This is a genomic window from Streptomyces sp. NBC_00690, assembly GCF_036226685.1.
Classification (GTDB): Bacteria; Actinomycetota; Actinomycetes; order Streptomycetales; family Streptomycetaceae; genus Streptomyces.
In genome coordinates this window covers 3,682,700-3,738,816 of sequence record NZ_CP109009.1, presented here as the reverse complement: position 1 = coordinate 3,738,816, position 56,117 = coordinate 3,682,700, and the positions used below count along the sequence as shown (strand labels likewise).

Sequence of the window (56,117 nt, the reverse complement as noted above, 5' to 3'; positions counted from 1 at the left end):
CAGGAGTACGACGAGAAGCTTGAGCCCGACACCAAGAAGTTCCTGAAGTCGTACGCGGACGGTGTGAACGCCTACCTCCAGGGCAAGGGCGGCAAGGACCTCTCCTTCGAGTACGCGGCGCTGGCCTTCACCAACGACTACAAGCCGGAACCGTGGACCCCGGTGGACTCGGTGGCCTGGCTCAAGGCGATGGCCTGGGACCTGCGCGGCAACATGCAGGAGGAGATCGACCGTTCGCTGCTGACCAGTCGGCTCGACGAGAAGCAGATCAAGGACCTCTATCCGCCGTATCGCGTCGAGAACAAGCCGATCATGGAGAACGGCGCCGTCGATCCCGCCACGAAGAAGTTCGACCCGGAGGCGGAGCCGAGGGGCGACATTCGGGAAGACGAGAACGGCAACAGCACCGACGGCACCGACGGCACTGGTGGCGATGTCGACAACGGCGCACAGTCCGAGGATTCGGGCGACAGCAGCACCGAGGGCACACTCGGCCATGACGCCGGAGGCACCCCGGCCGAAGGCACCGACGGCGCGCCCGCGGATGCCACGGACGCGACCGAGGGACTGAACTCCCAACTCGCCGCCGTCTCCGAATCCCTCGACAGCATCCCCGCCCTGCTCGGTCCCAACGGCAACGGGCTCGGTTCCAACTCGTGGGTCGTCTCGGGCAAGTACACGACGACGAACAAGCCCCTGCTGGCCAACGACCCGCACCTGGCGCCCCAGCTGCCCTCGCTCTGGTACCAGATGGGTCTGCACTGCCGGAAGGTCTCCGACGCCTGCACCTTCCAGACAGCGGGCTACACGTTCTCCGGGATGCCCGGGGTGGTCATCGGCCACAACCAGGACATCGCCTGGGGCTTCACCAATCTCGGCGCCGACGTCACCGACCTCTATCTGGAGAAGTTGAGCGGCAACTCCTACCAGGTGGGCGACGAGCAGAAGGAACTGATCACCCGCAAGGAAGTGATCAAGGTGGCCGGCGGTGAGAGCAAGACGATCACGGTGCGCCAGACCGGTCACGGTCCGCTGATCTCGGACCGCAGCAGCGAGTTGGAGAAGGTCGGCCAGAAGGCGCCGGTCCCCGACGATGTCCCCGCCCCCGACCGCGCGACCGGCTACGGCATAGCGCTGCGCTGGACGGCGCTGGACGCAGGCAAGTCGATGGACGCGGTGTTCGACCTCAACCGGGCGAAGGACTTCAAGACGTTCCGCGCCGCGGCCAAGGACTTCGAAGTGCCATCGCAGAACCTCATCTACGCCGATGCCGACGGCAAGATCGGCTACCAGGCCCCCGGCAAGATCCCGGTACGCAAGAAGGGCGACGGTTCCGTCCCGGCCCTCGGCTGGGACCCGGACTACGACTGGGAGCGGGACCCCGTCCCCTTCGACGAGATGCCGTACGAGGAAGACCCCGAGCGCGGCTACATCGTCACCGCCAACCAGGCCGTCATTGACCCCGAGAAGTACCAGCACCTGCTGACCAAGGACTACGGGTACGGTGCGCGCAGCCAGCGGATCAACAACCTGATCGAGTCGAAGATCAAAGACGGCGGCAAGATCTCCACCGAAGACATGCGCACCATGCAGATGGACAACACCAGTGAGATCGCGAAGATCCTCACCCACTATCTGCTGAAGATCGATATCTCGGATCCGTATGTCCGCGAGGCACAGAAGCTGCTGGAGACCTGGGACTACAGCCAGGAGCCGGACTCGGCCGCCGCCGCGTACTTCAATGCGGTCTGGCGCCATATCCTCAAGCTCGCTTTCGGCAACAAGCTCCCCAAGGAGATGCGGGTCGAGGGCGACTGTCTGAGCGTCCGCCCGGCGGACAGCACGGCACCCCTGGATGAGCTGGAGCGGGTCATCGAGTGCGGTCAGCGCGATGCGGACTCGGCCCAGCCGGACGGCGGTGACCGTTGGTTCGAGGTGGTGCGCAAGATCGTGAAGGATGAGAAGAACAGCTGGTGGCGCTCGCCCGCGAGCCGCAACGACAAGGCGACGGACACCCGGGACGAGCTGTTCGCCCGGGCCATGGAAGACGCCCGTTGGGAGCTCACGGCGGAGCTGGGCAAGGACATCTCCAGCTGGAGCTGGGGCCGACTGCACCAGTTGACGCTGAAGAACCAGACGCTCGGCACCGATGGCCCCGGCTTCCTCCAGTACCTCCTGAACCGCGGTCCGTGGAACCTCGGTGGCGGTGAGGCGACGGTCAACGCCACCGGCTGGAACGCCGCCGCGGGCTACGAGGTCGTCTGGGTGCCGTCGATGCGGATGGTCGTGAACGTCGGCGACTGGGACAAGTCCCGCTGGATCAACCTCTCCGGTGCCTCCGGGCACGCCTACAGCGCCCACTACACCGATCAGACGGACAAGTGGGCCAATGGCGAACTGCTCGACTGGTCCTTCAGCCCGAAGGCGGTGGAGACCAACACGGTCGACACCCTCACCCTCACTCCGAAGGCCGGTCCCTGACGGTCGTGGCGAAGCGTCGCACCCCGTTCGGTGTGACGGCGGCGTCCACGGGGTGGTCGTGCGGTTCCACGGGAACCTGCTCGACCACCTCGTGCGTGTAGAGCAGCACCACCAGTGCGGGCCACACGTCCGCCGCCGCAAGTCGGGCCAGTACCCGGTCGTAGGAGCCGCCGCCGCGGCCCAGTCGCATTCCGCGAGCGTCCACGGCCAACCCGGGAAGGAGCACGGCATCCGCCTCCACCACGGCATCCGTGCCGAGTCCCGGTCCGGTGGGCTCCAACAGCCCGCGTCCGGCGGACACCAGCAGGTCGGGGCCCTGGTACTCGCCCCAGTCGAGGTCGTTGTCGGCCAGCAGCACCGGCAGCAGGACCCGTACCCCCCGCTCCCGCAGCGCGTCGAGCAGTGCCCGGGTGCCGGGCTCGCGCCCAATCGAGACGTACGCGGCGACCGTGGCCGCCCCGGTCAGCTCGGGCAGCCGCAGTGCCTGCTCCGCGAGGAGTTGCGCCGCCGCCCGCGACTGGTCGGGGGAGAGGGAGGCGCGGGCGGCGAGGAGCTCGCGCCGCAGGGCCTTCTTCGCCGCCGACAGCTCCCCATCATCTTCCGGCATATGACTTCCTGTCAGATTCACGTAAATCTCTCGTATGTCCCTTTATCGTAAGGAAGTTAACCGAAGGCTTATCTTCTACCCATACTCACCGGATGGTGTGCCGAAAATGAATCAGTCGAAGCCCAGGATCAGCAAGGCGGTCATCCCTGCCGCCGGTCTCGGAACGCGTTTCCTCCCCGCGACCAAGGCCACTCCCAAGGAGATGCTGCCTGTCGTCGACAAGCCCGCGATCCAGTACGTCGTCGAAGAAGCGGTGGCCGCGGGCCTCTCCGACGTACTGATGATCACCGGCCGGAACAAGCGCCCCCTGGAGGACCACTTCGACCGCAACTACGAACTCGAAGAGGCGCTCAGCCGCAAGGGCGACGAGAACCGACTGAAGAAGGTCCAGGAGTCCAGCGACCTGGCCACCATGCACTATGTGCGCCAGGGCAACCCGCGCGGTCTCGGCCATGCCGTCCTGTGCGCCGCCCCGCACGTCGGGGACCAGCCGTTCGCCGTCCTCCTCGGTGACGACCTGATCGACCCCCGCGACCCCCTGCTCTCCCGGATGGTCGAGGTCCAGGAACGGATGGGCGGCAGTGTGATCGCCCTCATGGAGGTCGAGCCGGAACAGATCCACCTCTACGGCTGCGCCGGTGTCGAGGCCACCGCCGAGGAAGACGTCGTCAGGGTGACCGAACTGGTCGAGAAGCCCGACCCTGCCGACGCTCCCAGCAACCTCGCGATCATCGGCCGCTATGTGCTCGACCCCGCGATCTTCGCCATACTGCGCGAGACCAGACCCGGCCGGGGCAACGAGATCCAGCTGACCGACGCCATCGAGAAGCTGGCCGAGGACGAGACGGTGGGCGGCCCGGTGCACGGAGTCGTCTTCAAGGGTCGGCGGTACGACACCGGAGACCGCGGTGACTATCTGCGGGCCATTGTCAGACTCGCATGCGAACGTGAAGACCTGGGACCCGAGTTCCGAAGCTGGTTGCGCAGCTATGTGACCGAGGAGATGTAACGACGGTGAGCAGCACGATCTGGTCGGTGGACGACCACCTGGAGGACATCCTCGGGGCGATCCGCCCGCTCGAACCGATCGAGCTGCACCTGCTGGAGGCGCAGGGCTGCGTCCTCGTCGAGGACATCACGGTTCCCGTGGCCCTGCCGCCCTTCGACAACAGCTCGATGGACGGGTACGCGGTGCGTACGGCGGATGTCGAGCAGGCCACCGAGGAGTTTCCCGCCGTCCTCACCGTCATCGGCGATGTGGCGGCGGGCGGTGGGACGCCGCCCGAGGTGGGACCAGGCCAAGCGGCCCGCATCATGACCGGCGCACCCCTGCCGCCGGGCGCCGAAGCAGTGATTCCGGTCGAGTGGACCGACGGTGGCGCCGGTGGGGGCGCCGTCACGACGATGCTGCCGGCCGACACCGCACCCGAGGGAGCGGGCGGGGAGGTCCGCATCCACCGGCCGGTCACCGCGGGAGCCCATATCCGCACCCGCGGCAGCGATGTGCGCGCCGGCGATCTGGCGCTCGCCCGGGGCACGGTCCTCGGGCCGCCGCAGATCGGCCTGCTCGCCGCGATCGGCCGCGGCACCGTGCGGGTGCGGCCCCGGCCGCGCGTCGTGGTGCTGTCCACCGGGAGCGAGTTGGTCCAACCCGGTGAGACGCTCGGCGAAGGCCAGATCTACGACTCCAACAGCTTCTCCCTGGCCGCAGCCGCCCGAGACGCCGGCGCCCTCTCGTACCGCGTCGGGGCCGTCACCGACGACGCCGACGAACTGCGCTCCACCATCGAGGACCAACTGATCCGCGCCGACCTCCTGGTCACCACGGGCGGGGTGAGCGTCGGCGCCTACGACGTGGTCAAGGAAGCCCTCGCCTCCGTGGGGGATGCGGAAGAGCCCGGCAGCGGCATCGACTTCCGTACGCTCGCCATGCAGCCCGGCAAGCCCCAGGGCTTCGGCACGATCGGACCCGAGCACACCCCGCTGCTGGCGCTGCCAGGCAACCCCGTCTCGTCCTACGTCAGCTTCGAACTGTTCGTGCGTCCGGCGATCCGGGCCCTGATGGGTCTGGAAGACCTCCATCGGCCCCGGGTGCACGCCACCCTTCACACCGACAGGACGCTGAGCTCACCGGCCGACCGCCGCCAGTTCCTCCGCGGCACCTACGACCCGGTCAAGGGGGTCGTCACCCCTGTGGGCGGTTCCGGGTCCCATCTGGTCGCAGCGCTCGCCCACGCCGACTGCCTGATCGTGCTGGCGGAGACGGTGACGACGGTCGCGTCCGGTGCACAGGTGGAGGTGGTCCTCCTCGGCTGATGTCCGGCCGGGGGGAGTAGCGTGTCTGCGCACATGGGCCCCTGCGGCCCCACTCGCCCGAAGACCCCCGACCGGGAACGGCACCAGCATGAGTAGCCAAGCCAGGCTCACACACATCGACGAGGCGGGTGCGGCCCGTATGGTCGACGTCTCCGAGAAGGAGATCACCGCCCGCACCGCACGCGCCAGCGGCCGGGTGCGGGTGTCGTCCCGCGTGGTGGAACTGTTGCGCGGCGAGGGCGTCCCCAAGGGGGATGCACTGGCCACCGCCCGTATCGCCGGGATCATGGGGGCCAAGCGGACTCCCGAACTGATTCCGCTCTGCCATCCCCTCGCGGTCTCCGGTGTCACCCTCGACCTCTCCGTCGCCGACGACGCAGTGGAGATCACGGCCACCGTGAAGACCACCGACCGGACCGGCGTCGAGATGGAAGCACTGACCGCCGTGTCCGTGGCCGCCCTCACCATCGTGGACATGGTGAAGGCCGTCGACAAGTCGGCTGTGATCACCGATGTGCGCGTGGAGGAGAAGACGGGCGGCAAGTCAGGTACCTGGAGCCGGTCGTGAGCCGGGTACCGCGCGCCGGCGAGGTGCACAGCCACAGCCATGGGCCGGCAGCCGAAGTCCCCGTCCAGCCGCCCCCCGCCCGTCGAGCGCTGGTGATCACCGCCTCCAACCGGGCCGCCCGCGGTGTGTACGACGACACCACCGGGCCCCTGCTGGTCGAGGGCCTCGCGGGGCTCGGCTTCAGCGTCGACGGACCTCGGGTGGTGCCCGACGGCGACCCCGTCCAGGAGGCCCTGCGCTCCGCGGTCGCCGAGCGGTACGACGTCGTCCTCACCACGGGCGGCACCGGAATCTCACCCACCGACCGCACCCCTGAGGCGACCCGGTCCGTACTCGACTTTGAGATCCCTGGCATCCCCGAGGCCATCCGGGCACACGGCCTGGCCAAGACGCCGACCGCGGCGCTCTCCCGGGGACTCGCCGGTGTGGCGGAACGAACCCTGATCGTCAATCTGCCCGGCTCGACCGGCGGAGTGCGTGACGGCCTCACTGTCCTGGAACGACTCCTGTCGCACGCGGTGGACCAACTCCACGGCGGCGACCACCCCAGACCTGCCGGGAGCCCGAGCTGAACACGTCCTGGCCGGTGGTGCTGGCGGACGGCGATGTGGTCCTCCGCCCGATAAAGCTGCGCGACCAGCGTGCCTGGCGCGAGGTCAACCGGCGCAACCGCGACTGGCTGCGCCCTTGGGAGGCGACCATCCCACCGCCCGTTCCGGGTGCCCCGCTCGCCCAGCGCCCGACCTACCGCCAAATGGTCCGCCATCTGCGCGCCGAGGCGAACTCGGGCCGGATGCTGCCCTTCGTCATCGAGTACCGGGGCCGCCTGGTAGGACAATTGACCGTTGCGGGGATCACCTGGGGCTCCATGTGTTCAGGCCATGTGGGCTACTGGGTGGACCAGGAGGTCGCGGGCCGGGGGGTGATGCCGACGGCCGTCGCCCTCGCCGTCGACCACTGCTTCCTCTCGATCGGTCTGCACCGGATGGAGGTCTGCATCCGTCCTGAGAACAACCCGAGCCGTCGAGTCGTGGAGAAACTCGGATTCCGCGAAGAGGGTTTGCGCCCCCGCTATCTCCATATCGACGGTGGGTGGCGGGACCATCTGGTCTTCGCGTTGACGTCCGAGGAGGTTCCCGATGGGCTGCTGCACCGCTGGCACCGGGCCCGACCGGGCACACCGCGCTAAATAAAATAAATGTTCGAATACACGCGAGGGTGACCATCTTGTGATCTGAACATTCGCAAAAAAGTCCGTGATATCAGCGGGATCGGGCGACACACCGGGCCAATTGGCGGATGCCCTTGCAAGAATCCCTCTACGGTGTGACCGTGAGCAGCAGCGGCCTCATCTATGCAGTCATCGTCGGGGCCTGGGCCGCCTATCTGGTGCCGATGTGGCTCCGCAGGCAGGACGAGTTGAACGAAGCTCGTCCGACGGAACGCTTCTCCACCGCCATCCGGCTGCTGTCCGGACGGGGTGCGATGGAGCGCCGGTACGCCAAGGAGCTACGGGAGCGCACGGAGACGCAGCCCCCTTCCGACGTCGACCCGGATGCCGTCACGGATCGATTGAGTTCCGTAGACGTCCGGGCCTTCGCCGCGCCCCGCACGGAGGTGAGGGTGCCGGCCCCGGCCGTCGCCGAGCCGCCCGCACCGGCTCGGCAGCGCCCGCGCCCCAGCCGGGCCGCGACCGAGCGTGCGCGACGCAGCAAGGTCCTCGCCCGCCGCCGTCGCACCACCGTGCTGCTCTTCCTGGCCTTCACCTTCGGAGCCATCGCCGCCGCGGTCGGTGGTCTCGGCCTGCTCTGGGTGCCGGCCGTCCCGGCGGTTCTGCTGAGCGTGTACATCATGTATCTGCGCGCCCAGGAGCGTCGGCGGTTCGTGGTCGTGATGGACCGCCGTCAAGCCGAAGCCGCCGCGGCCCGGCTGCGCGACAATCGCCCCCGTCGCCAGCAGCCCGCGCCGCCCCCGGCGCGCCATGAGGTCCCCGACGCCCGTGGCCCTCACCATCTCCACAACCCTCGCGGCGATGACTCCGCACCCCGCCCTGAGCCGGCCCCGGTCTCCCCCCAGGAGGCCGGCCGCCGCGCGCTCGTGGAGCAGACGGACCATGCGGAATGGGTCGACCAGCAGCGCGACCGAGGCCCGGCCGGCGGTGACAGCTGGGACCCGGTCCCGGTCCCCCTGCCGACGTACGTCACGGCCCCGGTTGCTCCCCGGGCGACCTCCGGAGTCGATATGAATGACCCCGAGACCTGGAGCTCGGCCCGCTCTTCCACGGCCGACCCGACCCCCCTCCCGGACGACCCGGCCAACCGTCACGCCCCACCACCCCGCCGCACCACCCGCGACCGTGGCCGCACCCCGCTTTTCGACCAGTACGCGGATGACGATCGCCCCCGCGCGGCCAACGAATGACGCAACGCACAGCCCACGAATGACACGAACGGGACCCTGGTGACCAGCCCGGGAACGGATTTCCAGGCACGCGGATGGGGATGCTAGAGTTTCACTCGTTGCAAGGGCCTGTGGCGCAGTCTGGTAGCGCACCTCGTTCGCATCGAGGGGGTCTGGGGTTCAAATCCCCACAGGTCCACCGCACGACTGTTCTTGAGCTAGCTCGGGGATGGTTGACGGGTTCCCGTACGATCTTTGATCGGGCGGGATTTCGTCGTTTCTGGGGGTTGTTCGAGGCGGTGTCCGAATGAGGCCGGAGTTCGGAGACGGATGTCTGATAGCCGATGGCCTGAAGTTCGGGGTGGTTCGGATGCGTGGGGCGTTCTGGGGCTGCCGGCGGGCGGGCGGGATCTCGGTGTGGTGTTGAGGTCTCAGGCCATCGCGCGGGTCTCGGACCGACCCGTGGGAGGAGGCAACCCTGTGGCGTCGGGCGGCCGTGGTGTAGGTCCGGTGAGCGTGGGGCCTTCGTGAGTGGTGGTGGCCGCTCCTGCGCTGGTGGTCTGTTGCCAGGTGAAGAGGATGTGCAGGTTGATGCTGCAGATCATCAGCGCGAGCAGGGTGGTCTGCGCGACCCGTCCGTGAGCGAGCCGTTTTGCGGGGTTGGAGATGTCGATGCCGTGGCTTTTGGCTCTGCCGTTGAGGCCCTCGATGTTTGCCCGCTCGGGCCGGTAGGCGGCTTGCCAGGTGGGGTGGAGGTAGTGGCGGTCCTGCCGGAACTTGTCCATTTTGCCGAGGTCACCGGGGCGGACAGTGATCGTGGGCTTCTGGCAGATCCGTGGCAGCTCCTTTTCCGGCAGAGGCCGCAGCCGTTCGCCTTGGGAGATCGGAACCGTGGGTTTGGCTGCGGTGTGTGCGGTGGTGGCCCGCCTGTTGGTGAGGTTCACCATGGCCGGCCGGGGTGCCGGGATGCGGTGGACCTGGTTGAAGCGCGGCCATGCCACGCCGGGCGAGGGGCCGCTGGCCGGGCATTGGAGCCTGAGACCATTCACGGAATTGAGTCTCCACCGACCCCGGAACGGTTCACTCGCAGTTCAGGAGGACGGTGCGTCCAGGTTCGGCTTCCGCCTCACCTCAGTCACGGACACGCTCTCGTCTGCGGGGGCGCCGAAGGGTTCCGCGATCACGCCTGTTCCGGTGCCGATGACTTCCACTGCCAGGCTGGAGCCCATGAACCGAAGGTCCACTCGGGCGCGCGGGTCGCCGCCGAGGTCGGGCATCTTGTGGATGCGGTCGGTACGGTATCCGGCGGAGACAATGGTCTGCTGAAGTGTGCTGTAGGTGGTGTGCGGCTCTCCGGCTGCTTTGGTGGTCAGGCGCTCGGCGTGCTTGGCGGCGGCGCACTTTTCGATTTCGCCGAGTTCGACTTCCTGTGGTGGGCCGGACTGCATGGGCTTGTCGGGCATCTCACCTGACTCATCGACGGGGATGGGTATGTCGCCGTTCGCGTCAGGTGTCCCGGCGGGCTTGTCGGTGCGGGGGGCTACACCGCTGGGGATGCCGCCGGGCAGTGTCCCGGGATCTGGTGCGGCGCCGCTGCCGCTGGGGGCGTCGGGGGAGCATTCGCGCGCGAACTTGTTGAGGATGTCGAGGAACTGCTTCTCGGTGGGCTGCCGGGCGGGTGAGGCGGAGACCTGGGAGCCGACCGGGGTGGTGGATGTGGATAAGGCCGTCTGGGTGCCGCAGGCGGTCAGGGCGAGGGAGGCCGCAGCCGCTATGACCACGGACGCAGTGAAGCGAATTGATGGCATAGATCAATCTTTGCCACACGCTCACATGGGGCGCATGAGCATGCGTACTCATGCCTTGATCACGGGCCAAAAGTAGTCGTCGAGATCTGTGGACCGAAGGTGACGTCCGGGTCGGATCAGGCGGGCTTGGTGCTGGTCATGACGGGGTGGGTCTCCTGTCGGTGCCCTCTCAGGCTCACCTGCCGAAGCGGGAAGTCTCACCCAAGGCTGACAGAGAGGGACTCGATGACCGTCCCAGGACCATTCGGCAAGGTACCCCTTTCGCGGGCAAGGCTTCGGCGTAGTCGCGTGATGTCCGGTTCGTAATCATGTGAGGCCGAGGCAGGCGGGGGACGGCGAGGGTCGCGGGCATTGGAAAGTTAAGGCCGAACCGGCCTCCCTTGGGAAGTGATCATGAGCAACCTGGGAATCGATCTCCAGGCCGCCCTATCGGCCCAGGTCAATGGCGCTCGTGAACGCCTCACCGCGGCTCAGAGCCCCTGTCGGGGAGATCCGACAGGGGCTCTTTGGCGTTGCGCGGCGGGAAAGCACAGCAAATACTTCGGTTCCCTCTGGGCGGGCACCCAAATGCCTGCCCCACTTCCGCAGCGCCTTGCGCGTCGCTTCCGAAAAAACGTGTGTGGAGCTCCAGGTCAGGCCCGGCACCTCACCACGCCGGAAGCTCAGGCCCAGGGCCTGTCCGGTGGATCGGATACTGCCGGACAGGCCCTGGGCTCGGAAGGGCTTAGCGCTTGAGCGTGAAGGTGAAGTCGCCCGAGAGCTTGCCGCTCAGACGGACTGTCGATACGAGGTTCCCCTCGGTGATCAGTCTCTCGGTCTCGGCTCGCGATAAGCCGAAGCCCTCCGCGATCAGTCGCACCGGCCGCACAGGAATCCGCGCGGCGAAACGGACCGAGACCTCGATCGCCTCACCCTCCGACCGATGCGGCTGATCCGGCCCGCCGCTGTCGAGGTGCCAGGCGTTGTCCCAGTCGAGGGCGATGCGATTGCGGCGCCGTACGATCGGGTCCTGGAGTAGTCCAGCCGCCAGGCAGAGATCGTTGCCGTGGAGCAGGTGCAGGAGCTCAGGTCGTACGGAACGTACGTTCATCCGCTCCAGGACGGTGAGCTTGGTGGTGTCCCCGCACACCGTGCACAGCGCGAGGAGCCAGGCGTCAAGGAGCTTGTGGTTCGCGTTGACGCGGAATTTGCCGTTCGCTCGGAAGCGCCCTGAGGCGCACCTGTGGCAACGGCGGAGAACTATGGGCAGGCAGGTGGGCACAACCACCCAGGTTTTGGACACAGAAACACACCGGTTCCAGTGAGAAGACCGCAGCGAAAAGGAGCACGGCGCACAGGTGCGACGCGCGACGGTTCAGCGCTCGGGGGTTCTCACTTGGTGTACAACGGCACGTCCTTGACAGGGCGACTGCGGGCGGCAGCACGGTAGCGTCGCACGGGGGCACGGCTCCACTGATTTTTGGCCGCCCACGCCGAGCGACTCGTCAACACCCAATCCTGGGAGCCCTGGTGGGGCAGAGGCGTCAGTTGCCCGACACGGCCTGACGGTCCTTCAAGGCGCGTGCCTTCGCGTTCTCGATGTGCTCCCGCATCCGGTCGGCGGCAACCGTGGCATCGCCCGCGGCCAGTGCCTCGTAGATGGCGGTGTGGTCGCGCGCCGGTGACTCCGCGTCGGACGAGCCGAGTTCGGCGAAGAGCCGGAAGCGTTGCACATGGCCGCTCAGCGAGCGGTAGGCGGACTCCAGGAAGGGATTGGCCGACTGTTTGGCGATCAGGAAGTGGAAGCGTTCGTCGGCCGACAGATAGGCACGTACCGAGCCGCCTCCCGTCGTACAGCCCCGCAACTCCTCGATGCTGTCGGCGACCTCCTGGAGGAACTCGGGGGTGGTCCGACGGCCCGCCTCGTAGGTGAGGGCCGGCTCCAGCACCAATCTTGCGTCCATCAGCTTGATCAGCTCGGCTTCGCTGAAGAGCGGGGCGACACGGTAGCCCTTGAGTGCCTCGCGGTGTACCAGGCCGGTGTGTTCGAGCCGGGCGAGCGCCTCTCGCAGGGGGGTCTGGCTGACGTTCAGCTCGCGGGAGAGTGCGCCGATGTTGAGCGGCCGGCCCGGTGACCACAGTCCGTCCATGAACTGCCCGAGCAGCACTTCGTACATCTGATCGGCCAAGGGTTGCCGATCGGACGGGCGCGTCGCCATACGAGTCTCCTTTGTCGCCCGATGGTAACGCGGGCCCTCTTCCTCTCGATCACCCGTAACAGCATCGCTATAGTGATTTAACAAATCCTATACTATAGTCCGAGCCTCACTGGCCGTGCCCCCGCAGAACGCAGAGGACCCTCATGACGCAGCCCCCCAAGGAACGTGCGCTTCGTGTACTCGTGACAACGCCGTATCTGGAGCCCGGTGGCGCGGTCGACCGCATCCTTCGGGACGCCGGCCTGGAGACGGTCTTCGCCCGGCGCGTCGACCGAGAGGCCGCCGGGACCACACTGGCGGAGTGCGTCGCGGATGTGGCGGGCGTCGTCGCCGGCACCGACTCGTTCTCCGCCGAGGTCATCGAAGCGGCACCCGGACTGCGCATCCTCAGCCGCTGCGGCGTCGGCTACGACAACATCGACGTCATGGCGGCGACCCGACATGGAGTCGCGGTCACCATCACCCCGGGGACCAATCGCGTATCGGTTGCCGAACACGTCCTGGCGCTGATGTTGAACTGCGCCCGGCGCATCCCGCAGAACCTCGCCGCCGTGCGCGGTGGCGGCTGGACGCAGGAGAGCGGCCGAGAACTGCACGGTACGACGCTCGGGGTCGTCGGCCTCGGCTCCATCGGCAAGACCGTCGCCCGCGCGGCACTCGCCCTCGGCATGCGGGTCGTCGCCCATGACCCCTGGTTGGACGAGGACTTCCTGAAGGAGACCGGCGTTCAGGCGCGTTCCCTCGACGACGTACTGGCCGAGGCCGACTTCCTCACCCTCCACATCTCGCTGGACGAGACCACCCGACATCTGATCGACGCCGTCGCACTGCGCCGAATGAAGCCCGACGCGTATCTGATCAACACCGCTCGGGGCGGAGTCGTGGACGAGGACGCCCTCGCCGACGCGATCGAGGCGGGCCGGCTGGCAGGCGCAGCGCTGGATGTGGCCGAGCAGGAACCACTGCCCGCCAACAGCAGGCTGCGCGCCCTCGACAGCGTCATGGTGACCGCACACATCGGCGCCGCCACGGTCGAGGCCCGTGCCAGATCCGGCGCCATGGCCGCCCGACAGGTGATCGAACTGCTCGCCGGCCGCACCCCGGAGCACCTGGTCAACCCCGACTGCGCCAGCGTCGGCGCCGGAGCACGCTGATGCGGGCGCCGAACGGACTGCGCTTCGACGCCAACCTCAAGTGGCTGTTCACCGAAGTCCCCTTCGAGCAACGCTTCGACGCCGCTGCCGCCGCCGGTTTCACCGCCGTCGAGTACGCCGACCCCTACCCGTATCCGGCCGCGCGACTGCGTCGGCGCCTGGCCGACGCCGGACTGCACCAGGTGCTGATCAATGCGCCGATGGGCGAGCCCGGTTCACCTGAGCGGGCGGGCGTCGCCTGTCTGCCCGGCCGTACCGACCAGTTCCGTACCGATCTGGAGCGCGGGCTCGACTACGCCGTCGAGTTGGGCAGCGAGTTTCTGCATGTACTGGGTGGTGTACGGCCGGCCGACGTCAGCCACGACCGTGCCTTCGCCACCTTCGTCGCCAATCTGGCCTGGGCCGTCGAGCGGGCGCGAGGCACGGGTGTGTGTCTGGTCCTGGAGGCACAGAACGCCCGTGATGTGCCCGGCTTCCTGCTGGACACCCAGGCGCGGGCCGCCGCGGTCGTGGAAGCGCTCGGCGGGGACGGGATCGGACTGCTCCTGGACCTCTACCACGTACAGGTCCAGGAGGGTGACCTCGTCTCGACGCTGCGCGAACAACTGCCCCGGGTGCGGCACATCCAGATCGCCGACCCACCGGACCGCACCGAGCCGGGCAGCGGCGAGATCTCCTGGCAGCGGGTCTTCGGCACCCTGCTGGACGCCTCGTACCCGGGCTGGATCGGCTGCGAATACCGCCCGGCGAACGGCACGGTGAACGGTCTCTCCTGGCTCGCCGAGCACGCCGGAGCAGCGGTGACCATGGCAGAGGGTAGAGCCCGATGAGCGGGGGAGCGGCGGACCGCGCCCGCGCACCGCGGATCGCACTGATCAGTGCCACTCCCACCGCCATCGCCCCGGCGGTCGCGGGGCTGGCCGAGGAGTTCCCAGCGGCCGAGCCCTGGAATCTGCTGGACGATCGGCTGCTGGCCGATGCGCCTCAGGACGGCCCGCTGCCGCCGACCCTCGTGGACCGGATGGGCCGACTGATCGGCCACGCCCTGGCCGGTGGGGCCGACGGAGTGCTGCTGACCTGTTCGCTGTACGGCGCGGTCACCGAAACGGTCGAGACCCCGGTTCCGCTCCTCCCGCCCGACAAGGCGGCCTTCGAGCAGGCGTTGGCGCTGTCATCGGGCGGCGGTCGAGTGCTGGTGCTCGCCTCCTTCGAGGCCGCGATGCGGGACTCGGTGACGCGCTTCACGGCCGCCGCCGTGGCAGCCGGCTCGGCGACCGAACCGATCGGCGTGGTCGCTCCCGCCGCCTTCGACGCGGCCCGCGAGGGGGACATCTCCGCGCTCTTCGACGCGCTGCGGAATGCGTGCCTGCCGCACATCGCCGACGCCGATGCGGTACTGCTCGCCCAGTACTCGCTGGCACCCGCGGCAGCGCCGCTCTCCACCGCGCTGGGGGTGCCCGTCGTCTCCGGCCCCCGGGCCGCGGCAGCAGCCCTGCGCTCGACACTCACCGGGGGATCCCTGTGAACCAGCGACACAACACACCCCTGGCGGCGTGGACCCGCGGGCCCGCTCCGCTCGGGGTCATCGCCGACGACTTCACCGGCGCGACGGATGTCGCTGTGGCACTGCGCCGCGCCGGACTGCGGACCCTGTTGTTCTTCGGTGTGCCGGACCGTACGAGTGAAGGGGCGTACGGGTCCGAAGCGGCCCGGCTGCCCGAGCACGAGGCACTCGTCGTCGCCCTGAAGAGCCGCATGGTGCCCGTAGCTGACGCGGTCGCCTCGTCCCTGGGCGCGCTGGAGTGGCTGCGCGAACAGGGCGCGGGGCAGATCTACTTCAAGTTCTGCTCGACCTTCGACTCGACCCCGCGCGGCAACATCGGTCCGGTCCTGGACCGGCTGGCCGAGGCGACGGGCGCCGACACCGTGCCGCTGACACCGAGTTCGCCGGAACATCTGCGCACCCAGTACCAGGGCTATCTGTTCGTGGACGAGCTGCTGCTCGGCGAATCGCATATGCGCGACCACCCGGTGACCCCCATGAGGGACTCGTATCTGCCCAGGCTGCTGCGGTCGCAGACCCGCGAGCAGGTGGCCTTGATCGGGCTCGGAACGGTACGGGAGGGCGAGGCGGCGGTACGTGCCGCGCTGGCGGGTGCCGGGGCGCGCGGCGCGCGCTATGTCCTCGCCGACGGCATCGACGAGAGCGATCTACGCACGCTCGGCCGGGCCGCCCTCGGCTCGCCGCTCGTCGCCGGCGCCGCCGGACTGGCTGCCGGACTGGCGCACGCACATGCCGAGGAACGCGCAGGTCACCCACCGGGCGCCGGGTGGGAGGAGACCGGTGCCGAGACGAAGGCCCCGGACACCTGGGAGGCAGTGGGCAGGTCGGCCGCCGTACTGAGCGGGAGCTGTTCGCGCCGCACCCTGGAGCAGCTCACGGCACTCACTGACGCGGGCAGACCCGCTTACCACCTGGATGTGGTGGCGACACCTGATCCCATGGCGCTCGCCGATGCCGCTCTCGCCTGGTACGACGCACTCCCCAGCGGTGGTGGCGCACCTGTCCTGTACTCCTCGGCCGCCCCCGAGGAACTGCGCGAGGTACAGCGGGTGCTGGGGGTGGAGCGGTCGGCCGCCGTGCTGGAGGAAGCGACGGGGCTTGTCGCAGCCGGGCTGGTGGAGCGCGGGGTGAGTCGACTGGTCGCCGCCGGAGGCGAGACTTCCGGCGCTGTCGTCGCCGCGCTCGGGGTCACCGGCGCACACGTCGGCGCGGAGGCCGCACGAGGGGTGCCATGGATCCATCCGCTGGGCGATCGCCCCCTGGCGCTACTGCTCAAGTCCGGCAATTTCGGTGGCCCCGGCCTGCTCCTCGACGCCTCCGCGTCCCCCGCGGAACGGGCGGATTCCCCGTGAGCGGGCGAGATGACATGAGCCGTCGACGTGACATGGGTGGGCAGGGCGACCTGAGCGGGCGAGCCGACATGGGTGGGCAGGGCGACCTGAGCGGGCGAGGCGACGATGCCGAGCGGGGCCGCCTCATCACCACCGCGCGAGCCATCGCCGCCCGTTCCCTGACACACGGCAGCACGGGCAATGTCTCGGTACGCGCCGGTGAGCACATCCTGGTGACCCCCACGGGGTCGAGTCTGGCCACCGTGCGCGCCGCGGAACTCTCGGTCATCGACGCGGACGGAGCCCATGTCGGCGGACCCAGGCCCTCCAAGGAGGCGTTCCTGCATGCCGCGATGCTCCGAGCCAGGCCGGACGCCGGCGCCGTGGTGCACACCCACTCCACACACGCGGCGGCCGTCTCCTGCCTGGCCCAACTCGATCGACACGATGTCCTGCCGCCGCTGACCGCCTACTACGCGATGCGCGTCGGCACCCTCCCGATGCTGCCGTACTTCGCCCCCGGCGACAGCCGGATGGCCGGCGCCGTCGAAGCATCGGCCCAAGACCATGCGGCGCTCCTCCTGAGCAACCACGGACCGGTCGCCGCCGCGGCCGACCTGGATCGCGCCCTGGAGATGGCCGAGGAGATCGAGGAGACGGCGAAGCTCTTCCTCCTGCTGCGCGGCGCCCGCACCAGCCCGCTGACCGAGGCCCAACGCACTGCGCTGCGCCCCGCCACCCACTGACCCACCCCCCCAATCAGCCCGGGGAACCCGAACGGACACCGCGGGACATGCGCCCGGGAGCACCCGTTCCCCCACCCTTGTGAAAGGACAAAGATGTCCGCGGAAAAACCGCAAACGGTGTCGCTCTTCAGCGCTCTGGCGGTGAAAAGGGCCCTCGATGACATCGTTCTCACGGCGTTCACAGCGGAGACCGGAACGGCCGTCGACACCGTCTACGACCCGACGAACGTGCTGTTGCGAAGGATCGAGGAGGGCGCCCGGCCGGAGGTCATGGTCGGAGTGACCGGTGCGTTCCCGGCACTGTGCGAGGCGGGGGTGATCGACCGGACCTCGGTGCGGAGCATCGCCCGGGTCGGGATCGGTCTGGCCGTGCCACCCGGCGCCGAGCCGCCCGCCATCGACACGGTCGACGCGCTGGTTGCCGCGCTTCGCTCGGCGCGCTCGGTCGCCTACTCGCGCACCGGGGCCAGCGGGGTCCACTTCGCCGGGCTGCTGGAGCGGCTCGGCATAGCGGACGAGGTGAACGCCCGGGCCACCGTCGTGGAGAAGGGCTTCACAGCGCTGGCCGTGGTCGACGGCAGGGCCGATCTGGCCGTACAGCAGCTGAGCGAACTGCTGTTCGTGCCCCAGGCCCGAGTGGTGGGGCCGCTGCCGGACGGGGCCCAGCACTTCACTGAACTGTCAGCGGCGCTGGGCACCGCGGCGGTCGAGCGGGCCGAGGCCCGTGCTCTGCACACGTTCCTCACCGGGAAGGAGGCGGGAGATGCCTACCGAAGAGCTGGACTGGAAGCACTGCCACTGGATTGAGCCGTACGCGGCCGAAGGCACGCCCACCGCTCCTTGTCCCGCCCGTCGCAGGAGACGCCGATGAACGCGATACTCGCACTGGTCGCCTTCATCGGGGCCATCATCGTGTGGAACGTAGGGGTCAAACGCAACATCGGCGAAGCCATGGTCATCGGCTTCCTCGTCAGCGCCGCTTTCGCCGGCACGGACGCGCCGCGCGTCGCCTGGGAGAGCCTCCTACAGGGGCTGAAGTCCGAAATCACCTTCGCCGCACTGGCCTTCGTCTTCGTCAGTGAACTGCTGACGCGAACCGGGCTCGTGCAGCGGATGATCGACATCCTCAGCTCGATGCTCGGTCGCCGTGAGGGCGGCTCCGCCTACGCGGCGACGGTCTCGGCCGGACTCTTCGGCGCGGTCGCACACAACGGCGCGGCGATCGTGGCCACCATCGGATCCATCACCATTCCCTGGATGAAACGCTCCAGGGCGAGCGGCGAGACCGCGGCACTGGTGCTCGCCGGAAACGCGGGCGTCGGCGCCACCTTCCCGTTCAGCGGGGCCTTCTTCATCCTGCTGGCGGCGCCGACCGTACTGCCGGTCCTCAAGGCGGAGGACGTGGTCGGCACGATCTTCGTCGTGGGCGCCTGGATGGTGGCGATGCGGCTGGTCATCGCCTACGTCATCGTCAAACGGCGGGGCGTGGGCGCGATGGCGCCCGAGGACATCCATCCGCTGCGCCAGTCCTTCGCGGCCGGCTGGACCTCGCTGGTCGTACTGGCCGCCATAGCGGTGCCGATCGTGCTGACGGCTTCACCGAGCAGCGATCTCATTGGCGACCGGCTGGGGGGACTGGACGTCTCCGATGCCGTGCCGCTGCTGGTCTGGCTGCCGGTGGTGATGCTGCTCGCCGGACTGGTGGTCGAACGGCGCTCGCTGCCGAGCAGCGGCGGGGAATGGTGGACGCTGCTGTCGGAGATCAGCCCCAAACTCGGGCTGATCGGCGTCACGATGGTCTCCGCCTTCGCCGCCTCCAATGTGCTGAGCACCCTGGGGATCGGCGAACAGCTCGCCCCCTATCTGGAGCGTCTGGAGGGCGTGCCGCAGATTGTTGCGGCACTCGTCGTCGGGCTGATCGTGGTGATCGTCGCGGGCCCCCTCAACACGACCTCCACGCTCGCGGCCGTCGGGCCTGTCGCCTTCGCCGCGCTGATGGCGGCCGACGTTCCGCCGTACATCGCCTTCGCCGCCATCATCGTGTGGGCCTCGTCCGAGGGCTGCTCGCCCCCGGGCGCCGCACCGCTGTACGTGGCAGCGGGCATCGCCTCCATCAACCCGGTGCGGATCTTCGTTCCGGTGACGCTCTACTACCTGGTGCCTTCCTACGTCATGGGCGTGCTGATGGTGATGGGTGCGATATGGATTCCCGGATGAGGAGCACCAAGATGTACACGATCTGCCTGAACGCCTCCCGTGCTCTCGTCGCGCTCTTTCTGATCGGCGGAATCGTGGTGGTCGTGGGCCAGACGGTTGCCATGGCCGTCGGTTCCGCCTGGCTGATGACGATGTTCGGCACCGATGTCACCGACATCGTCTGCATCCTGGCCGGCCTCGCCGGCATCTTCGCCTTCCTGCTCCTCTACACGGCGGAGGGGAAGGAGAAGGCGAGCGAGTGGGGGGAATGACGCGACGGTTGTGCCCGGTGTTCGAGCAGAAGGACGGGCGGGCCTGATCGGGATGGTCCGACTGTGGCCCGATCCTGCTCATGGACAGGGGATTTCCCCGGGCATCCGACTGCGGGGCCGTTCGCGGGTCGGCTCGTAGGTGGTTCACGAGTCCCGTCCGATCGTTTCGATCGGACGGGACCTTGCCGTTTCGAGAGCTGTTCGGAGCAGTGCCTGGGTGAGGTGGCGCTTGCCCCTTGGGGACGGTCGACAGCCCGGAGCTACTGGTCGTAGACCACGCTGAACTCCCGGGCCGTCTCCTCGTACCTGGCCAACTGCTCGCGGAGCGCGGTCGCAGCGAGCGGTGCTCGACGTTCCAGTTCCGCCCAGCGGACGAAGCGCAACAGCCTGGGCATCTCGACGAGGCCGGTGATCGCATCCCAGAACGCCGCCCAGTTCATGCCGTAGAACGCCGGGAAGCCGAGTTCCCGCCTCAGTACGTCATGAAGGCGATGGTCACTGTCGACCGCCCCGACATCGATCACCACGGTGTGGGCCACCACTTCCTCCGGCTCCTCAGCCGGCCCCCAGAAGAGCGGCAGCCACCAGCACAGCACCGACCGGTCGGCAGGCCAGGGGCGATGGGTGTCGCTCCGCCAGTGCTCGAAGAAGTCCACGGTCGGGTCGATCGGGCGCCAGTCGGGATCAAGCGGCTCATCGTCCGCCGACGGTCGTGTGTAGCGTCTGCCGTGCTGGTCACAGGCGCCGTAGGCAAGGAAGTTCCCTTGGGCCTCGATGAGTGAGACGCGGTTGGCGCCACCCGGCATGCACGGCCAGCGCAGCTGCGAGGCATCGTCTTCCCAGCAGCAGATCGGACAGATGACGAATGATCCGGGCCATCCGTCCGCGATGTCGAAGACGAGATGGCCGCAGCAGGGGCAGGGCCGACGGGTATCCACCGGTGCAGTCTGGCCTGGCGAGAGACCCGCGGCGACCTGGTTTTCCGGGCACGAGTTGCGCCGAAGCTGAAGCGAGCCCGGGTGCCGTGGGCGTCTTCCTGCGTGCCGACTCGACCGGCAGTGCTTCTCCCACTGCTCCTGCCGGTACGGGTGGGCGATCAGCCGGGCACTCGGCCCTCCTGGCAAAACTCCGTCCCTCCTGAAGAATGAGTCATGGCAGGCTGGAAGTCGTCAGGTGCACCGGCTTCATCAGAGGTGGGTCGTACGGGGGAGGAAACGTTGTCATTCGAAGAGGAATGGGCAGAATCAAAGGCAGTTGCCGCCGCTGCTCGCCAAGAAGGCGCGGTTCAGATGAGGTTGAACCGGGTGCCTGCGGAGGGACGTTCCAGTGGGGGCGCCTCCGGTGATGGATACCTGGCCAATGCCGAGTCCATCGACGGTAGTTCGCATCTGCTGATGGAGATCGCCGGCCTGCTCTACGAAGGCCGGATGGACGGCGAGAACGGGACGATGTGTCGTGCCCCGCGCGCACACACCGATGTTGCGTCGAACGTCGACACCTTCGCCAGGTTCGCCAAGGACCAGTACAGCGACATGGTCGTACTCCTCGCCTCGCTGTCCACCAAGCTCAAGTCGTCGAGCGAGGACTACACGGCCGTGGACCAGGGCATCCAGGGGCAGATGAACGCGATGCTCGACTGCGGGCGTTACGTCGCGCCGAAGGACCGGTGAGCGACTGTGGCCTACCGTGCGGACGTCGAATTCCTCGAAGACGCCAATCCGACCCTCATCGACCGTAATGCCGCCGAGTTCAGGCGACTCCACACCCTGATCGAGTCGACTGACAACGCCTTTCGGAAGGCGACCGGGGTGGAGTGGGAGAGCGAAGCGCGTGATCTGTACGTCAAACGACTGAAGGAGAGCAAGGGCCTCGCGGACGCACTGTCGGAGGCGTTCCGCAAGGCGTCGTCAGCCCTTGGCCTGTACGCGGACGCGGTGACCACCGCCAAGGGGCACTACACGAGCGGCAAGACCTCCGAGGGAAGGCTCTCCGAGGTGATGTCTCGTGAGGCCACGGCGATCACTCCGACCGCGCGGGCCGCGGAGCCGCTGCGTCAGTGGGAGGACCTGCGGGGCACCACCGGAGTGGGGGACTTCTTCGCGGAGTTGACCGTCGACCTCGATGCGATCAAGGAGGAGGCCGAGCGGTACTACAACCAGACCAAGGATCACTACGGTGACGCCCTGCGCGTCGAGTCCGAGGCGAGGGAGAAGTGCGTCGCGGACCTCAAGGCCGCGTACAAGTCGATCCCCGACTACCAGGGCACCATCGCGGACCCGGAGAAGTTCCTGAGAGGTCTTGGACCCCTGAGCGCAGAGGCCCGGGAGGCCCGTGACAATCCGCACGTCCGACTGCCGGGGGCGGGCCCCAAGGTCGACGCGATCCCAACGGTCGGGGACAAGGTGGTGATCTCCGAGACGCTGATGCGCATCGCCAACCGGGTGGACGGTCTACCGGAGGGCCAGGGGAACAACTACTGGCTCTGGTCCACCTCCGATGAGGACCGCCGGGGATACATCACCGCCAACAAGGAGCTGATCAGGGCCGCCGCCGCTGACTCGGGTCTACCGCCCGAGATGGTCGCGGGAATCGCGTGGCAGGAGGTGGCGGGTGACCCCGGTTGGCTCGACGACGCCGCCTACGAGGGACGTAAGATCCTTCCGGGCAGCGAGGACCCGGACAGGACCTCGCTGGGGCCCATGGCCATTCAGGTCCGCCGGGCGGCCGAGGTGCTCGGGTACGACCCGCACAACCTCACCGACCTACAGCGCGACGCGGTGTTGGACGCGGTGAAGGACCCCGCGAAGAACACCTTCATCGCGTCGGAGTACCTGGCCCAGCTCAAGGCCGAGAGCAGTTTTGCCGATGTGCCGCCCGAGCAGATGACCCGCGCTCAGATGCAGGAGCTCGCCGCGCGCTACAACGGCGGGCCCTACTACGAAAGTGATGACGCCCAGGCGTACGGTCGGGGTTTCGACCGGAAGCTGGACCAGGCGAAGGAGGCGCTGCAATGAGTGCGAGTACGGGCCCGGTGGCCGGTGTGGGAGAGCGGCGGCAACCAGGGGCCGCCGGTCGGTTGGGGACCGCCCTCTGTGCTGTCGTTCTCACCGTCGGGCATCTGGTGACGGGCTTCGTCGTGCTCACCGCGTACATGGTGGAGCCGAACGGCCCCTGGGACAAGCAGGCGATCACCAACTCCGGTATCGCCGCGGGCATCGCCCTGGCCCTCACCGCGGTGACGGCACTGCTCTCGTGGCTGTTCGTGAAGGCCGAATGGCTGCGCCGTTGGTGGTTCGCACTGCCGGCCGTGCTCGCTGTCGCCGCGATCCTGCGTCTGACGCTCCTCGCCCCCGAGCTCTGACCGAGACCGGCCACGCACGCCGGGGCGGTGTCCCGTATCGCACTGCGGGTGGCCGGTCCTCGCCCACCCTGCCGGGATCAAGGGTCGACCGTGCGGCACGCCGCGGGACCATAAAGGCTTCGCCGTACGTGTGTCCGTACGGCATCGTTCCTCCTTGTGCCCGAAGCCGTGCCATGGGGGGTAACGGCCGGGAGTGAGCAGTCCGGGGGGACCGATGCACACACCCAAGCGTCCGCACTCACATCTTGAGAGACCCGATTCGAGCGATCGTGCAGCGCAGGGGACGGCTGCCGATGCGTCGTACGAACCGGGAACGGGCGATCGGCCAGATGATCAGCGCGAGGATCGGTCGGGCGATCGGCAGGGTGCGTCCCAAGTGGCGTCCGTAGATGATGCGTTACGCCCCACGCGCGGGCGAGGAGTGGTCGAAGGGGCGTTCGCACTGTTGGAGGCGTTGCGTCGGCACGCCCTCGGTGCAGGGGTCACCGAACTCGCGTTGGAGTGTCAGGTCCCCAAGAGCACCGCGCACCGGCTGCTGGACCAACTGGTCGCCGTGGGAGCGGTCGAACGGCACGGGGACCGCTATCGCGTGGGCAGTCAGCTCTATCGCATCGGCCATGCCTGGCAGCCACACCCCGGACTCCGGTTGGCCGCCCGGCTGCCGTTGCACCGGTTGCGGGCGACGACCGGGGCGAGTGCCGTGTTGACCGTCCTGCGCGACGACCTTGCGCTGACGGTCAGTTCCGTACCAGGCGAGGTGGAGCCGCTGGTGCCGGTGCGGGACGGGATGAGCTTTCCCTTGGACACCGCGGCCGGTCGGGCGCTGCGCGGTCCCGTACGGGCCCAGGCGGCGCTGGATCGGGAGGACGTGGTGCCCGGGGTGTGTTGTGCGGCGTTGCCGGTGCGTTCGCCCGAGGGTCGCACGGTGGCGGCGCTGGCCGCGATGGTGCCGGTGGGACGGCGGCTTGAGGCGGTGACCCAGGCGGTTGCCGAGGCCGGTGCGGCGATCACCCGTGGTCTGGCCCTGGGAGTGGGGGCGTCGGTCGAACTGCCTCCCGTACTGCTGCATTGAGCACCGTCCCATTGAGTGGAACGCGCGTAGAACGCGGTCGTGTGGCCCCGGCAGAGTTGGGGTCGTGCCGGGGGAACGGCACTCGGCCCGGCCGGTTGCGGCAGGGCTGACACACCGTCAGCGCACATCAGTGATGTGACACCACCAAGGGGGAACCACCCATGCGTATGACCAGGACCGCCCGGATGACCGCCGCCGCTCTGCTGGCCCTCGGCACGTTCGGCAGCATGGCCGGTACGGCCCAGGCCAACCCCATCGACCAGGTGCGGATCGAGCTGGTCGGTCTGACCTGTCACACCAACAGCGAGGGCAGCCACGACGAGGCGTACCTCAACATCACCGACAGCAACAGCAACCATGTGAAGGTGTGGCCCGGTGGCGTCAGCTACCAGACCATGGGCAAGAACTACTGGCGTTCCCTCACGGACGGCAACAACAACACCGCACTGGTCTTCGGCAAGAACGAGTCCCGCACGCTGACCCTCTGGGACTACGACTCGACCAGCGGCAACGACAAGCTCGGCTCCACCCTGGTGCGCGGCAACGAGTTCAACAACGAGATCCAGTACCGCTCGCTGGAGGGCTCCGGCGGTGTGTACACCATCGCCTACCGGGTGATCGACATCTGATCGATCTTCCCGACCGCCCGGACTGCGCCGCGCCGGCAGGCGCAGTCCGGCGGGTGCCCTCACCGGCCGCCGTGACAGGCGGCCTGATGGCGAACCGGGCTAGGTGAGCTGCTTGACGAAGCAGTGACTGCCCTCGTACTCGCGGTAGTGGCCGAACTTCTGCTCCGAAGCGTCGTACCCGCTGGAGGTGTAGAGGGCTATCGCCTCCGGCTGCTTGTCACCGGTCTCCAGCACCATGCGGGTGCGGCCTGCCGCCCGGGCGTCAGCCTCCAGTGCGGCGAGCATGATCCGGGCGAGTCCCCGGCCGCGTGCCTCCGCCACGACGTACATCCGCTTGAGTTCGGCGTCGCCGTCCTCGTACCCCTCGTCTTCTCCGGCGCCCTGGCTTCGGGCGCGCCAGCCGCCGGTCGCCACCGGGTGACCCTCGTCGTCGTACGCGATGAGATACAGGCCACATGGCGGCTGGAACATCGAGGCGTCGAGCGGGGTCTCGTCGCCGTCGCCGTCGCCGTATCGCTGGATGTATTCCAGCTGGACCTGGTCGTTGAGCTTGACGGCATCGGGGTGGTCATACCGGACCGAACGTACATCCATGCAGGTGATCGTACGTCTTGGGGGAGTACGGGCGGAGTGGCGTGGATGGGTAGGGTGCCGGGGTGCACCGTGGGCGTTCCGCAGCGCGGTAGCAGCCCCCGCCGCCCGTGAACCCGAGGAGCCCGGTGTGCTCACCGTGACGTCCGTGAACGTGAATGGCCTCCGGGCCGCCGCGAAGAAGGGCTTCGTGCCCTGGCTGGCGGCGACCGAGGCCGATGTGATCTGCCTCCAGGAGGTACGGGCCGAGCCCGAGCAGCTTCCGCAGGGCGTAAGGCAACCGGACGGCTGGCACACGACCCATGCGCCGGCCGGTGCCAAGGGGCGTGCGGGCGTCTCGCTGTACACCCGGCGCGAGCCGGACGAGGTGCGCATCGGATTCGGGTCGCAGGAGTTCGACGGCAGCGGGCGCTACATCGAGGCGGACCTGCCGGGCGTGACCGTCGCCAGCCTCTATCTGCCCTCCGGCGAGGTGGGCACGGAGCGGCAGGACGAGAAGATGCGGTTCCTGGGCGAGTTCCTGCCGTATCTCCATGAGCTCAAGGCCCGGGCCGCGCACGACGGGCGCGAGGTCGTCGTCTGTGGTGACTGGAACATCGCCCACCGTGAGACCGACCTCAAGAACTGGCGCGGAAACAGAAAGAACTCCGGCTTCCTCCCCGAGGAGCGCCAGTGGCTCTCCGAGGTCTATGCGGAGGGCGCGTACGTGGATGTCTTCCGAGCCCTCCACCCGGATCAGGAAGGCCCCTACACCTGGTGGTCCTACCGGGGGCGCGCCTTCGACAACGACTCCGGCTGGCGCATCGACCTTCAGGTGGCCACCGAGCGGTTGGCCGCGCTGGCGGTGAAGGCGTTCGTGGAGCGGGCGGAGACCCATGAGGAGCGCTGGTCGGACCATGCTCCGGTGACCGTCGTCTACGACCTGCTGTGATCGCTCGCGGATGGGCCCTCCGTGGCGGGGTGGCCCTCGGGCGCCTCGCCGTCCGGTCGTAGCCTGCGGTCCAGCGCCATCGACAGTTCGGCGTCCACCACGCTCTTCGCCAGCGGACGCAGGGCCTGCGCGCCGCCCGCCAGCGGATGCTCCCGCACCACTTCCAGGAAGAGGTCCGCGAGGGCGTCGGCGTGGGCCCGTACGCGTTGTCCGGCGTCCAGGACGGCTGCCAGCGGTACGCCCTGACGCACCAGGGCGGCTGAGACGTCCAGGAGTCGGCGGCTGATGTGGACGAGTTCGCCACCGTCCACGGTGAGGTAGCCCAGGGCCAGCGCGCTCGCCAGGTTCTCCGGGGTGACTTCGCCCTCGAAGTGGTCGGCCAGTTCTTCCGGTGTGAGCCGGACGGGTGTTTCCTCCGTCGGTTCGGTCAGGCCCAGCGCCGCCCCGACGTCCCGGCCGCTTTCGAACGCCTTGGCCAGATCGGCGATCCCGTTCAGGGTGTGTCCGCGCTCCAGAAGTGCGGTGATGGTGCGCAGTCGGGCCAGGTGCTGCTCCCCGTACCAGGCGATTCGTCCTGCACGGCGGGGCGGTGGCAGCAGTCCGCGCTCTCGGTAGAAGCGCAGGGTGCGCACCGTGATGCCGGCCCTTTCGGCCAGTTCTTCCATGCGGTACTCGCGTCCTTCTGCCACGGGGGAAGCCTAGGCTGTGCGGCTGGCAACTCCTCCTGCCCTACCCCTACCGCTCGGTAGGCAGGCTGCCCTACGCTCCAATCGTGCCAGTGATTACTGGCAGAGTCAGCGGTGTCCAGTTGTGGCGTTCAGTGGGAGGCGGCATGGGCCGACGGAAGCAGGAGCAGCAACAGCACGTGAGGGTCGCGATCATCGGATCCGGCTTCGCCGGTCTCGGTGCCGCCGTCCGGCTGCGTCGTGAAGGGATCACCGACTTCGTCGTGCTGGAGCGCGCCGACTCGGTCGGCGGCACCTGGCGCGACAACGACTATCCGGGGTGCTGCTGCGATGTGCCCTCGCACCTCTACTCGTTCTCCTTCGCCCCCAACCCGGACTGGCCCCGCACTTTCTCCGGTCAGCGGCACATCCGCGCCTATCTGGAGCGGGTGACCGACACCTTCGGACTCCGACCCCATCTGCGCCTGGGCCATGAGGTGCGCACGATGGTGTGGGACCGCGACGAACTCCGCTGGCTCATCGACACCGACCAGGGCGAGTACGCCGCCGATGTCGTTGTCTCCGCGACCGGGCCGCTCTCCGACCCGAAGATGCCCGACATCCCGGGGCTCGCCGACTTTCCCGGCGCCGCCTTCCACTCCGCCCGCTGGGACCATGACGTCGATCTGCGGGGCAAGCGGGTGGCGATGGTGGGAACAGGCGCCTCCGCCGCGCAGATCGTGCCCGCGATTCAGCCGCAGGTCACGTCGCTCACCCTCTTCCAGCGCACCCCGCCCTGGGTCCTGCCGAAAGTCGACCGGGACATCAGCTCGCTGGAGCGCTGGTTGCACCGCCAGGTCCCGCTGACCGCCACCGTGCGCCGGGGGCTGCTCTGGGGCGTGCGGGAGTTGCAGGTCTCCGCCTTCACCAAGCGCACCCAGCAGTTGGCACTGGTCGAATCCGTGGCCAGGAAGCACCTCGCCCGGGCGGTGAAGGACCCGGTGCTACGGGCGAAGCTCACCCCCTCCTACCGCATCGGCTGCAAGCGGGTGGTGCTGTCGAGCGAGTACTACCCGGCGCTCGCCCAAGCGAATGCGCACGTGGTGGCGTCCGGGCTGGTCGAGGTGCGCGGTTCGACGCTGATCGCCGCCGACGGCAGCGAGACCGAGGCCGATGTGATCGTCTTCGGCACCGGCTTTCGGGTCACCGACATGCCGATCGCCGATCGCGTGGTCGGCGCTGACGGGATCACCCTCGCCGAGTCCTGGAAGACGGGGATGCAGTCCCTGCGGGGGGCGACCGCAGCCGGGTTCCCCAACTGGATGACGCTCATCGGCCCCAACACCGGTCTCGGCAACTCCTCGATGATCCTCATGATCGAGTCCCAGTTGAACTATCTGGCGGACTACCTGCGGCAGCTCACCGTTCTCGGCGGACGGACCGCGCTGTCTCCCAAGCCCGCCGCGGTCTGCGCATGGAACGGACGGGTCCAGGAGCGGATGAAGCGAACCGTCTGGAGCACGGGCGGCTGTGACAGTTGGTACCTCGACCCCAGTGGTCGCAACACCACCCTGTGGCCGGGGACGACCGGGGAGTTCCGCCGGGAGACCCGCGAAGTGGATCTGGGGGAGTACGAGGTCGTCCGCAAGCGGGTCGTCGCACCGACGACCGCCGTTGCGGCGGACGCTGCGCCTGCGGACCTCGTGTCGGCGGACCCCGAGTCGGTGCAGCCCGCGCCCGTGAAACCGGAGTCGGTGCAGCCCGAGCCCGTGAAGTCCGCTTCGGTGCGGGAGGAGAACGCATGATCCGCCGAATGGATCTTGAGGGGCAGGTCGCCGTCGTCACCGGTGCCGCCCGCGGGGTGGGGGAACTCCTCGCCCGCAAACTGTCGGCGCGCGGGGCGAAGGTGGCGCTCCTGGGCCTGGAACCGGAGGGTTTGAAGGAGGTCTCGGGCCGGCTCCACGGTGAAAGCGACTGGTGGGAAGTCGATGTGACGGACCATCAGGAGATGGATCGGATCGCCGGCGAGGTCAAGCAGCGGTTCGGCAAGGTCGATGTCGTCGTGGCCAATGCGGGGGTGGCCGCGGGCGGGCCGTTCGCGGATAGCGACCCGAACGCCTGGCGGCGGGTGATCGAGGTCAATCTCATCGGCAGCGCCGTGACCGGGCGGGCGTTCCTGCCCGCCTTGACGGCCAGCCGCGGCTGCTTCCTCCAGATCGCGTCCCTCGCCGCCATCACCCCGGCACCGCTGATGACGGCCTACTGCGCATCGAAGTCCGGCGTCGAGGCGTTCGCGCACAGCCTGCGCTCCGAAGTCGCCCACCGCGGCGTGCGGGTGGGGGTCGCCTATCTGTCCTGGACCGACACCGACATGGTTCGCGGCGCCGACCAGGACGAGGTGATGCGGGAACTGCGCGGACGGCTGCCCTGGCCCGCCAACCGCACCTATCCGCCGGGCCCGGCCGTGGACCGGATCGTGGCCGGGATCGAGCGGCGTTCCGCGCATGTGTACGGGCAGTGGTGGCTGCGCGGAATGCAGTCGGTGCGCGGCGGTCTGCCGTCGCTGATCGGGCTGGTGGGGCAACGGGAGGTCCGACGGTTCGAGCCGCGGTTGGCCGGTGTGGGCAAGGGGCTCGTGGGTGCGGGCGGGGCCGCCGACGAGGCGGCGCGCACGGAGCGTAGTTGATCGAAATGCGAGCTATGTCCGGTCGTGGAAGAGTCTGAGCCGGGGCCACTCCCGGCCCCGGGGACATCAATGTCCCACTCTTTCCGCACCCCTCTCAGGAGTGACTCACATGGGCATCAAGGACCAGTTCCAGGACAAGGCGCAGGAGCTCGCGCAGCAGGCGAAGCAGGCTGCGGGCAAGGCGAGGGACGAGTCTCCGGAGCGCGGCCGTGACGGCCGCGAGCGCCGCGACCAGGACCCGGCCCGGCAGAACCCGGCCCGGCAGGAGCCGCCCAACCGGCGTCCCAACCCGGCTGCCTGACCGCTAGCGCTTTGAGGCGCACCCGCCCCCACACGGGCGGGTGCGCCTTCGCGATGCCGTGGCCAGCCCGGGTCGTCGGGGGAGCTTGCCGAGGATGCGGTGGTGTCACGACGGCAGGGCGCCTGCGGCCGGGTCGGGTGGTTGGCCGATGACTTCGCACGGGGCTCTCACGGGGCTCTCGCGGGGCTCTCGCGGGGCTCGCGAGGGACTGCGCACGGACTTCTCGCGCGGGCGGAGCAGCAGCCGTACGGCCCTTCTCAATCGCCCGAACGGGCCGATCTCGGCGGGAGCTTCGGGCGGCTCCGGTCCGGTACGTGGTCATATCCCGGGGGGATGGCCGCGGGCCGGTCCGCCAACAGTTCCAGGGCCAGCCGCACCGCGTCGTCGAGTCCCGCATGCCGCCCCTCGGCCCAGTCCAGGGGGGTGCGCAACGCCTCCAGGTCCGGTGCCACACCGTGGTTCTCGATTCCCCAGCCGTACTGCTGGAACCAGGCCGCGTTCATCGGAACCGTGATCACCGAGCCATCGCCCAACTGGTGGCGTCCCGTGATCCCCACCACGCCGCCCCAGGTCCGACACCCCACCACAGGCCCCAACCCCAGCAGCTTGAAGGCCGCGGTGATCATGTCACCGTCCGATGAGGTCGCTTCGTCCGCCAGCGCCACCACCGGACCGCGCGGCGCATGGGAGGCGTACGAGACCGGCTGTGCGTCCCGGGTGAGGTCCCAACCGAGGATCTTGCGCGTCAGCTTCTCCACCACCAGCTCACTGATGTGGCCGCCCGCGTTCCCCCGTACGTCGACGATCAGTGCGGGGCGGGCCACTTCCAATCGCAGGTCCCGGTTGAACTGGGCCCAACCCGAGCCGCCCATGTCGGGGATGTGGAGATAGCCGCACTTGCCACCGCTCAGCTCCCGCACCACCTCCCGCCGCTTCGCCACCCAGTCCTGGTAGCGCAGCGGCCGTTCATCGACGAGCGGCACCACGGCCACCCGCCGGGAGCCGCCTTCCGCGAGTCGGAACGTCAGCTCGACCGTCGTTCCCCCCGCGGCGGCGAGCATGGGGAAGGGGCCGGTGAGCGGGTCCACCGGGCGTCCGTCCACCTGGGTGATGACCGCTCCCTCGCGGATGCCGGTGCCCGCCAGCGGTGAGCGGGCCTTGGAGTCGGACGATTCACCCGGCAGGATGCGCTGCACCACCCATTGGCCGTCCCGACAGACCAGATTCGCACCCAGGAGACCCATCGGCCGCTGGTAGTGGGGAGGTCCTTCGTTGCGGCGGGCGGGAGCCACATAGGCGTGGGACGTGCCCAGTTCGCCGAGGACCTCCCGCAGCAGATCCGCGAACTCGTCCGGTGAGGCGACCCGCTCCACCAGCGGCCGGTACTGCGCGAGGACCGCGTCCCAGTCGACGCCGCCCATGCCGGGCTCCCAGAAGTAGGCCCGGATCAGCCTTCCCGCCTCTTCGTACGCCTGCCGCCACTCCGAGGCCGGGTCCACATGGTGCAGGATGCGGCGAAGGTCCAGATAGACGGTCGAATCGCCGTCGCCGGGCTCGGTGGCGGGGACCGCACGCAGTTCGTCCTCGTCCACGACGACCAGCCGACTGCCGTCCCCGCTCACGGCGAACCAATCCAGATGGTCGACCAGTTCGATCCGACGCGCCTTGGAGATGTCGAAGTGTTCCAGCGTCGGCCGGCCCGAGGTGTCCGCGGGATTGGCGAACGTCTCCCCGAGGGCGCCCGAGATGGGCCAGCGCAGCCAGACGAGACCCCCGCCGCTGACGGGGTGGAGCTCCGAGTACTTGGACGCCGACACGGGGAATGGGGTCACCCGGCTCTCCAACCCCTCGATCTCCACGGTCACCGCACCTGCCGGCTCGTCTGATGCGGAGACGATGTCGTCCAGCGGGTCGAGCCCCCCGGCGGCGGGCCGTCCGTCCGGGGACAGGGCGAAGGGCGAAGGCGTCGCCGACGACAGCGGTACGAGGTAGGGGCGGCAGCCGAGTGGAAAGGAGAGGTCCCCGGTGTGGACGTCGTACACCGGATCGAAGCCGCGCCAGGAGAGGAAGGCCAGATAGCGGCCGTCGCTGGTGAAGACGGGATTCTCGTCCTCGAAGCGGCCGTTGGTGACGTCGACGATCGTACGGTCCTTGATCCGGGCCAGTTTGATCTGTCGCAGGGAGCGGCCGATGCCGGGTTGGGCCCAGGTGAGCCAGGAACCGTCGGGGGAGAACGCAAGATCGCGCACGGGGCCGTTGACGGATCGGATCAACTCGATGACCGAGCCCACCGTCTCCTGGGAGAGCGCGGCGTCAGCTGTACCCGTTGTGCCCGTTGAGCCAGTGGAGTTGGTGGAGTTGGTGACATTGGTGGAGTCGGTGGATTCGGCGGCGTCGATGAGCAGCAGTCGGCCGTCGTGCGAGGCGATCGCCAGCCGCTCCCCCTCCGGGTCCGAGACCAACTCCAACACCCGCCCGAGCACCCCGGGTGCCAGCCGCCGCGGTGGCCGGTCCCCACTGGCCCGCGGCAGATAGGCGACCTCGATCGCGTCCTCGCCCGCGGCATCGGTGACGTACGCGACCTGTCCGCCGGTCCCGAGCATCACCGGCAACCGCACCCGTACGCCCGGGGTGTCGGCGATCGTGCGGGCCGGGCCGTCGCGATGGGTCAGCCAGTACAGGCTGCCGCGCACGGAAAGGGCGCTGGCCCGCCCCGTGGTGTCCACCGATACTGCGTCCACATGGTTCGCGGCCGGCACCTGGTACGGGCGTCTACCGGCGCGGGTACCGCCCAGCTCGACCGCCAGCCGGCGCGGTACGGCGTCCGGCGACAGCAGGTCGTCGGCGATCCACAACTCGCCCGCGCACTGGTAGACCACACGGTGGCCGTCGCTGGACGCATGGCGGGCGTAGAAGGTGTCGTGGTCGGTGTGTCGTCGCAGATCGCTGCCGTCGGGCAGACAGGAGTACAGATTGCCGATCCCCTCGTGATCGGAGAGGAAGGCGATCCGACCCGAGACGAACATCGGGCAGTCCAGATGGCCTTCGAGTTCGGGCAGCAGTCGCTCGCCGTGCAGCCACAGCCGGCCCGTTGCGCCACCGCGGTAGCGCTTCCAGGAGGCGGGCTCGTGGGGTGGCTTGCCCGTCAGCAGCAGGGTGCGCCGGTCGCCGTTGGTGCCGGTCACGGCGATGTCCGACACGGGCCCCCATGGCAGTTTCGCCCCCGGGGCCCCGTCGGTCGGGACGCAGTAGGCCCAGGAGAAGTACGAGAACGGCTGCCCGTGCGAGGAGACGGCGAGGATCTGGCTGTGGCCCTCCGGATCCGGTGGCGCCCAGCCGCAGACCCGGGTGTCGGCGCTGCCCCAGTGGCTCAGCCGGCGTGCGGGGCCGCCGCTGACCGGGGCGAGGTGGATCTCCGGGTCGAGGCTGCGCCAGCTGGTGTAGGCGATGTGACGGCCGTCGGGGGAGAAGCGGGGGTGCCCGATCCGGGTCCGGTCCACGGTGATCCGCCAGGCTCGCCCGGGCCGCTGGCCCGCCGGCACGAGGGGTGCGACCCACAGATCGTCTTCGGATGCGAAGCACAGCAGGTCGTCATGGAGGTGCGGGAAGCGGAGGTATGCCACGTCGTCGCTCACTTCCCCTATCCTTTCCGGGGCCCGTGGATGCGGCAACTCGTGGCGCGGGGGAACACCTGCGCGGCGGCCCGACACCTGGGTGCGTCGCCACGCCGTGAGGCCGTGACGTCGTGATGTCACGGTTTGCTAGTTCGGTTGTTCGGACGGTGGGTGGCGTTGGCCGGATGGGTTCGTTGGTTCGGCCTGGAACCGTCCGTGACCCAGAACACAAGCGAAACGATTTCGTTTCGTGAAGTGGGCTGGGTTAACTTGGAGGTGTACGAAACCGTTTCGTTCGGCAGTGGCAGCAGTGGGGGGAGGTCCATCATGGCGACGCGCACCCGGTTGACCCCCGAGCGCGAGGCAGAGCTGTACGAAGCCGTACTCGATCTGCTTGCCGAGGTGGGCTACGACGCACTGACCATGGACGCCATCGCCGCCCGGACCAGATCCAGCAAGGCCACCCTCTACCGTCAGTGGCGCAGCAAGCCGGAACTGGTGGCCAAGGCCCTCCAGGAGACCAAGCCGCCGGGGCTCGACGAGATCGACACCGGTTCCCTGCGCGGTGACTTCTACGAGATCCTCGCGCGTACGGACGATTCCAAACTGGAGCGGGACTCGGCGCTGTTGCGGGGGCTGGTCCAGGCCGTTCACCACAACCCGGATCTGCACGAGGCACTGCGCGAGCAGCTCGTCGAGCCGGAGAAGCGCGAGCTCGACGCCGTGGTGCGCAGGGCCGTGGGGCGCGGTGAGATCAGTGCCGCCAATCCCGCGGTGGAGTTCGTCGCCCATATGTTGGTGGGGGCGTTCTTCGCCCGGCTCATCATCGACGACCAGCACCCTGACAAGGCGTACATCATGCGGTACATCGATGCCGTCGTCCTTCCGGCGCTGGGGGTCTGATGGCGTCGGCCTGGTTCCGTTCACACTCCCGTCCCGCCTCTCGGTGCACCCTGTCGAGCAGGCGTACGGCCCCGTCGGACGTTCGTCGTCCGTCGTGCGGTCCCGGTACCTCCCGGTCCGCGGTGGCAGGGCGTTGCCCTTCGCCATCGCAGACCGTCCGACCGGAGCGCGATGGACCCTGCCCCACAGGGTTCGCGTTCTTTTCCCCGTTTTCGGTGTTCTTGGTTCCCCGGCTGCTCTGCCAACGGTGTCAGCGCTGCCGCTTCGGTGAGTCCTGTTGGCCTTCACCGTGCACCCGACCCCCCGGACGTCGTTCATGAATCGTTCCTGAACGCGTCCGGTGTCCCTCCCCAGGACATCGACCCGCCCCCCACTCCTCCCCGGGATCCCCACCCTCCGCTCGGTACCACCGCAGCACCTGACGTGCGCCGCTCTCGTCGTCGGGCCGGCTCCCCATGCCCTTTGTCCTCTCAACCCAATGGGAGTAAGCCCTCGTGGCCACGTTCCTCTACAAACTTGGACGGCTCGCCTTCAGGCGCCGCCGCATAGTCGCCCTGCTGTGGGTCGCGCTCCTGGTACTTGCCGGAGTCGGCGCGTCCGCCGCAGCCAAGCCGACCGAAGCCTCCTTCTCGATGCCCGGCACCGAGGCGCAGAAGGCGTTCGACCTCCTGGAAGAGCGCTTCCCCGGTGGGAGCGCCGATGGTGCGACGGCCCGCGTGGTCTTCAAGGCTCCGGCCGGTCAGAAGATGACGGACGCCGAGCACAAGACCGAGGTCAATGAGGCGGTCGCCGATCTGAAGGCCGGATCGTCGCAGGTCTCCTCGGTCACCGACCCGTACACCGCGGACGCGGTCTCCGAGGACGGCTCGATCGCGTATATCTCGGTGAGCTACAAGGTCAACTCGATGGAGCTGACCGACAAGACCCGCGATGCGCTGGAGAAGACCGGTGAAGCGGCCAGCGACGCCGGGCTCACGGTCGAGATCGGTGGTGACGCCTCCATGGCTGAGCCGGAGACCGGCTCCGCCGAGATGATCGGCATCGCGGTTGCCGCGGTGGTCCTGGTCATCACCTTCGGCTCTCTGATCGCGGCCGGTCTGCCGCTGATCACCGCGCTCATCGGCGTCGGCATCGGTATCTCGTCGATCACCGCACTCGCCAAGACGCTCGATCTCGGTTCCACCACCTCCACCCTGGCGATGATGATCGGCCTTGCGGTCGGCATCGACTACGCCCTGTTCATCGTCTCCCGCTACCGTGCCGAACTGGCCGAGGGGCGCGAGCGTGAGGAAGCCGCCGGCCGTGCGGTGGGTACCGCGGGCTCCGCGGTCGTCTTCGCCGGTCTGACCGTGGTGATCGCCCTGGTCGGCCTGGCGGTCGTCAACATCCCGATGCTCAGCAAGATGGGCTTCGCCGCCGCCGGTACCGTCGTCATCGCCGTCATCATCGCGATCACCCTGATCCCGGCTCTGCTGGGCTTCGCGGGCGGCAAGGTGATGGGACGCAAGGCCCGCAAGAACGCCAAGACGGCCAAGGCAGCCAAGACGGCCAAGGCAGCCAAGGCGGCCGGCAATGCGGCCGAGACCGAGGGCGGGGCCGTCGAGAAGCAGAACGGTGGCGTCCGCTGGGCGCGCTTCGTCCTGCGCCGTCCGGTCGCCGTGCTGCTCGCCGGTGTGGTGGGCCTCGGTGTCATCGCGATCCCGGTGGGCTCGCTGAAGGTCGGTCTGCCCGACGAGGGCTCCCAGTCGACCGAGTCGAGCCCGCGCCGGGCCTACGACATGCTCTCCGAGGGCTTCGGCCCCGGTTTCAACGGCCCGTTGATGCTGGTCGTGAACGCCAAGGGCAGCGAGAACCCGCAGGGTGCGGTCGACAAGGTCGGCGACACGGTGGAGAAGCTCGACGGCGTCACCGCCGTGCTGCCCGGGCCGCTGAACAAGACGGGCGACACGGCGATCATCACCGTCGTCCCCGACGACCGGCCCAGTTCGGTGCAGACCGAGGACCTGGTCCACGACATCCGTGACTTGCGTACCGCACTGAAGTCCGACACGGGTGCGGAGGTGCTCGTCACGGGTGCGACCGCGATGAACATCGACTTCTCGCAGCGGATGAACGACGCCCTGATGCCCTACCTCGCGCTGGTCGTGGGGCTCGCGTTCCTGCTGTTGGTCGTGGTCTTCCGGTCGATCCTGGTGCCGCTCAAGGCAGCGCTCGGGTTCCTGCTCTCCGTCGTCGCCGCGCTCGGCGCAGTCGTGGCGGTCTTCCAGTGGGGCTGGCTCGCCGATGTCTTCGGTGTCGAGCAGCCGGGCCCGATCATGTCGATGATGCCGATCTTCATGGTGGGCGTGGTCTTCGGCCTGGCGATGGACTACGAGGTCTTCCTCGTCACACGCATGCGTGAGGCGTACGTCCACGGGGAGCGGCCGGCCGAAGCCATCGTGACCGGCTTCAAGCACGGCGCCCGGGTGGTCACCGCAGCAGCGGTGATCATGATCGCGGTGTTCGCGGGCTTCATCGGCTCCGGTGAGCAGATGGTCATGATGATCGGCTTCGGTCTGGCGATCGCGGTGTTCTTCGACGCGTTCGTCGTCCGGATGGCGATCGTGCCCGCAGTGCTGGCGCTGCTCGGCCACAAGGCGTGGTGGCTGCCGGGCTGGCTGGACAAGGCCCTGCCGAACGTCGACGTCGAGGGCGAGAAGCTCCAGCAGCAGTTGCAGAACTCCTCGGGCGGCGACGAGGACCGAGAACTGTCCCGCGTCTGACGTCCTGCGCCGCGGCTCTTTGGGTCGCGGTGGTCGTGGCCGTACTTCATCGCCTTGCGGCGGGGGGTGCGGCCACGGCCGTTTTAGCCGGTCGCGTTGGTTCTAACCGATGTGTTGGCTTGGCCGGTTGTGATGGTTCTAGCCGGTCGTGGTGGTGGGGACGGCCGCATAGGTGTGGGTCAGGAAGCGGCTCAGGGCCCTGGTGTCGAACTGGAGTACGTCCACGCCGTCAGCCGTGTGGAACTCCACCACCGCCTGGGCCCGGCCGCACGGCCAGACCTCCACATCGCCCTCGCGCACGGGGGAGCGCAATCCGGTCTCCAGCACTTCCCTGGGGAAGGTCCAGTCGCGCCCGCTGGCGAAGGAGAACCGCACCGCGGCGGGATCGTCGGCCGGTTCGTAGCACAGGGCGACGCGCACGGGTCGGTACTGAGGAGCGTCGGTGACGATCCGGGCCCACGCGTGATCTTCGACTGAGGCGGCGGACATGGGGCGCTCCTCGCATTCATCGTCTTTATTAACCAATGTTGCATATTTCGGGCCAATGCTCGACCTGGTGGAGGGCCCACGCACTTTTCGTCATACATGCGCTCTTGCAAGCCATGTGCAGTAGGCCCACTATCGACGGGCAGCCCTTCTCGTCTGTCCGATGCGGAGCCAGCCATGCATGTGCCCGACGGATTCATCAATGCGCCCGTGTCGGTCGCGGCGGGAGTGGTGGCGGCCGGCGCGGTCGCTCTCAGCCTCCGCGGGGCCCGTCGAGAACTGGCGGGCCCCGCGCATGCCGCTGGACTCGTCGGCGCCGAGCGCACCGCACCCCTCGCCGGTCTGGTGGCCGCCTTCGTCTTCGCCGTACAGATGCTGAACTTCCCCGTAGCCGCGGGCACCAGCGGCCATCTCCTCGGCGGAGCGCTCGCCGCGATCCTGGTGGGCCCGTACACCGGGGTGCTCTGCATAGCCGTGGTCCTGCTGATGCAGGGCGTCCTCTTCGCCGACGGCGGTCTCACCGCACTCGGTGTCAACATCACCATCATGGGCGTGGTGACCGCGGCCCTGGCCTACGCGCTGTTCCGTGGGCTGCTCGCCGTCCTGCCCGGCGGTCGTCGATCCATCGCCGCGGCCAGCTTCGTCGCCGCACTCGTCTCCGTACCGGCGTCGGCCGCGGCCTTCACCCTCCTCTACTGGATCGGTGGCACCACCGAGGTGCCGATCGGCAAGGTCCTGGTCGCCATGGTCGGCGTCCATGTGCTCATCGGCATCGGCGAAGCCCTGATCACCATGTTGACGGTGGGGGCGGTCCTCGCCGTCCGCCCGGACCTGGTCTACGGCGTCCGTGGGCTGCGGCGCCCGCTGAAGCTCAGGATCGGGGGCGAGTTGATCGAGGCACCCGGGTCCGATGCGCAGCGCGGCCCGTCCCGCTCGCCCCGCAAGGTGTGGCTGGCCGGCCTGGCCGCCGCCCTCGTCCTCGCGGGGTTCGGCTCCTTCTACGCCTCCGCGCACCCCGACGGGCTGGAGAAGGTCGCCGCCGACAAGGGCATCGACAAGAAGGTCGAGGAGCACGCAGCCGCCGACTCGCCCCTCGCCGACTACGGCATCGAGGACATCACCAACACCCGGATCTCCGGCGGGCTGGCCGGTGTCATCGGGGTGGGTGCGACCGTCGTCGTGGGCAGCGGGGTCTTCTATGTGACGGCACGCCGTCGCCGTACCCGACTGGGCACCCAGGCGGCGGTGACGGCCCCGGAGCGGCCGTCGGACAGTGCGCGGGAGTGAGCGGTGGGCTCCGGACACACCCACAGGCTCTACCGACCGGGGCGCTCCCTGGTGCACGCCCTGCCCCCGCACTGCAAACTCGTCGCCGCGTTCTGCTTCGTCCTTGTGGTGGTATGCACCCCGCGGGAGGCGGTGTGGGCCTTCGCGGGCTATGCCGTCCTACTGGCCGCGGTCGCCGCCGTGGCCCGCATCCCACCCGGCTTCCTGCTCAGCCGACTGCTGATCGAGATCCCCTTCGCGGCCTTCGCCCTGCTGATGCCGTTCGTGGTGCCCGGCGAACGCACGATAGTCCTCGGGCTCTCGCTGAGCGTGCCCGGACTGTGGGGCGCCTGGAACATCCTGGTCAAGGGGACCCTGGGCGTCGCCACCTCGGTGATCCTGGCCTCCACCACCGAACTCAGGGCCCTGCTGCTGGGGCTCCAGCGGTTGAAGCTGCCGCCCCTGCTGGTGCAGATCGCCTCCTTCATGATCCGGTACGGCGATGTGATCGCCGATGAGATGCGCCGGATGTCGATCGCCCGCCGCTCCAGGGGGTTCGAGGCCCGGGGTGTACGCCACTGGGGTGTGCTCGGCAAGTCCGCCGGCGCCCTCTTCATCCGTTCCTACGAGCGCGGTGAGCGGGTCCATCTGGCCATGGTCAGCCGCGGCTACACAGGGGTGATGCCGGTGATCGACGAGGTACGGGCATCCCGGACCCAATGGGCGTACGCGGCAGCCCTGCCCCTCGCCGCGCTCACCGTCTGCCTGATGGGATGGACGCTATGACCCTGCTGGGATGGGCCCCATGACCGGCCCCGCCGCCCTTCCTCCCTCCCTCGATGTCCATGGACTCGCCTATGCCTATCCCGATGGACACCAGGCCCTCTTCGGTGTCGATCTGACCGTGGCCCGGGGCGAGCGGGTCGCCGTGCTCGGCCCCAACGGCGCGGGCAAGACCACCCTCGTACTCCATCTGAACGGCATCCTCGGGGGCGGCATCGGGACGGTGTCGGTCGCCGGTCTACCGGTCGCACGCGAGCACCTGGCCGAGATCCGCCGTCGGGTCGGCATCGTCTTCCAGGACCCGGACGACCAACTCTTCATGCCCACGGTCCGGGAGGACGTCGCCTTCGGGCCGGCGGCTGCCGGGCTGCGGGGCGCCGCGCTGGAGGAGCGCGTGGCCGGGGCGCTGGAGCTCGTGGGCATGGTCGAGTACCTGGATCGGCCGCCGCACCACCTCTCCTACGGGCAGCGGCGGCGGGTCGCGGTCGCCACGGTCCTGGCCATGGAGCCCGAAATCCTGGTGCTCGACGAGCCGTCGTCCAATCTCGACCCCGCGTCCCGGCGGGAACTCGCCGACATCCTGCGGTCCCTGGACGTCACGGTGCTGATGGTGACCCACGATCTGCCGTACGCCCTGGAGCTCTGCCCGCGCTCGGTGATCCTGAGCGAAGGGGTCATCGCGGCGGACGGTCCCACGGGGGAACTGCTTGCGAACGAGGCGTTGATGCGGGAGCACCGGTTGGAGCTGCCGTTCGGCTTTGACCCGGGGTTCGCGGCGTCGCACGGCGCTTAGCTATTCAAGCTTGACTACTGATAAAGGGTGGGTTACTGTCGTGACGTAATCAAACTTGACTACTACGGATCAGCCGTAGCGAGGAGCGCATATGCCCGTCCTGCCCGACACCGGATACGAGCCGACCGCCGAGGACCGCAAGAGCGTGGACGCCTGGTTCGCCGAGTACGACGCCCTCAGTGCGGGGCGGAAGGTCGAGCGCATGGCCGATATGGCGGTCTTCCCGCTCAACCTGGTGAGCGACGACTCCGCAGGCAATGGCCGCTCGGCCCAGTGGGACCGGGCGCAGTTCATCGAGACCATGACGCAGGTGATGGGGGGCGGCAGCGAGGACATCACTTTCGACTCGGTACGGACGCCGGTCTTCCTCTCCGCCGCCATGGCCATCGTCTTCACCGACTCGACCATGACAGCCGAGGGCCACACCCAGCAGTTGAGGTATGCGGACATTCTGATCAGGCGAGATGGTGCCTGGGGATTCCAGACCATGATCCAGGGCGGTTGGGGCGACAACCTCTGACCGTTGCTGCTGCTCGGGGCTCACCCGTTCACGGGGGATACGCCTTTCGTGCTCGGCGACCACCTCTCGGTGGGGCGCCGATGCAGCCACCGCAGAGCCGCCCCGCTCGGCGAACCCCGGTTCCTGAGGTGTTCAGGGTGGTCCCGAGCAGCCCGGAAGCAACACTCAGCCGCGACCGTTGCACCATGGGGGAGATCAACAGACGCGGGAGAGTGGGCACAGTGGACGTCCGGGGCACGGTGGCGGCAGGCTTTGAGCCGGTCGAGGAGGCGTTTGAACGCAACTTCGAGCAGCGCGGCGAGCGCGGGGCGGCGGTGGCCGTCTATCGCCATGGACACAAGGTCGTCGACCTATGGGCCGGAACCCGCGACGTGGACGGTGATGCCCCCTGGGCCGTGGACACCGCCCAGGTCGTCCGCTCGGCGACCAAAGGCGTCGCCGGCGCGGTCGTCCTCCTGCTGCACCAGCGCGGACAGATCGATCTGGATGCGCCTGTGGGCACCTATTGGCCGGAGTTCAAGGACGCGGGCAAGGAACGGGTGCTCGTACGCCATCTGCTCTCGCACCGTGCCGGACTGGCCGCCATCGATCATCCGCTGACCCCGGCCGAAGCGATCGACGGGGTCAGTGGGCCGGCCGCGCTCGCGGCCCAGCGCCCCCAGTGGGAACCCGGAACCGATCACGGCTACCACCCGCAGACCTACAGCTGGTTGATCGCCGAACTCGTGCGCAGGGTCACCGGGCGCACCATCGGGCGCTGGGTCGCCGAGGAGATCGCCCGTCCGCTCGGATTGGACTTCTGGATCGGGCTCCCGGCCGAAGAGGCCCATCGAGTCGGCCGGATCGGGCCGGTGGCCGAGCCGCCCGCCGCGATGGGCGGCGGACTCAGCCTGCGCCCCAAGCGTTCGGTGGTCGAGGCGTACCGCGATCCGGAGTCACTCACCCGGCGTGCGTTCGGAGCGATCCACCCCTTCCCCGATGAGAACGACCCCGACTACCGGGCCGCCGAACTGCCTGCGTCCGGCGGCATCTCCACCGCCCGTGCCCTGGCCCGCTTCTACGCGGCCACCATCGGCGATGTGGACGGTGGACGGCGGCTGTTCGCCCCGGCGACCCTGACCCTCGCCCGTACCGAGGAGTCGGTGGGCCCGGACCGGGTGTTGATCGTCCCGACCCGTCTGAGTTTGGGTTTTATGCTCCACGGCGCGGCTGCCCCGCTCCTGGGCCCCGGCTCCTTCGGCCACCCCGGCCGCGGCGGATCCCTGGGCTTCGCCGACCCCGCGTCAGGGATCGCCCTCGGCTATGTGACCAACGGACTACGCAAGGGAGTTACCGCCGATCCCCGTGCCCAAGCGCTGGTCAGAGCGGTACGTTCAGTACCATGAACACTGCGCTGAAACGTTTCGAGGGGTATGGCGTACTGGTGACGGGCGGCGCCCGGGGCATCGGCGAGGCGATCGTGCGGAGGCTGGCGTCGGAAGGGGCGCGGGTACTCATCGCGGACGTGGACGAGGAGGCGGCGCAGCAGGCCGCGGCACAGATCCCCGGTGCCGAGTACCGGCGTTGCGATGTGAGTGAACGCACCGATGTGGATGCTGCGGTGGCGTACGCCGTCGAGCGCTTCGGGACCCTCGACGTCGTGGTCAACAACGCTTTCGCGGCCACCCCCGAACTCGCCCTGGACCGACTGTCCGACGAGAACTGGCGCCGCGATCTGGACGTCACCCTGGGCGGCGCCTTCCGTTGTGCCCGGGCCGCACTTCCGTTGCTCGCGAAGTCGGGTCGGGGGGCGATCGTCAACATCGGTTCGGTCAACGCCGAGCAGTCCTTCGGCGGGCACTCCTACAGCGCGGCGAAGGCGGGCCTGGCCTCGCTGACCCGCACCCTGGCAGGGGAGGCGGGCCCCCTGGGTGTTCGCGTCAACCAGATCAACCCGGGCACCATCCGCACCCGGAACTGGGAGGGTCGCGAAGGGGTCATCGCGGCGCTCGCGGACATCTATCCGCTCGGCAGGGTGGGCGAACCGGACGACATCGCCTCGGCGGTGGCCTTCCTGGCATCGAGCGACGCGTCCTGGATCACGGGGACGACCCTCCGGGTGGACGGAGGCGTCCTGGCGGTGAACACGACGTTCAACAAGGCAATCACCGAAGCGGAGGCAGCGGAGGCAGCCGCGGCGGCGGAAGCCGAAGCCGCGGCGGCCGAGGCCGAGTAGCGATCGAGCAGGTGTGGCCGTGCGGAAGCACTCCGTCGGCCACATCACCTTCGATTCGGCCAGAGTCTCGTGTCCTTGCTCGGGAGCGCAGCGGAATCCGGGCCACCGCGCCTATCGTCCGGGAAGGCCCGAGAGCAGGGGAGGACGCCGTGAATTCCAAGGGTGACCGGATAGCGCTCGTTCTCATCTTCGCTCCGCCTGCGGGCATCACCGCGGGATTCCTGGCGCACTTCTTCCGCGAACTGATGGTGGACCGCGATGACATGTCCTGGCCCCTGTTCTGGTGGGTCGCGCTCCCGGTCTTCCTCGTTGCGTCCGGCCTGCTGTGGTGGGTGTCGGGGCGCGACAGCGGTGGGGGTTCGGGGGGCGGTGGCGGACTGGACTGCGGCCAGGGCGGAGGTTGCGGCCGCGGTGGCGGTGACTGAGGCCGCAACTGCATGACAGGCCCGCCCACCATCGGGAGCCAGGGGCACGAGCACCTGATGCGCATCACCTGAAGCGCACCACCAGATACGCATCAGTCCTGCGCATCGACTTCGGCTGCGGCTAGTTCGGCTGCCGGCAGTGTGCGCGTAAGCTGCTCGGACCGTCGAAGCAGACCGCCCTCGGTGAACTCTGCGAAACCGTCGCCAACCGGTTGACGAGGCTGATCGAACAGGGCCGGACGGCGGGGGAGTTCGGTTCTGCCGCACCGGCCACCTGGCTGGTGGCTGCCGTGACCGCGCTGGGTCATGCCGCGGGCGACGAGGTCGGTGCGGGGCGGATGGCGGTGAGCGAGGCGGCGGCATGGTTGCGTACCGCCACGCTGGCCGTGCTCGACGTTCCACGGCGAGGCACTGCCTGAGGGCCTTCCCGCAAAGCCCGGCCGGAGCCCAACGGCGGCCCTTGGTTGGGATTCAAGGCGACCGGCTGGCTGGGGCCTCGTCTCAGCCTTCGACCCGTTCCGGGGACTTCGACTGTCCGGCGGCGCGCGGGGGTTCGCCCTGGCGGCCGGGCATCGCCGTGACGGTGTCCCAGGCCGCGAGGGCGCACTCGGCGATGCGCTCCAACTCCTCGGCCTGGGCGCCGTCGCGGGCCTGGATGGACATGCCCTGAAGCACGGCGGTGTAGAAGGCGGCGATCGTTGCGGTGTCCGCATCCGGAGGTAGTTCCCCCTCCTGTACGCCCCGGTCCAGCCGGGCCCTCATCATCTCGACGCCTGACCTGCGCCATTGGGCGAGATGGTCGCGGGCGTCCGCCCCTGCGTCCGAGACGTTCATCGCGGCGAGCACGATCATGCAGCCGGTGGGTCGGCCGTCCACGGTGTACGCACGGGCGTTCTCCCGGAGCACGGCCGCCACGGCGGCGTACGCCGTGAGCCCATCGGTGAGCGCACGGGTAACCGGGCTGCCCTCGGTTGCCTCGTAGAGGGCAACCGCCTCACGGAACAACTCCTCCTTGGAGCCGAACGCGGCATACAGGCTCGGAGAGTTGATCTCCATGGCGGACGTCAATTCGGCGATCGACGTCGTTTCGTACCCGTGGGTCCAGAAGGTCTCCATGGCCCGCTCCAGGGCGGTGGCCCGGTCGAAACTCCGCGGGCGTCCACGTGCCGCCACGGCCCCTCCTTCGGCTCTGGGTCGGATCTGACTCTGTCATCTCCGTCATCGACGATTGATTCTGTGCCGTTCACTAAAAATATACCTTGACCAGCATCGGGGTGCGTGAAAGCATTTCTGTAGTGTTCGATACGGAAGTGGGGGATCATGGGTGACGCACTGCTGGGCAAAGCTGCGCTGGTGACGGGCGGCAGCAGGGGGATCGGTGCGGCGATCGTGAGACGGCTGGCTGGTGAGGGCGCGGACGTCGCCTTCACCTATGTCAGTCCGGAGAGCGAGAAGTTGGCGCGAGGAGTGGTGGAGGAGGTCGAGGAGCTCGGCGGACGCGCGCTCATGATCAAGGCCGATGCCGCCCAGGCCGACGAGGTCAGCGGGGCGGTCCACAGCGCGGCGAAGGCATGGGGCCGGCTGGACATCCTGGTGAACAACGCCGGGATCTATCCCTGGGGCCCGTTCGAGGACGTCACCCTGGAAGAGTTGGACCTCACCCTGGCCGTGCACGCGCGGGCTGCCTTCCTCGCTGCCCAGGCGGCTTCGCGCCATCTGACCGAAGGCGGGCGGATCATCAGCGTCGGGAGCAATCTCGCCGATCGGGTGCCGTTCCCCGGCATTGCGTTGTACGCGATGAGCAAGGCGGCCCTCGGCGGGCTCACCCGGGGTCTGGCCCGTGAACTCGGCCCGCGCGGCATCACGGTCAACGTGGTGCACCCAGGCTCCACCGACACGGATATGAACCCGGTCGACGGTGAGACCGCCGACCACCAGCGGGCACTCTCCGCGCTGGGCCGCTTCCTCGATCCCGACGACGTGGCGGCCACGGTCCTGCATCTGGCCGGCCCGGGCGGGCGCGCCATCACGGGTGCGACCATCACGGTCGACGCGGGGACGAACGCATGAGCCCCCAGCCTCCGGCCTCACCGCCAAGCACGCTCCCGGCCTGGTGCGTACTGCCCGGAGCGCTGGGCCTGGCGGCTGGTGGGCGAGGTGTGCGCGGGGTGCGTCGTTTTCTCGGTACCGAAGGGAGCCCCGAGAAGACGAGCTAACTGGTGGAGATGCAGAACTCATTGTCCTCGGGGTCGGCCATCACCATGTGATATCCGTCCACCTCCGTCAGCACCCTCGCCCCCGCCGAAACCAGTCTGCGCGACTCGACCTTGATGCGCTCCCACCGCTCATCGGCCGTACCGTCCCCGGACAGTCGGATGTCGATGTGCAGCCGGTTCTTCGCGATCTTGGGCTCGGGCACCTTCAGGATCGACAGCCGTGGCCCGATCCCCTCGGGGTCGCAGAGCCACTCCCCGGCGTCGTCGGAGTTATCACCATCGGGGTCGAAGTGGGCGGCCCACTCCTCCCGGGTCTTGAAGGGCGGTGGCGGCGGCTCGTCGATGTACCCGAGGGCGAGCTTCCAGAACACGGCCAACTCTGGTGCGTTGTGGCAGTCAAGGGTCAGATCAAAGCGTGCGGTCATGCTCAACGACGCTAACGCCTGCCACTGACAACCGCCGGGTCCGTGCAGCCGTACTGAGTGCAGCCGCACTCCGTGCGGTGCCCACTGGCTGAGGCCGGCTTGGTGGCTTCCGGTCCGCAGCCCCCCGCTCAGCCCGCTTGCAGCATCAGTCCGATCCCCACCACCATCAGTCCCGCTGCCACCAGGCGCGGGCCGCCGAAGCGTTCCTTGAAGAACAGGGCTCCTATGGCCGCACCCGCGATGATCGAGGACTCGCGGAGCGCCGCGACCGTCGCCAGCGGGGCTCTGGTCTGGGCCCACAGCACCAGGGCGTACGCCACCATCGACAGGGCCGCACCGAGCAGCCCGCGGGCCGCGTGGGGCCGCAGTCGGGGCAGCAGGTCACGGCCCCGGGTGGCAAGGGCGTAGAACGGGATCAGGGCGCCCTGGAGGAGCGTGAGCCAGGCGATATAGCTCAACGTTGAGCCGGAGGCCCGTACTCCGGCGCCGTCGACCACCGTGTACGCGGCGATGGAGAGGCCCGTCGCCAGGGCGGCGAGGAGGGCGGGCCACTGTGGGCGGACGGTGGAACCCTTGATGCCCCACAGGGCGATTCCGACGAGCCCCGCCACCGCCGGCACCAGGCCCGCCAGTTGCCAGCCGGTCAACTGCTCGTCGAGGAAACCCGCGGCGAGTACGAACACGACCAGCGGCGCAGTCCCGCGGGCGATCGGATACATCTGACCGAAGTCGCCCAGGCTGAACGACTTGAACAGCAGTACCTGATACCCGAGGTGCAGCAGCGCCGATGCGATCAGATAGGGCCACGCCTCGGCCTTCGGCGGTCCGGTGAAGCAGACCAGGACGGCTCCCACCAGCGCCGAGCCCCCGACGAGCAGGGTGAAGGCCGCGAACCGGTCCTTCACCGCGTGCGCCATGGCGTTCCACGTGGCGTGGGTGACCGCTGCCAGCAGCACCGCGGAGATCACCAGCGGGGTCATGTGCCGCACTCGTCTCGACCGCGGGCGGCGGTGTTCACGCGGTGCGCTCGCGTACGTCCACCAGTTCGCCGCCCGCGTGGGAGACCAGTGTCTTAGGGTCCATCGCGAAGACGGTGTGGGGAGTGCCCGCCGCTGCCCAGACGACATCGTGATTCAACAGGGCGCGGTCCGCCAGGACCCGGGTCTTCGTGGAATGGCCGAACGGCGGTACACCACCGATGGCGTACCCGGTGGTCCGGCGCACCAGATCGGCGTCCGCACGCTGCACGGACCCGACGCCCAACTCCTCGCGTACCCGCTCCACGTCCACCCGTGAGGAGCCGTCCATCAACACCAGAACCGGCACTCCGTCGGCCGCGAAGACCAGTGACTTGACGATCTCGCTGACATCGCAGCCGATGGCGGTCGCGGCCTGGGCGGCCGTGCGGGTGGCGTCGGGGAAGCGGCGTACCTCGACGTCGAGGCCCAGCGTGTGCAGGGCCTCGGCGAAACGGGGGTGGGCTTGGGTCTCTGGGGTGCTCATGGCCGCACGCTAGCGGTAGTCGTACGGACACGGGAGGGGTTGCCCGGGCGACCCGCGTCACCGTGCGTTGAGGACCTTCGCCACCACCGGGCCCGCTGCTTCGCCACCACGACCGCCGGACTGCACCACGGCCGCGACCGCGAGGTCCCCCGCGTACGCGGTGAACCAACTGTTGGACTTCCCCTGGCCGTCGACCTCGGCCGAGCCCGTCTTCGCGCCCTTGTTCCCCTGCACCGAAATCATCGCGGCCCGCCCGGAGCCGGACTGGGCGGTGGCCGCCATCATCTCCCGCAGGGCTGCCGACATCGAGCCGGGCATCCGCTCGGCGGTGGCCAGTTCGCGGTCATCGAGCGACGGGGGCACCAGCACGGGCTGGCGGAATCCGCCGTCCTTCACGGTCGCGGACACCGAGGCCATGGTGAGCGCGTTCATGGTGATCTTGCCCTGTCCGATGTAGGAGGCCGCGGTCTCGGTGCCGTCGGACTCGGGCACCTTGCCGTCGAAGGTGGCCACGCCGGTCTTCCACTCCAGACCGATGCCGAAGAACTTGCGCGCCGTCTCGCCCAGTGCCGTACCGGATTCGCCGCGCTCGTCCAGCGGCTTCACCGCCTTGATGAAGGTGGTGTTGCAGGAGCGGCGGAAACTGTCCTTGAAGGTGCTGTCGGGGATGGAGAAGCGTTCGAGGTTCTCGAAGGTCCGGCCCATCCACTGCACGGTCGCCGGACACTCGACCTTCGACGCGGGGCCGTCGACGAGGCCCTTGTCCAGCATCATCGCCGCGGTGACGATCTTCATCGTGGAGCCGGGGGCCTGGGCGCCCAGCATCGCCGTGTTGTAGCCGCCGGCTGGGCTGTTGGCGATCGCCCGGATCTCTCCCGTGCTCGGTTTGATCGCCACGAGGGACGCCGAGTCGTGCTGCTTCACCGCTGCCTCCGCCGCCGCCTGCACATCGGCGTCGAGGGCGGTGCGCAGCTTGCCCGGTGTGCCCTCGCTGATGGGCAACAGGGTCTGGTCGGCCGCGTTCGGATCGGTGGAGGTGATGACCAACTCCACTCCGGGGGTGCCGCCGGCGACCTTCCCGTACTTCTTGCGCAGGGCGTCCAACAACGGTCCCAGCGAGGGGTACTCCTCGCGCGACAGCTCACGGCCGCTGTGGTCCACCGCCGTCACCGGGGCGGCCGTCGTCGGCCCGGTCTTCAGGCTCGTCCCCTTCTGGAGCTTGGGGTGCAGCACGGCCGGTGTCCACTCGACCAGCGGCTTGCCGGTGCTCAGCCCCCGGACGACCTGGAGGTACGAGGAGTACGACCAGGGCTTGCTGACGGCGCCGTGGGTGACGGTCGACGTCACACTGAAGGGCACCTTCGCGCCGGTGGGCGCCTGCGGGGTGATGACGGTCTTGCTGACCTTCGCGTCCGCCCGGTATCCGGCGAGCAGTGGTTCCGCCTCGACCGGATTGTTGGTCAGTTGGGCCGCTTCCTTGGCGTTGCCCGCGGCCCAGGCCGCCAGGAACGCCTTGGACGTCCGGTCGATCTCGGTCGGGTCCGGCGGCCCGGTCTTGCGCTTGGGCGCGGACATCGTGGAGGTGGGGTCGTCGTCGAAGAGCAGCGTGTAGCCGCCGTATCCCACGCCGGTGGCGACCAGGACGAATGCTCCGCCGATGACGGCGACCTTCACTCCGCTGCGCATCTGGCGCGGTCCCTTCTCAGAAGCCCTTGAACATGTTCAAGAAAATGGATGTCTCATGCACCCTACGGGACCTCCCTGACGGTCCCCCAGGACTGTTACGGGAACGCGACAGTGGAGCTTTTCCCTCCGGGAGCACCCTGGTGGGCACCTGAGCATGAGCCCCGGCGTGCCGGACCGGCCACCCGACGCCCCTGGCCCGAAGATGGGGCAATGGCGAAGACGATGACGAAGCACGAGTGGCGGAAGTTCGTCTCGGAGGGCACCCGCACCGCGAAGCTCTCCACCGTACGGGTCGACGGTAGCCCCCATGTCGCACCCGTGTGGTTCCTCCTGGACGGCGACGAACTGGTGTTCAACACCAGCAAGGAGTCGGTCAAGGGCCGCAGTCTGCGCCGGGACGGCCGGGTCGCGATCTGCATCGAGGACGATGAACCGCCGTTCGCCTTCGTGCTCCTCCAGGGGCAGGCGGAGGTCAGCGAGGACGAGGAGCAGGCCCTGCACTGGGCGACACGGATCGCCGCCCGCTATATGGGCGAGGACCAGGCCGAGGACTTCGGGCGGCGCAACAGCGGGCCGGACGAACTGACCGTCAGGGTCCGGGTCGCAAAGGTGAATGCCGTCGCCGGGCTGACCGATTGACGACGTTGCGGGGGGCCAGCCCCCTCCACGGCGTGAACGCTCGACGCGAGGCACGGCGGGGACGTCAAGGCGTTCGCGGAAGGCAGGGGCAGGGGGCGGACAGCAAAGTGCCGGCCGGTCGGGGAGCGGTCCCGACCAGCCGGCACGTACGTGGTCTAGTACCCGCCCGCCTTGGGGTCGGGTCCGTACTTGTTGTCGTGACGCTGGCCCTCAAGGCAGTTGAAGACGAGGAGGATGATGAATCCGACGAGCGGCACCAGGGCGATCAGCAGCCACCAGCCGGAGCGGTCGGTGTCGTGGAGCCGCCGGATTCCTACACCGATGCTCGGCAGCAGGATGGCCAGGCCGTAGATCAAGGAGAGGAACGGCGAGATGCCCGCCACCGCTTCAATGATCGACAGGACGATGCTGATCACAAAGTTGATCAGGAAGAACATCCAGTATTCCTTGCGGCGCGCACGGCCGCTGAACACTGCGTACTGCTTGACGACGTCCAGGTAGTAATTCACGTTCGTCCCCCCATAGGACTGCGACGGAGGCCCGTCCCGATGGACTAGGCCAGCCGAAACGTAGGGGGCTTGAAGTGAGCGGGTCAAGACATTTGTCCAGTTGGCTGCCGTCCCGTGACATGGCGGGACACTTCGTGACCGTCCCGTGTCCTGATCTTCTCAAAATCCGACGTTCAGCCTGGTCAGTCGATTTTCGATAAAGGCCACCTAAAGCCGCTGAGCGGCGCGTGGGGCGCACGGCAAGGCAAGGGCGAAACCCCACCCGTCCCGGCAGCCTCTCCCGCTCGGTGGCCGGGAGCCGCTGTCCTCAGGGCCGAGGGTGCGTCAGACCCAGGTGTCCAGCCACATCCGATCGCGCCAGTCCTCCACCGGGATCGGGGTGCCGGTGTAGAGGGGATGGAAGTAGATGAAGTTCCAGATGATCAGCAGCACCAACACTCCGGCGCCGATCGCCCCGATCGCCCGCCGACGTTCGTCCGAGCCCGGCGGGCCGAGGATCGCGCCGATCATCATCGCCACCGCAAGACACAGGAACGGCACGAAGACGACCGCGTAGAACAGGAAGATCGTGCGTTCCTGGTAGAGGAACCACGGCACCCAACCGGCCGCGATGGCGCACGCGATCGCCCCGGCCCGCCAGTCGCGGCGGAAGAACCAGCGCCACAGGACGTAGCAGATGGCGAAACACGCCGCCCACCACAGCAGCGGAGTGCCGAGCGCCAGCACCTCGCTCGCGCACTTGTCGGCGGCGTCGGCGGGGCAGCCCTGTTCACCGGCCTTGGGGTCCTCGTAGTAGTAGGAGACCGGGCGGCCGAGGACGATCCAGCTCCATGGGTTCGACTCGTAGGTGTGTCCCGACGTCAAGGAGACGTGGAAGTCGTACACCTCGTTCTCGTAGTGCCAGAGGCTGCGCAGCCAATCGGGCAGGAGCCAGTCCCAGGAGGAGTCGTTGCCGTCTTTCTCGGCCCAGTCCCGGAAGTAGCCCTTGTCCGTGAAGATCCAACCCGACCAGGAGGCGATGTAGGTCACGATCGCCACCGGCACGGTGGAGACGAACGCGGGCAGCAGATCGCGCTTGATCACGGCGAGGTACGGTCGCACCGCACCCGCGGTGCGCCGGGCGCCCACGTCCCACAGCACCGCCATCACGCAGAACGCGACCATCACATAGAGGCCGTTCCACTTGGTGCCCGCGGCCAGTCCCAGCATCACACCGGCCGCGATCCGCCAGGGCCGCCAGCCGAGCCGCAGGGTCTCCGCGATCCGTCGATCGGGGTGCAGCACATCGTTCTCGTCCAAAGGCAGTGCCGCCGCGAGTTTGGACCGTGCCCAGTCCCGGTCGAGCAGCAGACACCCGAAGGCCGCGACCACGAAGAACATCAGCACCAGGTCGAGCAGGGCCGTACGACTCATCACGAAGTGAAGTCCGTCCACGGCGAGCAGCAGACCCGCGAGACAGCCGAGGAAGGTCGAGCGGAACAGCCTGCGACCGATGCGACAGATCATCAGCACCGACAGCGTGCCCAGCACGGCCACCATGAAGCGCCAGCCGAAGGGGGTGAAGTCGAACAGCTTCTCGCCGATGCCGATGATCCACTTGCCGACCGGCGGATGCACCACATAACCGGGATCGACGGGGATGTCGACGGACGAGGGGTCCCGGAGGATCTTCTTGTCGATGTCCTTGGGCCAGCTGCCCTCGTACCCCTGGTTGATCAGCGCCCACGCGTCCTTGGCGTAGTACGTCTCGTCGAATATCACCGCGTTCGGCTTGCCCAGGTTCCAGAACCTCAGCAGGCCGGCGACCAGTGCCACGAGCAGCGGGCCGCCCCAGGCGGAGGCCCGCAGCAGCGCGTTCACCCGCTCCGGTCGGATGCCGAACACCGGCCAGACCCGTTCGGAAGGGCGGGTGTAGGGGGGCACCAGGCGTTCGCGCAGCCCGATCACGGGACGGGGCACATAGCCGAATCTGCGCAGACGCTGCTGCCAGCCGGACGGCTGTTCGTCGGCGTCCTTGCCCGGGACGGTCTGTGGCGCGGTACTGGTCACCGCGCCATCGTAGGGAACGAGACCGACCTGGGTGTGCGTCCGTCCCCATGCTCGGGGTGCGCCGTCGCTACGAACACGGGTTCCACGCGAGGGGCAACGACCGGTGAACCAGGGCGGTCCCGCCCCGCTGCGCGGCTTTCGGGGCGCCCCGGGTGCTCCACCGCGGGCGGCACCGGCGTGAGGGTCCCCACAGTCGTCGAGGCTCCCGACCCGCCCGCGCACACGCCGGTGTGCTCGTGAAGATCACACGCGTCAGCCGATGTGCCGGTGAAGATCACGCCCTGACCCGCCCGCGCGGGCTCACACCGGCGCCGACGCTGGGACAATGGACGGCGTGACGACTGAGCCGCCTCGTGAAACTCCCCCCGGACCGCAGCAGACCGACCCCTCGGCCGGACTGCTGGTCCTCGCCGGGACCCCCATCGGCGATGTCGCCGACGCCCCGCCCCGGCTGGCCGCCGAACTGGCGGGCGCCGACGTGGTGGCCGCCGAGGACACCCGACGGCTGCGCCGACTCACCCAGGCCCTCGGCATCCAGGTCCAGGGCCGGGTCGTCTCCTACTTCGAAGGCAATGAGTCGGCCCGCACCCCGGAGCTCGTCGAGGCCCTCGCCGGTGGTGCGCGCGTGCTGCTGGTCACCGACGCCGGCATGCCGTCCGTGTCCGACCCCGGCTATCGGCTGGTTGCGGCGGCCGTGGCCCGGGACATCCGGGTCACCGCCGTGCCGGGCCCCTCCGCGGTCCTCACCGCGCTCGCCCTGTCCGGCCTCCCGGTGGACCGCTTCTGCTTCGAGGGCTTCCTGCCGCGCAAGGCGGGCGAGCGCCTCGCCCGCCTCAAGGAGAACCAGGCCGAGCGGCGCACCCTCGTCTACTTCGAGGCCCCCCACCGGCTCGACGACACCCTCGCGGCCATGGCCGAGGTGTTCGGCGCGGGCCGTCGGGCCGCGGTGTGCCGGGAGTTGACCAAGACCTATGAGGAGATCAAGCGCGGCGGCCTCGCCGAACTGGCCGCCTGGGCGGCCGACGGAGTGCGTGGCGAGATCACCGTCGTGGTGGAGGGCGCCCCGGACGCCGCACCCGGGGATCTCGACCCCGACGAACTGGTGCGCAGGGTGCTGGTGCGCGAGGAGGCGGGGGAGCGGCGCAAGGAGGCCATCGCAGCGGTGGCGGTCGCCGCCGGGGTGCCCAAGCGGGAGGTATTCGATGCCGTCGTGGCGGCAAAGAACACGGCTCGGTCAGTCCCCTCAGACGGTAAAGGACTACCGTAGAAAGCAAAGCCCAGACCGTGTTCAGACCCCTCCGGGCATGGGAAGGCAAAAGAGCATTCCATTATTCGACAGGCGCTGATGCGCTCCCGCCGGAATGGGCGTCCACTGGGGCAGTGGAGAGGAGCAGGCATGAGTGAGATCGCGGGCACCGCCAGGGTCCATGAGGCATACGCCTTCGCCTGTATGCGCTGTGGACACGGCTGGGAACAGGCGTACGACATCGAGCACCACATCGACAGCCACGGACAGGAGTACGTCGTCTACCGCGCGGGTGGTGAACGGGTTCCGTCCCCGTTGTCGAGCCCCACGTGTCTGAACTGCGGCGGTCACGTCGTACGGATCATGCGGGCCGGACAGGTCTCGTCGGTCATGGACCTGATGGCCCGATCGATGAGCACCACCCGTCCCCGCTCGGGACGGCAGCGCAAGTCGCCGCCCAACTCCCCGACGGCCGGACCCCTCGGCCCGGGGGAGATCGAGGACGAACTGGACCCCGGGGCGGGCGCCACCGCTGGGCAGGACCGGTCGGGCACCCCGGCGAAGGCCAAGCACCACTGGCACCTCTCCGATCTGCTGCACCCTTTCCACCGCAGGTGAGCCCATGGGCGCGAGCCTCGTAGGATCGCGCCCATGAGTGCCTCGTCCGCCCCGCCGCCGTTGCCCGAACCGCTGGGGGTCCCGGTCGCCGACTCCCACACCCACCTGGACATGCAGGAGGGCACCGTCGAGGAGGCGCTGGCCAGGGCCGCAGCCGTCGGAGTCACGACCGTCGTGCAGGTCGGCTGTGACATCAAGGGGTCGCGCTGGGCCGCGCAGACGGCTGCCGACCACGACGCCGTGTGGGCGGCGGTCGCGCTCCACCCCAACGAGGCCCCGAGGATCGTCCTCGGCGAACCGGGGGGTGGGGGCCCGCGGCAGATCCCGCGGGAAGCCGGGGGCGAGGTCGCACTCGATGACGCGCTCGACGAGATCGACGCGCTCGCCGCACTTCCGCAGGTGCGGGCCGTGGGGGAGACCGGCCTTGACTACTTCCGTACCGGTCCGGACGGCGTGGCCGCGCAGGAGCGGTCGTTCCGCGCCCATATCGAGATCGCCAAACGGCACGGCAAGGCCCTGGTCATCCATGACCGTGACGCCCACGCCGATGTGCTGCGCATCCTCGCGGAGGAGGGCGCGCCCGAGCGGACCGTCTTCCACTGCTACTCCGGTGACGCGGAGATGGCCGAGATCTGCGCAGCCGCCGGCTACTACATGTCCTTCGCCGGAAACGTGACCTTCAAGAACGCTCAGCCGCTGCGTGATGCGCTGGCGGTCGCCCCGCGCGAACTGGTGCTGGTGGAGACGGACGCGCCGTTCCTCACCCCCATGCCCTACCGCGGACGGCCTAACGCCCCCTATCTCATTCCGATCACGCTGCGTGCCATGGCCTTGGTGAAGGGGCTGGACGAGGACACGCTGGCCGCGGCGGTGGCGGCGAACACAGCAGCCGCGTTCGATTACTGAGGGATAACAGACAGGGCGTCCCGCGGGCCCGTACACCCCAGGATCACGACACTGGGTAGTCGATTCGCTTTGGAGAGTGACCATTCCTCCGATAGCGTCCCGGCCGCAGCGCCATCGAGCGAAACGGACCCGGACCTTACGGAGCGTCGTGAGCGATGTGAGCAGTGCGCAGGGCAGACACCGAGCGGCGGGCAGCGCGAACGCGACGGGGGTGGTAGGGGCCGCGGCCCCCGACCCGTTCGGCTACGACTACGCTTCCGCGCGCCCGTACGGATCGCCGCCGGACGCCGGCCATACGGCCGGGGGCCATCCCGTGCACGAGACGGGATTCGCGCCCGGGTTCGGCGCGGAGTACGACCCGGTGGGCGGGCCCGAGGCCGGCCCCCATGACCTCGCGGACCCGTACGCGTCCTTCCCACGGACCGAGGCGGAACCCGGGCCATTCCAGGGGGAGTGGGAGGCATCGGAGTCGGTGACCGGCACCCACGCACCGTGGGACGGGTTCGCGTCCGACCCGCTCGGGCCGCTGGATGGATCGCCGGGCTTCGGCCCGATGCCGGGCAGCGGGTTCGCCCCGGGCGGGGGCTTCGACCAGCACGGTGGGTTCCAGCAAGGCAGTGCTTTCGACCCGGGCAGCGGCTTCCTCCCCGCCGGCGGGGGTTGGGACTTCCCCGGT

Annotated in this window: 57 protein-coding genes and 1 tRNA gene (1 of these 58 cut by a window edge); 40 read left to right on the top strand and 18 right to left on the bottom strand. The window is 68.8% G+C overall.

Annotated elements, in window-relative coordinates; all coding sequences use genetic code 11:
* Positions 1–2,481: the 3' portion of a penicillin acylase family protein gene (locus OID54_RS16385; protein WP_329020285.1), read on the top strand. It extends 408 nt beyond the left edge of the window; only the last 2,481 of its 2,889 coding nucleotides appear in the window; its start codon lies off the left edge, out of view; the stop codon is at positions 2,479–2,481.
* On the opposite strand, the gene OID54_RS16380 is transcribed toward OID54_RS16385, so the two are convergent.
* A complete protein-coding gene (locus tag OID54_RS16380; RefSeq protein WP_329020283.1) occupies positions 2,459–3,088 on the bottom strand; it encodes a 5-formyltetrahydrofolate cyclo-ligase in 630 nt (209 codons plus the stop codon). The two genes, OID54_RS16385 and OID54_RS16380, sit on opposite strands and share 23 nt — an antisense overlap.
* A gap of 106 nt (positions 3,089–3,194) precedes the next feature.
* Here OID54_RS16380 and galU point away from each other — a divergent pair, with 106 nt between their 5' ends.
* The 7 genes from galU (at position 3,195) to OID54_RS16345 (ending at position 8,571) form a co-directional block, all read left to right on the top strand.
* Positions 3,195–4,097, top strand: coding sequence for a UTP--glucose-1-phosphate uridylyltransferase GalU (galU, locus tag OID54_RS16375; RefSeq protein ID WP_329020281.1), 903 nt, complete (start codon positions 3,195–3,197; stop codon positions 4,095–4,097).
* A gap of 5 nt (positions 4,098–4,102) precedes the next feature.
* Positions 4,103–5,404, top strand: coding sequence for a molybdotransferase-like divisome protein Glp (gene glp / locus OID54_RS16370; protein ID WP_329020279.1), 1,302 nt, complete (start codon positions 4,103–4,105; stop codon positions 5,402–5,404).
* A gap of 88 nt (positions 5,405–5,492) precedes the next feature.
* On the top strand, positions 5,493–5,972 hold the full coding sequence (moaC, locus tag OID54_RS16365; RefSeq protein ID WP_329020276.1) for a cyclic pyranopterin monophosphate synthase MoaC: 480 nt from the start codon (positions 5,493–5,495) through the stop codon (positions 5,970–5,972).
* A gap of 23 nt (positions 5,973–5,995) precedes the next feature.
* Positions 5,996–6,544, top strand: a complete 549-nt coding sequence (locus OID54_RS16360) for a MogA/MoaB family molybdenum cofactor biosynthesis protein (RefSeq protein WP_329027553.1) — start codon at positions 5,996–5,998, stop codon at positions 6,542–6,544.
* A gap of 14 nt (positions 6,545–6,558) precedes the next feature.
* Positions 6,559–7,161 (top strand): GNAT family N-acetyltransferase, encoded by a 603-nt coding sequence (locus OID54_RS16355; RefSeq protein ID WP_329020273.1) that lies wholly within the window; start codon positions 6,559–6,561, stop codon positions 7,159–7,161.
* Positions 7,162–7,304: 143 nt separating this feature from the next.
* Positions 7,305–8,393, top strand: coding sequence for a divisome protein SepX/GlpR (gene sepX, locus OID54_RS16350; protein ID WP_329020270.1), 1,089 nt, complete (start codon positions 7,305–7,307; stop codon positions 8,391–8,393).
* 104 nt (positions 8,394–8,497) lie between these two features.
* Positions 8,498–8,571, top strand: a tRNA-Ala gene (locus OID54_RS16345).
* A 232-nt stretch (positions 8,572–8,803) separates the two neighbouring features.
* Here OID54_RS16345 and OID54_RS16340 read toward each other — a convergent pair.
* The 4 genes from OID54_RS16340 to OID54_RS16325 all read right to left on the bottom strand — a co-directional run bounded on the left by OID54_RS16340 (position 8,804) and on the right by OID54_RS16325 (position 12,378).
* Positions 8,804–9,421 (bottom strand): hypothetical protein, encoded by a 618-nt coding sequence (locus OID54_RS16340; protein WP_329020267.1) that lies wholly within the window; start codon positions 9,419–9,421, stop codon positions 8,804–8,806.
* Between the two features lie 42 nt (positions 9,422–9,463).
* Positions 9,464–10,180 (bottom strand): hypothetical protein, encoded by a 717-nt coding sequence (locus OID54_RS16335; RefSeq protein ID WP_329020264.1) that lies wholly within the window; start codon positions 10,178–10,180, stop codon positions 9,464–9,466.
* 724 nt (positions 10,181–10,904) lie between these two features.
* Positions 10,905–11,462, bottom strand: a complete 558-nt coding sequence (locus OID54_RS16330; protein WP_329020261.1) for a DUF1062 domain-containing protein — start codon at positions 11,460–11,462, stop codon at positions 10,905–10,907.
* 241 nt (positions 11,463–11,703) lie between these two features.
* Positions 11,704–12,378: a GntR family transcriptional regulator gene (locus OID54_RS16325; RefSeq protein WP_329020259.1), complete on the bottom strand. Its 675-nt coding sequence runs from the start codon at positions 12,376–12,378 to the stop codon at positions 11,704–11,706.
* A gap of 143 nt (positions 12,379–12,521) precedes the next feature.
* Here OID54_RS16325 and OID54_RS16320 point away from each other — a divergent pair, with 143 nt between their 5' ends.
* The 8 genes from OID54_RS16320 to OID54_RS16285 all read left to right on the top strand — a co-directional run bounded on the left by OID54_RS16320 (position 12,522) and on the right by OID54_RS16285 (position 19,641).
* Positions 12,522–13,532, top strand: a complete 1,011-nt coding sequence (locus OID54_RS16320; RefSeq protein ID WP_329020257.1) for a phosphoglycerate dehydrogenase — start codon at positions 12,522–12,524, stop codon at positions 13,530–13,532.
* Positions 13,532–14,362: a hydroxypyruvate isomerase family protein gene (locus OID54_RS16315; protein ID WP_329020256.1), complete on the top strand. Its 831-nt coding sequence runs from the start codon at positions 13,532–13,534 to the stop codon at positions 14,360–14,362. Before OID54_RS16320 ends, OID54_RS16315 begins: the two co-directional genes overlap by 1 nt.
* Positions 14,359–15,057, top strand: a complete 699-nt coding sequence (locus OID54_RS16310) for an aspartate/glutamate racemase family protein (RefSeq protein WP_329020254.1) — start codon at positions 14,359–14,361, stop codon at positions 15,055–15,057. The genes OID54_RS16315 and OID54_RS16310 overlap by 4 nt, the downstream gene beginning before the upstream one ends.
* Positions 15,054–16,448, top strand: coding sequence for a 3-oxo-tetronate kinase (gene otnK / locus OID54_RS16305; protein ID WP_329020252.1), 1,395 nt, complete (start codon positions 15,054–15,056; stop codon positions 16,446–16,448). Before OID54_RS16310 ends, otnK begins: the two co-directional genes overlap by 4 nt.
* Before the next feature lie 14 nt (positions 16,449–16,462).
* Complete coding sequence (locus OID54_RS16300) at positions 16,463–17,173, top strand: class II aldolase/adducin family protein (RefSeq protein ID WP_329020250.1); 711 nt, start codon at positions 16,463–16,465, stop codon at positions 17,171–17,173.
* A gap of 93 nt (positions 17,174–17,266) precedes the next feature.
* Entirely contained in the window at positions 17,267–17,980 is a 714-nt protein-coding gene (locus OID54_RS16295) for a molybdate ABC transporter substrate-binding protein (RefSeq protein WP_329020248.1), read from the top strand.
* A gap of 60 nt (positions 17,981–18,040) precedes the next feature.
* On the top strand, positions 18,041–19,390 hold the full coding sequence (locus OID54_RS16290) for a TRAP transporter large permease subunit (protein WP_329020246.1): 1,350 nt from the start codon (positions 18,041–18,043) through the stop codon (positions 19,388–19,390).
* Positions 19,387–19,641 (top strand): hypothetical protein, encoded by a 255-nt coding sequence (locus OID54_RS16285; protein ID WP_329020245.1) that lies wholly within the window; start codon positions 19,387–19,389, stop codon positions 19,639–19,641. The genes OID54_RS16290 and OID54_RS16285 overlap by 4 nt, the downstream gene beginning before the upstream one ends.
* Positions 19,642–19,901: 260 nt before the next feature.
* On the opposite strand, the gene OID54_RS16280 is transcribed toward OID54_RS16285, so the two are convergent.
* Complete coding sequence (locus OID54_RS16280; RefSeq protein WP_329020243.1) at positions 19,902–20,579, bottom strand: CPCC family cysteine-rich protein; 678 nt, start codon at positions 20,577–20,579, stop codon at positions 19,902–19,904.
* A gap of 351 nt (positions 20,580–20,930) precedes the next feature.
* On the opposite strand from OID54_RS16280, the gene OID54_RS16275 reads away from it, so the two are divergent.
* The 3 genes from OID54_RS16275 to OID54_RS16265 are packed head-to-tail and all read left to right on the top strand — an operon-like array spanning position 20,931 to position 23,002.
* Positions 20,931–21,311 (top strand): hypothetical protein, encoded by a 381-nt coding sequence (locus OID54_RS16275; protein WP_329020241.1) that lies wholly within the window; start codon positions 20,931–20,933, stop codon positions 21,309–21,311.
* A gap of 6 nt (positions 21,312–21,317) precedes the next feature.
* A complete protein-coding gene (locus OID54_RS16270) occupies positions 21,318–22,655 on the top strand; it encodes a hypothetical protein (protein ID WP_329020239.1) in 1,338 nt (445 codons plus the stop codon).
* Positions 22,652–23,002, top strand: a complete 351-nt coding sequence (locus tag OID54_RS16265; protein ID WP_329020237.1) for a hypothetical protein — start codon at positions 22,652–22,654, stop codon at positions 23,000–23,002. The genes OID54_RS16270 and OID54_RS16265 overlap by 4 nt, the downstream gene beginning before the upstream one ends.
* A gap of 238 nt (positions 23,003–23,240) precedes the next feature.
* On the opposite strand, the gene OID54_RS16260 is transcribed toward OID54_RS16265, so the two are convergent.
* Complete coding sequence (locus OID54_RS16260; protein ID WP_329020235.1) at positions 23,241–23,378, bottom strand: hypothetical protein; 138 nt, start codon at positions 23,376–23,378, stop codon at positions 23,241–23,243.
* Here OID54_RS16260 and OID54_RS16255 point away from each other — a divergent pair, their 5' ends adjacent.
* Together OID54_RS16255 and OID54_RS16250 are read left to right on the top strand one after the other, a co-directional pair.
* Entirely contained in the window at positions 23,379–24,074 is a 696-nt protein-coding gene (locus tag OID54_RS16255) for an IclR family transcriptional regulator (RefSeq protein ID WP_329020233.1), read from the top strand.
* A 161-nt stretch (positions 24,075–24,235) separates the two neighbouring features.
* Complete coding sequence (locus OID54_RS16250; RefSeq protein ID WP_329020231.1) at positions 24,236–24,703, top strand: hypothetical protein; 468 nt, start codon at positions 24,236–24,238, stop codon at positions 24,701–24,703.
* Between the two features lie 99 nt (positions 24,704–24,802).
* Here the strand turns inward: OID54_RS16250 and OID54_RS16245 are convergent, their stop codons facing one another.
* Positions 24,803–25,297 (bottom strand): GNAT family N-acetyltransferase, encoded by a 495-nt coding sequence (locus OID54_RS16245; RefSeq protein ID WP_329020229.1) that lies wholly within the window; start codon positions 25,295–25,297, stop codon positions 24,803–24,805.
* A gap of 136 nt (positions 25,298–25,433) precedes the next feature.
* On the opposite strand from OID54_RS16245, the gene OID54_RS16240 reads away from it, so the two are divergent.
* Positions 25,434–26,225, top strand: a complete 792-nt coding sequence (locus tag OID54_RS16240) for an exodeoxyribonuclease III (RefSeq protein WP_329027551.1) — start codon at positions 25,434–25,436, stop codon at positions 26,223–26,225.
* Here OID54_RS16240 and OID54_RS16235 read toward each other — a convergent pair.
* Complete coding sequence (locus OID54_RS16235) at positions 26,210–26,914, bottom strand: MerR family transcriptional regulator (RefSeq protein WP_329020227.1); 705 nt, start codon at positions 26,912–26,914, stop codon at positions 26,210–26,212. The genes OID54_RS16240 and OID54_RS16235 overlap by 16 nt on opposite strands.
* A gap of 143 nt (positions 26,915–27,057) precedes the next feature.
* Between OID54_RS16235 and OID54_RS16230 the strand changes: the two genes are divergently transcribed.
* The 3 genes from OID54_RS16230 (at position 27,058) to OID54_RS16220 (ending at position 29,877) form a co-directional block, all read left to right on the top strand.
* Positions 27,058–28,695 carry a flavin-containing monooxygenase gene (locus tag OID54_RS16230; protein WP_329027550.1) on the top strand — a complete coding sequence of 546 codons (1,638 nt, stop codon included), beginning with the start codon at positions 27,058–27,060 and terminating at the stop codon, positions 28,693–28,695.
* Positions 28,695–29,576, top strand: a complete 882-nt coding sequence (locus OID54_RS16225; protein WP_329027548.1) for an SDR family oxidoreductase — start codon at positions 28,695–28,697, stop codon at positions 29,574–29,576. Before OID54_RS16230 ends, OID54_RS16225 begins: the two co-directional genes overlap by 1 nt.
* Before the next feature lie 109 nt (positions 29,577–29,685).
* Positions 29,686–29,877: a hypothetical protein gene (locus OID54_RS16220; RefSeq protein ID WP_329020226.1), complete on the top strand. Its 192-nt coding sequence runs from the start codon at positions 29,686–29,688 to the stop codon at positions 29,875–29,877.
* A gap of 257 nt (positions 29,878–30,134) precedes the next feature.
* Here OID54_RS16220 and OID54_RS16215 read toward each other — a convergent pair whose 3' ends face one another.
* Entirely contained in the window at positions 30,135–33,512 is a 3,378-nt protein-coding gene (locus OID54_RS16215; RefSeq protein WP_329020225.1) for a S41 family peptidase, read from the bottom strand.
* Positions 33,513–33,818: 306 nt separating this feature from the next.
* Between OID54_RS16215 and OID54_RS16210 the strand changes: the two genes are divergently transcribed.
* Positions 33,819–34,394: a TetR/AcrR family transcriptional regulator gene (locus OID54_RS16210; protein WP_329020223.1), complete on the top strand. Its 576-nt coding sequence runs from the start codon at positions 33,819–33,821 to the stop codon at positions 34,392–34,394.
* 494 nt (positions 34,395–34,888) lie between these two features.
* Positions 34,889–37,156, top strand: a complete 2,268-nt coding sequence (locus tag OID54_RS16205; RefSeq protein WP_329020221.1) for an MMPL family transporter — start codon at positions 34,889–34,891, stop codon at positions 37,154–37,156.
* Between the two features lie 138 nt (positions 37,157–37,294).
* Here OID54_RS16205 and OID54_RS16200 read toward each other — a convergent pair whose 3' ends face one another.
* Entirely contained in the window at positions 37,295–37,645 is a 351-nt protein-coding gene (locus OID54_RS16200; protein WP_329020219.1) for an SsgA family sporulation/cell division regulator, read from the bottom strand.
* Positions 37,646–37,819: 174 nt separating this feature from the next.
* Between OID54_RS16200 and OID54_RS16195 the strand changes: the two genes are divergently transcribed.
* From OID54_RS16195 to OID54_RS16160, 8 genes are all read left to right on the top strand, one after another.
* A complete protein-coding gene (locus OID54_RS16195; RefSeq protein ID WP_329020217.1) occupies positions 37,820–38,929 on the top strand; it encodes an energy-coupling factor ABC transporter permease in 1,110 nt (369 codons plus the stop codon).
* A 3-nt stretch (positions 38,930–38,932) separates the two neighbouring features.
* Entirely contained in the window at positions 38,933–39,694 is a 762-nt protein-coding gene (cbiQ, locus tag OID54_RS16190; protein ID WP_329020216.1) for a cobalt ECF transporter T component CbiQ, read from the top strand.
* Between the two features lie 19 nt (positions 39,695–39,713).
* Entirely contained in the window at positions 39,714–40,484 is a 771-nt protein-coding gene (locus tag OID54_RS16185; RefSeq protein WP_329020214.1) for an energy-coupling factor ABC transporter ATP-binding protein, read from the top strand.
* Between the two features lie 91 nt (positions 40,485–40,575).
* A complete protein-coding gene (locus OID54_RS16180; protein WP_329020213.1) occupies positions 40,576–41,004 on the top strand; it encodes a nuclear transport factor 2 family protein in 429 nt (142 codons plus the stop codon).
* A 185-nt stretch (positions 41,005–41,189) separates the two neighbouring features.
* On the top strand, positions 41,190–42,389 hold the full coding sequence (locus OID54_RS16175; protein WP_329020211.1) for a serine hydrolase domain-containing protein: 1,200 nt from the start codon (positions 41,190–41,192) through the stop codon (positions 42,387–42,389).
* Positions 42,386–43,219 carry an SDR family NAD(P)-dependent oxidoreductase gene (locus tag OID54_RS16170; RefSeq protein ID WP_329020208.1) on the top strand — a complete coding sequence of 278 codons (834 nt, stop codon included), beginning with the start codon at positions 42,386–42,388 and terminating at the stop codon, positions 43,217–43,219. Before OID54_RS16175 ends, OID54_RS16170 begins: the two co-directional genes overlap by 4 nt.
* Positions 43,220–43,368: 149 nt before the next feature.
* Positions 43,369–43,644 carry a hypothetical protein gene (locus OID54_RS16165; protein WP_329020206.1) on the top strand — a complete coding sequence of 92 codons (276 nt, stop codon included), beginning with the start codon at positions 43,369–43,371 and terminating at the stop codon, positions 43,642–43,644.
* A gap of 212 nt (positions 43,645–43,856) precedes the next feature.
* The gene (locus tag OID54_RS16160; protein ID WP_329020204.1) at positions 43,857–44,063 is read left to right on the top strand and encodes a hypothetical protein; all 207 of its coding nucleotides are present in this window, start codon (positions 43,857–43,859) and stop codon (positions 44,061–44,063) included.
* An 82-nt stretch (positions 44,064–44,145) separates the two neighbouring features.
* On the opposite strand, the gene OID54_RS16155 is transcribed toward OID54_RS16160, so the two are convergent.
* The gene (locus tag OID54_RS16155; protein ID WP_329020200.1) at positions 44,146–44,817 is read right to left on the bottom strand and encodes a TetR/AcrR family transcriptional regulator; all 672 of its coding nucleotides are present in this window, start codon (positions 44,815–44,817) and stop codon (positions 44,146–44,148) included.
* Between the two features lie 147 nt (positions 44,818–44,964).
* Here OID54_RS16155 and OID54_RS16150 point away from each other — a divergent pair, with 147 nt between their 5' ends.
* Complete coding sequence (locus OID54_RS16150; protein ID WP_329020198.1) at positions 44,965–45,714, top strand: SDR family NAD(P)-dependent oxidoreductase; 750 nt, start codon at positions 44,965–44,967, stop codon at positions 45,712–45,714.
* Positions 45,715–45,856: 142 nt separating this feature from the next.
* On the opposite strand, the gene OID54_RS16145 is transcribed toward OID54_RS16150, so the two are convergent.
* The 4 genes from OID54_RS16145 to OID54_RS16130 all read right to left on the bottom strand — a co-directional run bounded on the left by OID54_RS16145 (position 45,857) and on the right by OID54_RS16130 (position 49,474).
* Entirely contained in the window at positions 45,857–46,285 is a 429-nt protein-coding gene (locus tag OID54_RS16145; protein WP_329020196.1) for a VOC family protein, read from the bottom strand.
* A gap of 128 nt (positions 46,286–46,413) precedes the next feature.
* Positions 46,414–47,265, bottom strand: a complete 852-nt coding sequence (locus OID54_RS16140; protein ID WP_329020193.1) for a DMT family transporter — start codon at positions 47,263–47,265, stop codon at positions 46,414–46,416.
* Between the two features lie 34 nt (positions 47,266–47,299).
* Positions 47,300–47,788, bottom strand: a complete 489-nt coding sequence (locus OID54_RS16135; protein ID WP_329020190.1) for a YbaK/EbsC family protein — start codon at positions 47,786–47,788, stop codon at positions 47,300–47,302.
* A gap of 57 nt (positions 47,789–47,845) precedes the next feature.
* Positions 47,846–49,474 (bottom strand): penicillin-binding transpeptidase domain-containing protein, encoded by a 1,629-nt coding sequence (locus OID54_RS16130; RefSeq protein WP_329020187.1) that lies wholly within the window; start codon positions 49,472–49,474, stop codon positions 47,846–47,848.
* A 210-nt stretch (positions 49,475–49,684) separates the two neighbouring features.
* Here OID54_RS16130 and OID54_RS16125 point away from each other — a divergent pair, with 210 nt between their 5' ends.
* Positions 49,685–50,113 carry a PPOX class F420-dependent oxidoreductase gene (locus OID54_RS16125; RefSeq protein ID WP_329020184.1) on the top strand — a complete coding sequence of 143 codons (429 nt, stop codon included), beginning with the start codon at positions 49,685–49,687 and terminating at the stop codon, positions 50,111–50,113.
* Positions 50,114–50,268: 155 nt separating this feature from the next.
* Here the strand turns inward: OID54_RS16125 and OID54_RS16120 are convergent, their stop codons facing one another.
* Both OID54_RS16120 and OID54_RS16115 read right to left on the bottom strand, forming a co-directional pair.
* Positions 50,269–50,622 (bottom strand): DUF805 domain-containing protein, encoded by a 354-nt coding sequence (locus OID54_RS16120; protein ID WP_329020181.1) that lies wholly within the window; start codon positions 50,620–50,622, stop codon positions 50,269–50,271.
* 324 nt (positions 50,623–50,946) lie between these two features.
* Positions 50,947–52,671 carry a dolichyl-phosphate-mannose--protein mannosyltransferase gene (locus OID54_RS16115; RefSeq protein ID WP_329020178.1) on the bottom strand — a complete coding sequence of 575 codons (1,725 nt, stop codon included), beginning with the start codon at positions 52,669–52,671 and terminating at the stop codon, positions 50,947–50,949.
* A 325-nt stretch (positions 52,672–52,996) separates the two neighbouring features.
* Here OID54_RS16115 and rsmI point away from each other — a divergent pair, with 325 nt between their 5' ends.
* The 3 genes from rsmI (at position 52,997) to OID54_RS16100 (ending at position 55,441) form a co-directional block, all read left to right on the top strand.
* The gene (rsmI, locus tag OID54_RS16110) at positions 52,997–53,938 is read left to right on the top strand and encodes a 16S rRNA (cytidine(1402)-2'-O)-methyltransferase (protein WP_443055603.1); all 942 of its coding nucleotides are present in this window, start codon (positions 52,997–52,999) and stop codon (positions 53,936–53,938) included.
* A gap of 129 nt (positions 53,939–54,067) precedes the next feature.
* On the top strand, positions 54,068–54,535 hold the full coding sequence (locus OID54_RS16105; protein WP_329020175.1) for a hypothetical protein: 468 nt from the start codon (positions 54,068–54,070) through the stop codon (positions 54,533–54,535).
* 33 nt (positions 54,536–54,568) lie between these two features.
* On the top strand, positions 54,569–55,441 hold the full coding sequence (locus OID54_RS16100) for a TatD family hydrolase (RefSeq protein WP_329020172.1): 873 nt from the start codon (positions 54,569–54,571) through the stop codon (positions 55,439–55,441).
* The last annotated feature ends 676 nt before the right edge of the window (positions 55,442–56,117 follow it).

Excerpts from the sequence above, each read along its gene's own strand:
- OID54_RS16175 (WP_329020211.1), top strand. The coding sequence starts at position 41,190 with ATGGGGGAGATCAACAGACGCGGGAGAGTGGGCACAGTGGACGTCCGG.
- OID54_RS16200 (WP_329020219.1), bottom strand. The coding sequence starts at position 37,645 with ATGTCCGCCGCCTCAGTCGAAGATCACGCGTGGGCCCGGATCGTCACC.
- moaC (WP_329020276.1), top strand. The coding sequence starts at position 5,493 with ATGAGTAGCCAAGCCAGGCTCACACACATCGACGAGGCGGGTGCGGCC.
- OID54_RS16300 (WP_329020250.1), top strand. The coding sequence starts at position 16,463 with ATGAGCCGTCGACGTGACATGGGTGGGCAGGGCGACCTGAGCGGGCGA.
- OID54_RS16230 (WP_329027550.1), top strand. The coding sequence starts at position 27,058 with ATGGGCCGACGGAAGCAGGAGCAGCAACAGCACGTGAGGGTCGCGATC.
- OID54_RS16220 (WP_329020226.1), top strand. The coding sequence starts at position 29,686 with ATGGGCATCAAGGACCAGTTCCAGGACAAGGCGCAGGAGCTCGCGCAG.
- OID54_RS16250 (WP_329020231.1), top strand. The coding sequence starts at position 24,236 with ATGCGTATGACCAGGACCGCCCGGATGACCGCCGCCGCTCTGCTGGCC.
- OID54_RS16210 (WP_329020223.1), top strand. The coding sequence starts at position 33,819 with ATGGCGACGCGCACCCGGTTGACCCCCGAGCGCGAGGCAGAGCTGTAC.
- OID54_RS16185 (WP_329020214.1), top strand. The coding sequence starts at position 39,714 with ATGACCGGCCCCGCCGCCCTTCCTCCCTCCCTCGATGTCCATGGACTC.
- OID54_RS16145 (WP_329020196.1), bottom strand. The coding sequence starts at position 46,285 with ATGACCGCACGCTTTGATCTGACCCTTGACTGCCACAACGCACCAGAG.
- OID54_RS16310 (WP_329020254.1), top strand. The coding sequence starts at position 14,359 with ATGAGCGGGGGAGCGGCGGACCGCGCCCGCGCACCGCGGATCGCACTG.
- OID54_RS16130 (WP_329020187.1), bottom strand. The coding sequence starts at position 49,474 with ATGCGCAGCGGAGTGAAGGTCGCCGTCATCGGCGGAGCATTCGTCCTG.
- OID54_RS16170 (WP_329020208.1), top strand. The coding sequence starts at position 42,386 with ATGAACACTGCGCTGAAACGTTTCGAGGGGTATGGCGTACTGGTGACG.
- OID54_RS16105 (WP_329020175.1), top strand. The coding sequence starts at position 54,068 with ATGAGTGAGATCGCGGGCACCGCCAGGGTCCATGAGGCATACGCCTTC.
- OID54_RS16150 (WP_329020198.1), top strand. The coding sequence starts at position 44,965 with ATGGGTGACGCACTGCTGGGCAAAGCTGCGCTGGTGACGGGCGGCAGC.
- OID54_RS16245 (WP_329020229.1), bottom strand. The coding sequence starts at position 25,297 with ATGGATGTACGTTCGGTCCGGTATGACCACCCCGATGCCGTCAAGCTC.
- OID54_RS16290 (WP_329020246.1), top strand. The coding sequence starts at position 18,041 with ATGAACGCGATACTCGCACTGGTCGCCTTCATCGGGGCCATCATCGTG.
- OID54_RS16125 (WP_329020184.1), top strand. The coding sequence starts at position 49,685 with ATGGCGAAGACGATGACGAAGCACGAGTGGCGGAAGTTCGTCTCGGAG.
- OID54_RS16320 (WP_329020257.1), top strand. The coding sequence starts at position 12,522 with ATGACGCAGCCCCCCAAGGAACGTGCGCTTCGTGTACTCGTGACAACG.
- OID54_RS16275 (WP_329020241.1), top strand. The coding sequence starts at position 20,931 with ATGAGGTTGAACCGGGTGCCTGCGGAGGGACGTTCCAGTGGGGGCGCC.
- OID54_RS16100 (WP_329020172.1), top strand. The coding sequence starts at position 54,569 with ATGAGTGCCTCGTCCGCCCCGCCGCCGTTGCCCGAACCGCTGGGGGTC.
- OID54_RS16195 (WP_329020217.1), top strand. The coding sequence starts at position 37,820 with ATGCATGTGCCCGACGGATTCATCAATGCGCCCGTGTCGGTCGCGGCG.
- galU (WP_329020281.1), top strand. The coding sequence starts at position 3,195 with ATGAATCAGTCGAAGCCCAGGATCAGCAAGGCGGTCATCCCTGCCGCC.
- OID54_RS16295 (WP_329020248.1), top strand. The coding sequence starts at position 17,267 with ATGTCCGCGGAAAAACCGCAAACGGTGTCGCTCTTCAGCGCTCTGGCG.
- OID54_RS16285 (WP_329020245.1), top strand. The coding sequence starts at position 19,387 with ATGAGGAGCACCAAGATGTACACGATCTGCCTGAACGCCTCCCGTGCT.
- OID54_RS16135 (WP_329020190.1), bottom strand. The coding sequence starts at position 47,788 with ATGAGCACCCCAGAGACCCAAGCCCACCCCCGTTTCGCCGAGGCCCTG.
- OID54_RS16335 (WP_329020264.1), bottom strand. The coding sequence starts at position 10,180 with ATGCCATCAATTCGCTTCACTGCGTCCGTGGTCATAGCGGCTGCGGCC.
- OID54_RS16380 (WP_329020283.1), bottom strand. The coding sequence starts at position 3,088 with ATGCCGGAAGATGATGGGGAGCTGTCGGCGGCGAAGAAGGCCCTGCGG.
- OID54_RS16140 (WP_329020193.1), bottom strand. The coding sequence starts at position 47,265 with ATGACCCCGCTGGTGATCTCCGCGGTGCTGCTGGCAGCGGTCACCCAC.
- OID54_RS16265 (WP_329020237.1), top strand. The coding sequence starts at position 22,652 with ATGAGTGCGAGTACGGGCCCGGTGGCCGGTGTGGGAGAGCGGCGGCAA.
- rsmI (WP_443055603.1), top strand. The coding sequence starts at position 52,997 with ATGGACGGCGTGACGACTGAGCCGCCTCGTGAAACTCCCCCCGGACCG.
- OID54_RS16315 (WP_329020256.1), top strand. The coding sequence starts at position 13,532 with ATGCGGGCGCCGAACGGACTGCGCTTCGACGCCAACCTCAAGTGGCTG.
- OID54_RS16180 (WP_329020213.1), top strand. The coding sequence starts at position 40,576 with ATGCCCGTCCTGCCCGACACCGGATACGAGCCGACCGCCGAGGACCGC.
- OID54_RS16325 (WP_329020259.1), bottom strand. The coding sequence starts at position 12,378 with ATGGCGACGCGCCCGTCCGATCGGCAACCCTTGGCCGATCAGATGTAC.